Genomic DNA, 57,671 nt, shown 5'->3' on the forward strand with positions numbered 1-57,671 from the left:
ATGACGGGCGGACTGGAAGGCTATGACGCGGTTGCGGAAGCCAACGCACAGAAAAGCGTGCTCGCCATTCACTGGTCGCGCATCTGCGAACGGCTGAAGGTCGAAGTCGGTGAAGTCGAATACCGCACGTGGCTACGCCAGATCACGGTCGGCCCGGTGGATGAGGACGAGATCACCCTTTATCTGCCTACCCGATTCCTGCGTGACTGGGTGCGCGGGCAGTATGGTGACCGTCTTGGCACGCTGTGGAATGCCGAAGTGCCCGCCATCCGCCGCGTGGAACTTCAGGTCGCCCGACCGGATGCCGCGTCGGCTGAGCCCGTGGGCGAGGACGCGCCCACGCCGGATATTCCCGTAGCGCATGCCAGGCCGCCAGCGCTGGCGGCAGCACCCGCACCGGTCGAGGAACCGCGTCAGGCCGAGGTCCGCAGCGATCTGGCCGCCCCGCTGGACCCCCGCTTTACCTTCGATACCTTTGTGGTCGGCAAGCCGAACGAGTTTGCTTACGCCTGCGCACGCCGCGTGGCCGAGCGGCCCTCCAGCCCCGGATTCAATCCGCTGTTTCTGTATGGTGGCGTCGGGCTGGGCAAGACGCATCTCATGCATGCGATCGGTGCCGAGCTACTGCGTGAGGGGCGGGTTTCAGTCGCCTACATGTCGGCTGAAAAGTTCATGTACCGCTTCATCGCGGCCATCCGCTCCCAGTCCACGATGGAGTTCAAGGAGCAGTTGCGCTCGGTCGATGTGCTGATGATCGACGATCTCCAGTTCCTGATCGGCAAGGACAACACGCAGGAAGAATTCTTCCATACCTTCAATGCGCTGGTTGACGCCGGGCGGCAGATTGTCGTTTCCGCCGACAAGTCCCCCTCCGACCTGTCGGGGCTGGAGGACAGGCTGCGCACGCGTCTTGGCTGTGGCATGGTGGCGGATATCCACGCCACCACGTTTGAGCTGCGTATTTCCATTCTGGAAGCCAAGGCCACGGCCTCTGGCGTCATGGTGCCTGCCAAGGTGCTGGAATTCCTTGCGCACAAGATCACGTCCAACGTGCGCGAACTCGAAGGCGCGCTGAACCGCCTGATCGCCCATGCCAACCTGTTTGGTCGCCCCGTCACGCTGGAGGCGACGCAGGATGTGCTGCATGACATCCTCAAGGCGCATGACCGGCGCGTCACCATCGAGGAAATCCAGCGCAAGGTGGCCGAACACTGGAATATCCGCCTGACCGACATGTCCTCCGCCCGCAGGGCGCGGGCCGTGGCGCGCCCGCGTCAGGTGGCGATGTATCTGGCCAAGCAGTTGACCAGCCGTTCCCTGCCCGAAATCGGCCGCAAGTTCGGCAATCGTGACCACACCACGGTCATGCACGCCGTATCACGCGTGACGGAACTGATGGAACAGGACCCCGCCTTTGCCGAGGACGTGGAACTGCTGCGCCGCATGCTTGAAAGCTGACGGGCATTTCCCGTTCGCGCACCCCTTTACCGCTGTAACCCCCGCCTGCTAGATATGTCGGCCCCGCATGTTCGTATGGGCGGACGCAGCGGGGTGTGGAGGATATCGTACCGATGAAATTGAAGGCTGACCGCGTAACGCTGCTCAAGGCACTGGCCCATATCCAGAGCGTTGCCGAGAAGCGCAATACGATCCCCATTCTGGCGAACGTGCTGATCAACGTCGTCGATGGCGCCATGACCCTGACGGCGACCGACATGGAAATCGCGGTTGTCGAGCATGTCGCGGCGGAAACGCTGCGTGATGGCGCCGTTACGGCGCCTGCCGCGGTGCTGTATGAAATTGTGCGCAAGCTGCCCGATGGTGCGCTGGTCGAACTGGATCACGCCGGGGGCGATGCGCCGCTGGGTCTGCGGGCGGGGCGGTTCGCGACAAGCCTGAACGTGCTGAGCGTGGACGATTTTCCGTCCATGATGGCGGGCAGCCTGCCGCATGAATTCCGTATTCCTGCCACCGTGCTGCGTGGTCTGATCGACCGCACCCGTTTCGCCATTTCCACGGAAGAGACGCGCTACTACCTCAACGGTATTTTCCTGCATGTGGCCGAAGGCGATGCGGGGCCGGTGCTGCGCGCGGTGGCCACGGACGGGCATCGTCTGGCCCGTGTCGAAACCGACCTGCCTGCGGGCAGCGCGGGCATGCCGGGCGTGATCGTGCCGCGCAAGACCGTGGGGGAACTGCGCAAGCTGCTTGATGAAGGGGCGGAGCAGGTGGACGTGACCCTGTCTGATACCCGTATCCAGTTCTCCATTGGCAGCATCACCCTGACTTCCAAGCTGATCGACGGAACCTTCCCGGAATATGAGCGCGTGATTCCGCACGGGAATGACAAGATCCTGCGTGTGGGCAAGAAGATCTTTTCCGATGCCGTGGCCCGCGTGGCCGCGATCAGTCAGGAGCGTTCGCGCCCGGTCAAGCTGAGCATGACGCCCAACCTGCTTACTCTTTCCGCCGCCAGTCAGGATCAGGGCACGGCGACGGAAGAACTGGATGAAAACCACGTCTCCTACGACGCCGCCCCGATCGAGATCGGATTTCAGGCCCGCTACCTGAACGACATTACCGATCAGGTGGAAAAGGAAGTGGAATTCGCTTTTTCCGACAGTTCAGCCCCGACCATCGTGCGTGATGTGGACAGTCCGTCCGCATTGTATGTGCTGATGCCGATGCGCGTGTGATCGCACGCGGTTTTCAGGTCGCATGGCCTGGATAACACGGCTGGCGCTGACGGATTTCCGTAATTACCGGCATCTTTCGTGGCAGCCGGAACGGCAGGTTACCGTCGTTACCGGGCCGAATGGCAGCGGCAAGACCAACATGCTTGAAGCGGTGTCGCTGCTGGTGCCGGGGCGTGGCCTGCGGGGCGCCCGGATGGATGAACTGCCCCGCCATGGCGCAACCCTGTGGGGTGTTGTGGCGCAGGTTGCGGGCATGGATGGGGATGACGCCCTGTCTGTCCAGCTTGCGACCGGAGCCGACCCGTTGCGTCCCGAACGCCGGGTATTCCATATCGATGGACAGGCCCAGCGTAACCGGGATGCCCTTTCCGAACATTTTGCAGCCGTCTGGCTGACGCCGCAGATGGATCGCCTGTTTCAGGAAGGGGCAGGTGGTCGCCGCCGTTTTCTAGACCGTCTGGTACTGGCCCTTGAACCGGGACATGGCCGTGAACTCGCCGCCCATGAGCGGGCGATGGTGCAGCGTAACCGTCTGCTGGCGCAGCGCACGGCGGATACCGACTGGCTGACGGCGCTGGAGCGGACCATGGCGCGCCATGCTGTTGCTGCCGTTGCGGCGCGCAGCGATATGGTCGCCCGGCTGAATGCCGATGAACTGGCCACACAGGACGGTTTCCCCGCCGCCCTGCTGGAACTCGACTGCGCCATAGCCGCCCGGCTGGATGTCTCGCCAGCCCTTGCGGTGGAAGACTGGCTGGCCGAGCAGATGGCGCAGGCACGCGCACTGGATCGCCAGCGGGGCGGCAGCCGTTTCGGTGCGCATCGTACCGATCTGCGTATGGCTGACCGTCTGACCGGGCGGTCGGCGCATCTGTCCAGCACCGGCCAGCAGAAGGCGCTGCTGGTGGGGATTGTCCTGTCGCATGCCCGGACCCTGACAGCCTGCCGGGGGCGGGCCCCGATGCTGCTGCTTGATGAACCGCTGGTACATCTGGACGATATGCGGCGGTCTGCCCTGTTCCGCGCCATTGAACGGATGGATACGGGCGTTATGCTGACGGGAACGGACCCTGAACAATTCGCACCGTTGCGTGAAACTGCGGAATTCGTAACACCGGGTGAAGGTAATCTTGCTCACGGTGCATGATTCCGGTGAGGAATGCTGGTTCCGTCACCCGGTTCGGGCTATAATGCGTTCAGTTATTTTATTGTTATGCGCTGTGGAGCATCTGCCGGCATGTCCGATCAATCCAGTCCCGATCAGAAACCCGATGTCGAGGTCGAGGGCGGCATCGTTCCCCCGGCTGACTATGATGCGGCATCCATCTCGGTTCTGCGGGGACTGGATGCGGTGCGAAAGCGCCCCGGCATGTATATTGGCGATACCGATGACGGCTCCGGCCTGCACCATATGGCGTTCGAGATCATCGACAACGCCGTGGACGAGGCCCAGGCCGGTTTCGCAACCTGCTGCACCGTCACGCTGAATGGCGATGGCAGTGTCAGCGTGCGTGATGACGGACGCGGCATTCCCACCGACATGCATCACGAGGAAGGGGTGAGCGCTGCCGAGGTCGTGCTGACCAAGCTGCATGCCGGTGGCAAGTTCAACCAGAATTCATACAAGGTGTCGGGCGGCCTGCATGGCGTGGGCGCCGCCGTGGTGAACGCCCTGTCCGAATGGATGGAAGTGCGCATCTGGCGTGAAGGCAAGGAACATGTGATCCGCTTCCGTGGCGGCGAACGCGATGAGGCGCTGCGTGTTGTGGGCGAAAGCGCCGAGCCGCGCGGCACGCAGGTCACGTTCAAGCCCAGTGCCGAGACCTTTGCAAAGGTCGAATTTGAATTCCCGATTCTTGAACGGCGCCTGCGGGAACTGGCTTTTCTCAATTCCGGCATGCGGATCGTGCTGCGCGATGAACGGCATAGCCCCGCGCGCGAAGAGAATTTCTTTTATGAAGGCGGTCTGTGCGCCTTTGTCGAATGGCTGGATCAGGGCAAGAACGCGATTGTCGAGCCCCCCATTACCGGCAGCCTGCAGAACGAGGAAAACGGCATCAAGGTCGAATTCGCCCTGACATGGAACGACAGTTTCCATGAAACCATGCTGTGCTTCACAAACAACATTCCGCAGCGTGATGGCGGTTCCCATCTGGCTGGTTTCCGTCAGGCCCTGACCCGCGTGGTGGGCCGCTATGCCGAAGCCAATGCCAGCAAGAAGGACAGCCACGCCCTGAATGGCGAGGACATGCGCGAGGGGCTGACCGCCGTGCTGTCGGTCAAGGTGCCGGACCCCAAATTCTCGTCCCAGACCAAGGACAAGCTGGTCTCCTCCGAAGTGCAGCCGGTGGTACATGCCGCGGCGGCGGACATGATCGCCCACTGGTTTGAAACCCATCCCAAGGAAGCCCGTCACATCGTGGCGAAGGTGATGGATGCCGCTGCCGCGCGTGAAGCCGCGCGCCGTGCGCGTGAACTGACCCGGCGCAAGGGGGTGCTGGATATTTCATCTCTGCCGGGCAAGCTTGCGGACTGTCAGGAACGCGATCCCTCACGCTCCGAACTGTTCATCGTCGAGGGTGACTCGGCCGGTGGGACTGCCAAGCAGGGACGCGACCGGCGTTTTCAGGCGATTCTGCCGCTGAAGGGCAAGATCCTGAATGTCGAGCGCGCGCGGTTCGACCGCATGCTGGGTTCGGCTGAAATCGGCACGCTGATTACGGCGCTGGGCACGGGCATCGGGCGTGGTGATGTGGAACATGGTGGTTTTTCGATCGAGAAACTGCGCTACCACCGCATCGTCATCATGACTGACGCTGACGTTGACGGCTCCCATATCCGTACCCTGCTGCTGACCTTCTTCTTCCGTCAGATGCCGGAACTGATCGAAAACGGGTATCTCTATATCGCCCAGCCGCCGCTGTACCGCGCCAAGCGTGGTAATGACGAACGGTATCTGAAGGACGATGCCGCCCTTGAATCCTACCTGCTGGACAAGGCGCTGGCCAATGCGTCGCTGCGTTATGCCGATGGCCGTACGGTTGATGGCGACGCCATGCGCGCAGACGTACTGTTCATCCGCGACGTAACCCGTGCGCTTTCACGCCTGTCATCCCGCGTGCAGGTATGGGTGCTGGAGCAGGCGGCCATTGCCGGTGTGCTGCGGGCGGATATTCAGGCGGTGCCGGAACGCGTTGTCGATCTTCAGGCCCGTCTGGATGCGGTGTCGCCCCCGGCCGAACGGGGCTGGAAAATCGCCGCCAGCGAAAGCGGGCTGGAAATGGCGCGCAGCGTGCGCGGCGTGGGGGAAGTCTACCGGCTCGAAAGCCTCGCCCTGCGCAGCGCGGAAGTGCGCTGGCTGGCGGAACGGCATGAGCGGCTGCTGGCCGATTTCGGCAGGCCGGTGGACCTGCTGCTGGATGGCAGCGCACATAGCTTCAACGGCCCGGCTTCGCTGTATGAGCGGATTCTGGCGCAGGGACGCAAGGGGCTATCGATCAACCGCTTCAAGGGCCTGGGTGAAATGAATGACGAGCAGTTGTGGGAAACCACGCTCGACCCCGCCATGCGCACGCTGCTGCAGGTCCGGGTTGGCGACGTGGAAAACGCGGCTCAGGTTTTCTCCACCCTTATGGGGGATGTGGTCGAGCCGCGTCGGGACTTTATTGTTGGCAATGCGCTGAAGGTCGCCAATCTCGACGTCTGATCGGTCAGGCGGGTAGCAGTTCACCCGCCAGATGCGTGATTTCGGAAATGGAATCGGCCCCGACCGTGGCGCCCGCCTCCATTTCCGGGCGGCCATAGCCCCAGCGGGCGAAGATGGCTGGCACATGCGCGCCGATGGCGGTGGCCATGTCGTTATGATGATCGCCTGTCATGATAGCACGGTGCGCGCTGCCATCGGCCAGTTCTATGGTGCCCAGCAGGTGGCGCGGGTCAGGCTTGCGGGTGCTGAAGCTGTCGCCACCGCCAACGGCGATGAACCAGTCCTCCAGATCCAGAACCTTCAGGATATGCCGTGCGGCGGCCACGGGTTTATTGGTGCATACGGCCATGTGCCAGCCTGCATCGCGCAGCCCTTCCAGCATGCCGATCGTGCCGGGAAAGGGGCGGGACAGGTCGGTTGAATGGGGCGTATAGTCAGCCATGTAGCGGGTTACGGCTTCCGTCCGGTCAATGCTGGCCGCAGCCGGTCCTGCATGGTCCAGCAGGCGGGCGACAAGTACCGTCACCCCGTCGCCGATCATGGGGCGTACAAGGTCCGGGGTTATGGGGGGCAGGCCGTAATGGGACAGGAGACGGTTGGCACAGGCGGCCAGATCGGGAAGACTGTCGATCAGCGTGCCATCCATATCGAACACGGCCAGACGGGGCAGGGAGACGGTCATGATGGGTTCCTCTGACGGTCAGAATGCTGAAGTAGCAATCGGAAATTCTAAGTGATGATAGCGCGCACGGATAAGGGTTTGACAGGGCGGTCAGCAGCGGAGTACGCGCACAATGCCATGAATACCCAGACAGATACCGCAGTATCCTCCCCGGCATCTTCCATGTCGACAGCCATCATTCTCGCCGCGGGCCGGGGCACGCGCATGAAATCGGAACGGCCCAAGGTCATGCATCCGCTGGCCGGACAGCCCATGCTGCGTTACCTGGTCGATAACGCAGCACAGGTATTTGACCGGATCGTTGTAGTTGTCGGTCCCGGCATGGAGGATGTGGCCGCCCTTGCCGCGCCTCATGCCGTGGTGGTCCAGCATGACCGGCTTGGCACGGGCCATGCGGCACGACAGGCGGAAGAAGCGTTCGGGACCGGGGATGTCGCGGTGCTGTATGGTGATAACCCGCTTATCACGTCAGGCACGATGCGCGCGCTGCTGGAGCGCAAACGGCGCGATGATACGGCGCTGGCCCTTCTGGCCATGGAACCGGCTGATCCGGGGCGGTATGGCCGTGTCGTCATGCAGGGTGATCAGGTCACGCGCATTGTGGAATGGGCTGATGCCAATGATCAGGAACGTGCCATCGGCCTGTGCAACGCCGGTGTGCTGTGCGCCAGTGCGGGCGATTTCCGCCGCTGGCTGTCTGAAATCCGCAACGACAACGCGCAGGGCGAATATTATCTGGGCGACGTGGTGGCGTGCGCCGTAGCCGACGGAGGCCGCGTGCGGGCCGTTGTAGCGCCCGAGGATGAGTTGCGGGGCATCAATTCCCGCGCCGAACTGGCCATGGCGGAAGCCTGCGTGCAGGCCCGGCTGCGTCAGGCGGTCATGGCCGCAGGCACGACCCTGATTGCGCCCGATACTGTTTTTCTGTGCGCGGATACGGTGCTGGAACCTGATACGGTTGTCCACCCGCATGTGGTGTTCGGCCCCTGCGTGCATATACGGCGCGGCACGGAAATCCATGCCTTTTCCCATGTCGAAGGCGCTGTTGTCGGTCCGGACGCCAGTATCGGCCCCTATGCCCGCCTGCGCCCCGGAAGTGATGTGGGTGAGGGCGCGCGCGTAGGCAATTTTGTGGAAATCAAGGCCACGACGCTGGGGGCCGGGGCCAAGGCCAGTCACCTGACCTATCTGGGCAACGCCACGGTGGGTAGTGGGGCCAATATCGGCGCGGGCACCATTACCTGCAATTATGATGGCGTGTTCAAGCACCAGACGGAAATCGGGGCCGACAGCTTCATCGGCTCGGATTCGGTGCTGGTCGCCCCGGTAAGGGTGGGCGATGGTGTCATCACCGCTGCGGGTAGCGTGATCACGCAGGACGTGCCTGACGGGGCCATGGCCTTTGGTCGTGCCCGCCAGTCCAACAGGGACGGATATGCGCAGGCATTTCGTCAAAAACTGAAGAACAAGAAGGAACAGGGCTGATGTGTGGCATAGTAGGGGTTGTCGGCAGCAATCAGGCCACGCCGGTTATTTTTGATGCCCTGCGCCGTCTGGAATATCGTGGTTACGATTCCGCTGGCATCGCGACACTGGAACACGGGCAGGTCGAACGACGTCGCGCGGCGGGCAAGCTGGACCATCTGGCGACCCTGCTGGCACGCATGCCGCTGCCCGGCGTGACAGGTATCGGGCATACGCGCTGGGCCACCCATGGCGCGCCCACGGAAAACAATGCCCACCCGCACGGGACGGAACGGGTTTCGGTCGTGCATAATGGCATTATCGAGAATTTCGAGGAACTGCGCCGCGAGCTTGAAGAAGCAGGTCAGGTTTTCTCCACCGAAACCGACAGCGAAACCATTGCGCAACTGGTGGACTACCACCTCCAGCGCGGCCTTTCCCCGCGTGAGGCCGCGCATGCCTGCCTGAAACGGCTCGAAGGGGCCTACGCACTGGCCATGATCTTCGCCGGTCACGATGGCATGGTGATCGGCGCGCGCCACGGTGCCCCGCTGGTGGTCGGTTTTGGCGATAACGAGATGTTCCTTGGTTCGGACAGTCTCGCCCTCGCGCCGCTGACCCGCCGCATCGCTTATCTGGATGATGGCGACTGGGCGGTGATCACACGCGAAGGGGCCACGTTCTTTGACATGGCGGGCAATCAGGTCGATCGCCCGATCAAGGTGACCGCGCTGATCGCAGCCGCCGTGGGCAAGGACGGCTACCGGCATTACATGGAAAAGGAACTGCACGAACATCCGGTCGTGATCGGCCAGACCCTGCAGCGCCTGATCGACCCGGCGACCCGCCGGGTCGTGATGCCCGAACTGCCCTTCGACCTCGCCAGCGTGCCGCGCGCGGTGGTGACGGCCTGCGGGTCCGCTTTTTATGCAGGCATGATCGGACGGTACTGGATCGAGCAGTATGGCCGCCTGCCTGTCGATATCGATGTGGCGAGCGAGATGCGCTACCGCAATCCGCCACTGGCGCAGGGTGGGCTTGGGCTGCTCATTTCCCAGTCCGGTGAGACGGCGGACACGCTCGCCGCCCTGCGCGGCATGCGCGCCGCCGGTCAGCACATCGTATCGGTGCTGAATGTTGAGCAGAGCACCATGGCGCGGGAAAGCGACGCCGTACTGGGCACCGTGGCCGGGCCTGAAATCTCGGTCGCCAGCACCAAGGCCTTTACTGCGCAGCTTTCCGTGCTGGCCTGCCTGACCATTGCCCTTGGCCGTGCGCGGGGACTGCTGGATGCGACACAGGAAGAAAGCATGGTCACGCACCTGCTCGACCTGCCCAGCAAGGCGACGGAAGTGTTCGAACGGCATGACGAAATCCGCCGCATGGCCGCCATCGTGGCCGAAGCGCGCGATGTCCTCTATCTGGGGCGGGGGGCAATGTTCCCCGTAGCCCTTGAGGGGGCGCTGAAGCTCAAGGAAATTTCCTATATCCATGCGGAAGCCTATGCGGCGGGCGAAATGAAGCATGGCCCCATCTCGCTGATCGACAGCACGGTGCCGGTCGTGGCGACGGTGCCTTCGGGGCCGCTGTTCGACAAGACCCTGTCCAACCTGCAGGAAGCCAAAGCCCGTGGTGGCCGCCTGCTGGTGTTTACGGATATGGAGGGCGCGCCCCGCCTGCGCGATATCGCGGAATGTGTGGTGGCGATTCCGACGGTTGATGAATTCGTGGCCCCGATCCTGCAGACCATTCCCGTGCAGATACTGGCCTATGAGGTGGCACTGCTGCGGGGCACGGATGTGGACCAGCCGCGCAACCTGGCGAAATCCGTCACTGTTGAATAGACACAGGCGCTTAACAGGCACACTGTGCGGCGAACACGATCTATCTGAACAGGGGCATCAGGCACATGGCAGAACAAACGGCATTCTCCCCCGCGGCGGGTCCGTCTGTCCTTGTGCGTGGGGCGGGGGTTTCCGGGCTGACTGCTGCCGTAACACTGGCGGAACGGGGCGCGCGGGTTCATGTGCATGAACACGGGGCCCGTGTCGGTTCTGGTGCGTCGTGGTACGCCGGGGGCATGCTGGCGCCATGGTGCGAGGCTGAATCCGCAACGCGGGAGGTAACGGAGCAGTCCCTTTCCTCCCTCGACTGGTGGGACGCGCATGTGCCCGGTGTGACGCGCAATGGCACCCTTGTTCTGGCACCTGCGCGTGACGTGCGCGAAGTCGCGCGTTTCGGGCGGCGGACATCCCATTTTTCCACCATTGGTGAAGCGGGAATCACGGAACTGGAACCCGATCTGGCGGATCGTTTCTCCACGGGCCTGTTCTTTGCCGGTGAGGGCCATGTGAACCCGCGTGATGCGCTGGCCGCGCTCGCGGCCCGTCTTGTTGATCTGGGGGGACGGATCACGTTCGACGTGCCCCGGACGGCCGGGACAGGCGGATATGACTGGGTGGTGGACTGCACGGGGATTGCCGCGCGTGACCAGATGGCGGACATGCGCGGTGTCCGGGGCGAGATGCTGCTGCTGCGCTGCCCGGATGTAACGCTGCACCGCCCCGTGCGCATGCTTCATCCGCGCATACCCATTTATATCGTGCCGCGTGCTGACCATGTATACATGGTAGGTGCCACGATGATCGAAAGCGAAAACGCGGGTCCCATGACCCTGCGGTCGATGGCGGAAATGCTGGGCGCGGTCTACGCCCTTCATCCCGCCTTTGGCGAAGCGGAAATACTGGAAACCGGCACCGGCCTGCGTCCGTCCTTTCCCGACAATATGCCTGCGGTCAGGCGGGAAGGGCGGCATATCCACATTAATGGAATGTACCGGCACGGTTTCCTGCTCTCACCCGTCCGGGCAGCCGATGCGGCCGATATCGTGTTCGGTAACGGGTGATACCTCCCGCAAAGGAGATGGACATGCAGATTCTGGTAAATGATGAACGTCACGACGTAAGGGCGCCCACGCTTGCGGCGTTGCTGGACGAACTGGGCTATCAGGGTACGGCCCGCGTGGCGACAGCGGTTGATGGCAGCTTTGTCGCGGCGGGCAGGCGGGCATCCATGCCCCTGCATGAAGGTGCGCGGGTGGAAATCCTGGCCCCGATGCAGGGAGGATAAAGACAATGACCCTTTTCTACGGCACCGAACTGGCGTCGCGCCTCATGCTGGGCACGGCGCAGTACCCATCGCCCGAAATCCTGACGGATGCGGTCCGTCGCGCCGGTGCGGGGGTGGTGACGGTTTCGCTGCGGCGGGAGGCGGCGCGCGCACGGGCGGGGCAGTCATTCTGGGAACTGATCCGCGCCCTTGGCGTGCCGGTCCTACCCAATACGGCGGGCTGTCATACGGCCCGTGAGGCCGTAACCACCGCGCAGATGGCGCGTGAGGTATTCGGAACGAACTGGATCAAACTGGAGGTGATCGGCGAATCCGACACCCTGCAGCCAGACATGTTCGCGCTGGTTGAGGCCGCGCGTATCCTGACGGAAGATGGCTTCAACGTCTTTCCCTACATGACCGAGGATCTGGTGGGGGCGGAACGTCTGCTGCGCGCGGGATGTGAAGTCCTGATGCCATGGGGCGCGCCCATCGGTTCGGGCAAGGGATTGAACAACCTGTTCGGCCTGCGGGCGCTGCGGGCGCATTTTCCCGATGTGCCGATGGTGGTCGATGCCGGTATCGGCGTGCCCTCCCACGCGGCACAGGCGATGGAACTGGGATATGATGCGGTCCTGATCAATACCGCGGTCGCCAGGGCTGGTGATCCGGCGCAGATGGCCCGTGCCTTCGCTATGGCGGTGGAAGCCGGGCGCATGGCCTATCTGGCCGATCCGATGGAAGAGCGTGATATGGCGGTGCCTTCCACCCCCGTCATCGGGCAGGCGGTGTTATGAGCATGCCGCTTCCCTCACGGATCTACCCGGTGGTGGACACGGCGGACTGGGTTGCGCGTCTGGGGCGGGCGGGCGCCAGCCTGATCCAGTTGCGGCTGAAGGATATGGCGACGGATGACCTGCGTCGGGAAATCCGTGCGGGTATCGATTATGCGCGTCAGTACGGCGTCTGTCTTGTCCTGAATGATTACTGGCGCATCGCGATTGAGGAAGGGGTGGATTACATCCATCTGGGTCAGGAAGATCTGGACACGGCCGACCTGACCGCCATCCGTGCGGCCGGAATCCGGCTGGGTGTCAGCACGCACAGCGATGCGGAACTGGAACGCGCGCTTTCCGTGGCGCCCGATTATGTGGCGTTGGGGCCGGTATGGCCGACCAGACTGAAAAAAATGCCATGGGGACCGCAGGGCACGGCAAAGCTGAGCCTGTGGAAACAGCGCATCGGATCGATTCCGCTGGTTGCGATCGGGGGAGTGACGCTGGAGCGCGCGCCGCTGTGCCTGTCTGCCGGAGCGGATTGTGTTGCCGCCGTGTCCGACTTCATCCGCATGCCTGACCCGGAAGGGCAGGTGAAGGCATGGCTGAATGCCACGTCGGATACGGCCTGCGTATGAAAAACGGACGGCAATGTGATATGGACCGTGTTGTTAATGCAACTTCTGTGTGGCATTATTGATACTCGATTATCGAGGGCGACGGAAAACATCTTTCTCATCCGGGCGTTGGTTCGATAATCCGGTTTCTACCGCTCTGTAACACAATGGACATAATCTGTTCATGGTCAGCCGGTAGGATAAGGCTATAATTATGATATGGCCGAAAGTTGAGGGTTTTGAATGGAGATAGCGGGTCTGGCAGCAATTCTGATGGCTATTGCCGTGCTGCTTGTTGTGGTCAGCGCGGTCCAGCCGCTTGCCCGCCGTCTGGAACTGTCGGAAACCGTTCTGCTTGCCATCGTGGGCATCGTGATCGGTGGCGCGGCCGATCTGGTACTGCGCAATACCCATCTGGAAATTTTCAGCGGCGCTGCGGAAACGCTTCTGGATTTTCCGCTTAACAGCGAAGCCTTCCTGCTGATCTTCCTGCCCATACTGGTGTTTCAGGGCGCGCTGGGCATTGATGTGCGCAGGCTTGCGCATGAAACCGCTACCGTCCTGCTTCTGGCCGTCGTGGCCGTTGCCGTCTCCACCGCCACCATCGGGTTCGCGCTCTATCCCTTTGCTGGTGTGCCGCTGGCGGTGTGCCTGCTGCTGGGCTCGATCGTAGCGACGACGGACCCATCCGCCGTGGCGGGGATATTCAAGGAAATCGGGGCCGCCAGCCGCCTGACCCGCCTTGTGGAGGGGGAGGCGCTGCTGAATGACGCCGCTGCGATTTCCATTTTCACCATCCTGCTTGGCTCCATCACCTCGCATCACAAGATCATGCTGGGTGGCGCGGTGCTGGAGTTCCTTGTCTCCTTCATCGGCGCCCTGATTATCGGTATCGTATTCGGGCGGCTCACGCTCATGATGATCCCCGCACTGGGTGCAGCCCCGGCGGCGGAGGTGACGCTGACCGTGGCGCTGCCTTACCTGTCTTACATCGTGTGTGATGAATTCCTCGGTTTTTCAGGCGTGGTGGCGACGGCGGCTTCGGGCCTGACCATTTCCATTTACGGTCCGTCCACCTTCCGGCCCCAGACGTGGCGGTTCCTTAACGAACTATGGCAGCAGCTTGTCTTCTGGGCGGGATCTCTGGTGTTCGTGCTGGCATCCATGCTGGTGCCCCGCCTGCTGGTTGGCATGACGCGGTGGGACTGCGTGCTGATCCTGCTGGCCGCCGGCGCAGGGCTGCTGGCCCGTGGGGCCGTGGTGTTCGGCATGTTGCCCATCCTTGCTGCCACCAAGCTGTCACCGCCCGTGCCGACACCGTTCAAGGTAACGATGGTATGGGGTGGATTGCGTGGGGCCATTACGCTGGCGCTAGCGCTGGCCGTGACGGAAAACGAGCACGTCTCCAGCAGCATCGCGCATTTTATCGGTATCATCGCAACGGGCTTCGTGCTGATTACGCTGTTCGTGAACGGGCTGTCGCTGCGGTATCTGGTGCTGTTCCTCAAACTGGACCAGCTACCTGCCATCGATCAGGCGTTACGGCACCAGATCCTTGCCATCGGGCTCGGAGAAGTGCGCGACCAGACGCGTGAGGTCGCGGGTGAACTGGGCTTCTCCCCTACCGTAACCGGCACGGTGGTGGATGTGCTTGATCGCCGCGTCCATGCGGAAGAACAGGCCAACACATTCGATACCGCGCTGGGTGACCGGCAGCGCGTGACGCTGGCCCTGATCGTCATCGCCAACCGGGAGCGTTCCATCCTGCTGGACCTGTTCCGCATACAGGGCCTGTCGCGGCGGGTGATGGAAACGCTTCTGCGCTCCGCCGAGGCGATGGTCGATGGCGCGCGTCTCGAAGGGCGTTTCGGCTATGTACGCGCGTTGCGGCGCAGGTTGCGGCCATCGCTGCGCTTCCGCATCGCGCAGATGATCCATCACCGTTTCAATTTCGATACGCCGCTCATGTACTGCATGACGGAACGCTTCGAGATGCTGATGATCGCCTATTTCGTATCCCTGTCGCTGACGCGCTTCATGCGCCAGCGCATGGAGCCGACACTGGGCCACCGTATCAGCGAGATCGTGGGCGAAGTGCTGGACCGGCAGTGCAAACTGCTAGATGAAGCGCTCCAGACCCTGCGCCTGCATTATCATGGATATTCCGAGGCACTGGAAAACCGGATGCTGCGCCAGATCGCCCTGCGTCTGGAAGAGGAAAAATACGATACGCTGATGTCCGAATCGCTGCTGAGCGAAGAACTGCACCGCGAACTGCACCGCGATGTCGGTCATCGGCGCGAGCAGCTTGATTTCAGGCTGAAATTCAACATCCGCGCCGGTATTGAAAGCCGTATCCGCAACTTCCCCCTGTTTGAAGGGGTTGCCGATGGTGTGTTGCATGACATCGCCATGAAAATGTCCCTCCACTTCACGTCCCCCGGTGAACGGCTGTACCGGCAGGGGCAGAGCGTGCGCACGGTCTATTTCATCAGTGCCGGACTGGCGGAAACCCATTTCCCCAAACATGATGTGCGCTTCGGCGCAGGCGCGGTGCTGGGTGCGGAAGAAGCGATTCGTGGCGGGCGCGTGGTTGCGACCTGCCGGTCGTTGCAGTTTGGTCACTTCATGACCATGAGCGCCCGGGATTTCTGCAAGCTGGTTGCTGATTATCCGCGTATCGGGGAAAACCTTGAACGGATCGTGCAGGCCTGTGCCAAGGGTGAACTGCCCGATGCGGCCCTGCTGCCGCAGGATGGGGAGGCGGAAGACGTTGCCACGCCTTCATACGACGCTATCGCCCTGGCCACGGCACCGGTCAACCGGGCGATCCCCGTCAAGCAGGATAGTCAGGCGACCGATGCCTGACATTCATCCCGCGTAATAGACGCCTGCTGAAAGCCTGGAGCTAAGCGCGGGTGTGTTCGATCCGGCGCGGCGGGAAAAGAGAACCTTGATAAAAAACAGGACAGGTTTTGGGGTGCCGCCTTTTTTCAAAAAGGCGGCGTCTTTCGAAGCTTTTTGAAAAAAGCTTTACCAAAAAACTTCCTTCTGCATTCCAGACAGATATCTGCGCGTGCGAGATAGATGAAACCCCGGTGAGGGAAACGGTATGCAGGCGCCTGTGTTCCGGATTGCTACCGCCGGGGCTTCTGGTGTGAAAGCAGGGGCTACGGACCTTCAGAAGGCCCGTAGCAGACGATCAAGATATTCCAGTTCTTCTGGCGGGCGGGTGCGGTCGGAATCGCGGCGGCGCAGTTCCTGTTCAATCTCGCGCGCCCGTTCGCGGCTGGCGTTGTCGGGCACATGGGTTTCGTTATCCATGCCCATGTGGGAATCACCCGTCTTGCGTCCCAGGGGATCACGGTCATTCTTGTCCGTGGCCTGCTGGTCGTCATCATCCTCATCGTCCTGATCGCTGGGATGGATGCCACCGCTGCCCTTGCCGCCTTTGCCATTTCCGCCTGATGCCATGGGCAGGAAAACGGTCATGCCGCCGCGCGCGTTCTGGTTGCGCATGGACTGGCGCATCTGCTGGTCGCCCTGCTGCAGATCGGCCAGCACTTTTTTCTCCGCCCCCGCCGCGTCGGTGTCCTTGCCTGCGCCAAGGGCGGCGCGGACGGCTTTCATATCCGTCTGTGCCCTGTCCAGCGCAGGCGTATCCTTGCCGCCCGCCTGTTTGAACTCATTGCGCAGTTCATGCAGGGCACGGGCAAGGGCATGCTGCACGGCCCGGTCGGCATGCTGCTGCATGGTGCGGGCTTCAGGGGACATGCTTTCCGGTGGTGGCGTCGTGGTGGGAGCCGGTGCGGGCGAAGGCGCGGCATCGGGGGGCGTAATGCCCAACTGGCGCAGCAGGTCGGCCGTGGAAAGGGTGGACAGGTCGGAGCCATCCTCGTCCATATCGGTCTGGCGGCGGGCGGCATTGCGTTCCTGTTCGCGCTGTTCCTGATCAATGCGTGACTGTGCGTGATCGAGCAACTGGGACTGGCGCGTGGTCAGATCGCGCAGGTCACGGCGCAGTTCGCGTGCCTGCTGGCGGGCCTGCATCTGCTGGGCAAGCTGGGCCATGTCCTGCGGGGTGGCGTTACGCATGCCTTCGGCCATGTCCTCCATCTGCTGGAGTTTCTGCATCGCGTCCGCATCGCGGCCATTGGCCGCGTCATCCTGCAACTGCTGCATCATGCGGCCAAGGTTCTGTTCACCCCGCATTGTCATTTCCGGGATGGCGGGCATGGCCGAATGTTCCCGCATCGCCTGTTGCGCCAGTGCCTGCATCTTGCGCGAAAGGGCATCCTTGAGGGCCTGCATGCGGTGCTGGAGTTCCGCCTGCTGGTCCGCGCCCTGACCGGCGGCCCCCATCTGGCGCATATGTTCAAGCTGTTCGCGCACGGCTTCCTGCGCCGCCTGTACGCCGAAATCGGCCTGTTCGTTATTTATGTCGTGGCGCTTATGCTCGATATCGAGTGCAAGAAACCACAGTCGTCCGGTTGCCTGCGCAAGGGCGTATTCATCGCTTACGTCCTCGCTATCCAGCACGGCTGCCGTACTGGTCAGGGCCAGCATGAAGCCTGCCTGATGCGTCAGCACGGTGTCGGTCTGTCCCAGCGCCAGCAGTTCCCGGCTGCCCTGTGCCCGGTTTTCCCGATGCAGGGCCATGCGCTTGCGGATATCAAGTATCGCCTTGGCCACCGGATTGGTGAATGAACGTGCCCCGATACGTATGCGGATGGGGGTGGATGTCGCGGTGACATTGCTGCTGCTGGTGGCCACCAGCCGGGCTGTCACCTCTTCTCCCGCCCACGGATTTTCGGACAGGTCAGGTGTCGCCACATCATCCGCCACGCGCGGATGACCATTGAGCGGGATCGGCACGGAGGTGATGAGCTGTCCGCTATCAGGCGCAATCAGTTCCGCATGCAGGCTGGCGATACCGTAGGGCTGCGATACATGATAGGGCAGGCGGGTCCGCCATTCGCCCTCATGACTGCCCGGGTCTTTGCCCCACGCGATTTCAGGCGCGGGGTTGGGCGTTACCTTCAGGTTCCATTGCGCCAGCGTGCGCCCACGGCCGCGCAGGGTCAGCGTACCGCTGCCCAACAGGGGCGATTCGGTATTCCAGCTTGCCTGTCCCAGCGCATGGAAGGTATGCGCGCCCATGACCGGTTGCCGACCGTCGCGCCGCACCCGCAGGACGGGCCTGCCGTTCAGCCCGTTCAGCGTTACGGTCAGTTGCGCGCCCGCTGGCACGGTTGCGTCCGTATGGGCGGCGTCAAGAAAGACCGGCGCGCCGGGGGCGTAAGCTGGCATGGTGATCCATGCATTGACCTGTGGCGCGGGAGTGTCCGCATCATCCACGCCGGGCACGAAGGCTGCCATGATCCGGCTGGGAGCATGACCACCCGTCCATAACAGACCACCTGCCAGCAGGGCGGCAAGAAGGGGTGTAGCCTGCCACCCGCCGGTTGTGCGCAGGTTCGGGTGCGGCCAGCCGCCACGCAGTCGCCCCAGTGATGCGGCGGTGCGCTGCAGATGCACCTGCCACAGATAGGCGATCTGTGGCGTGGTCGCGTTGGCAGGATGGTCCTGCAATGTGCTGAGTTGCTGGCCGGACAGGCCCGATGCACGTTCCACCCGCCGGTCGGTTTCGTGTGCGGTAGGGGGGCGGATACGCTGCCACTGCCGCCACGTCGCATAGGCCGTGCCGCCAAGGATCGCTGCCAGGACAAGACCGTGCAGCCCATCGGGCATGGACTGGAGCAGGCGCGTAAGCCCCAGCGCCGCAATACCCATGACAGCATTGGCGGCAGGCAGCATGAGCGGCCACAGCCGCTCCACCCACAGGGCACGCCGGGCCTGCTGGCGCGCATGGGCCAGACGTCGCGGCAGGGTGCCGCCGGGCTGGGTGCTGTCCTGCCCCGCTGTCATAGGCCTCCGCCAGCGGGGAGGAGCGCGGTATCCACCCATTCGGGAATGCGGTCGGCACCCCACAGTTCTTCCGTCTGCTGACGGTCGCGGATGACGGACCAGCGGTTGCCATCCACCATGACCTGTGCCGCCAGCGGGCGGGCGTTATAGGTTGAACTCATGACCATGCCATAGGCGCCGCAGTCCAGTAGCGCGAGCCGCGAACCGGCCTCCATATGTGGCAGGCTGCGGTCATGGCCAAAGGTATCGCCGCTTTCGCATACCGGTCCCACCACATGCACCTGTTCGACCGGCGCGAAGGCTTCCGAGGGTGAAAGCGGCAGGATTCCATGCCACGCATCGTACAGGCTGGGGCGCATGAGGTCGTTCATCGCCGCGTCCAGCACAAGGAAGGGGGGCATGCCGTCATAGCCGGATTTGCGCAGGATGACGGTGCTGAGCAGCACCCCGGCAGGCCCGGCCAGCCAGCGGCCCGGTTCAATGGCAAGGCGTGTGCCCAGATGGCCAAGTTCGGCATGGATCGCGCTGGCAAGGGCTTCGGGCGCGCCCTCGCTTTCATCGCGGTAGGAAATGCCAAGCCCGCCACCGCAGTCCAGCACGTCAACCGCAAGACCGCGCGCGCGGATGGTGCGCACCAGTTCCGCAAGCTTCGCGTAGGCGCTACGGTAAGGCTGCATACGGGTGATCTGGCTGCCGATATGCATGGCAAGCCCTACGGCGCGGATGCCGGGCAGGGCTGCCGCATGGGCGTAAAGCTCCGCCGCGCGGTTGTAGGGAATGCCGAATTTGTTGGTGGCAAGGCCCGTGGTGATCTTGGCATGGGTACCGGCATCCACATCGGGGTTGATGCGCAGGGCAACCGGCGCATCCAGTCCTTCATCCACGGCAACGGCGGAAAGAAGATCGAGTTCCTCCGCACTTTCCACATTGATCTGGGCAATGCCCGCGCGCAGGGCCAGCCGCATTTCATCAGCCGTCTTGCCAACGCCCGAAAAGACGATCCGGCATGCGGGGATGCCTGCCGCCATGGCCCGGCGCAGTTCGCCACCGCTGACCACATCCGCCCCGGCCCCTTCGGCGGCCAGTACGCGCAGCACGGCCAGATGATCGTTGGCCTTGACGGCGAAATGGATCGAGACAGGGGTGTCCGTTCCCTCGAACGCCGTGGCCAGCCGCCGGTAGCGTGCGCGCAGCGTGCCCGCGCTCATGACCCAGGTGGGGGTGCCCAGCGCATCCGCAATGGCATTAAGGGGCACGTCTTCCAGCACAAGCCCGTCCACGGCATGCATGGACAGCGCCGGACGGACGGCCAGAAGATCGGAAACGGAGGGGTCCTGTCCGGGACAGGTGAGGGGAGCATCAGCCATGATGGCCGCTACGATACCGCCTTGCTCCGCCGCTTCCAAGGTGCTTGACGCATGAAAGGATGGGAAGCACAAATCAGTCATGGAAAATGACCCTCTTGTGCAGGCGGCGGTAGAGGTAAGGCTGCGGGCCTACGCCCCGTATTCACGCTTTCAGGTTGGCGCGGCGGTCGAGACAGCCGATGGCAGGATGTTCGCCGGGTGCAACGTGGAAAATGCGGCCTACCCGGAAGGGACCTGTGCCGAGGCAGGCGCCATCGCGGCCATGGCAGCAGCGGGCGCGCGTGAAATCCGGCGCGTGGTGGTGTGTGGCGGACTGGATACGCCCTGCACGCCGTGCGGTGGATGTCGGCAGAAGATCAGGGAATTCGCAGCCCCCGATACCACGGTCACCATGGTATCGCCGCAGGGAGGCGTGCTGCTGGTGCGCACGCTGGCGGACCTCCTGCCCGACAGTTTCGGGCCGGGCAGCCTGTCCTGACCGCGCGGTATCAGCGGTCGGGGCTGGGATAGCTCCTGTAATACCCATCTGACCGCGCGGGCTGATGGGGCGCGCCGATGCGCCCGCAGGCGTCAAGCGTTGTGGCCATGGCCGCCAGCACGCCCACCATCAGCATGATTCCGGCGATCCGCCCGCGCAGGATGGCAAGAAGGTGCATCATTCCGCCCCCAGCGTTTCCAGCCAGCGTGCGGACTGGGCGCGGACGTTATCTGCCGCCGTGCCGCCATGGCTGGTGCGTGACGCGATGGAGGAATCGACATCCAGCACCGAAAAGATATCTTCGGTAATGCCGGGTTCTTCCGCCTTCATTTCCTCCAGCGTCAGGTCGGCAAGACCCACGCCCTTCGCTTCCGCCTTGCCAACAAGCCGTCCGGTCACGTGATGGGCGGTGCGGAACGGCACCCGGAGCACACGCACCAGCCAGTCGGCCAGATCGGTTGCGGTCGAGAATCCCGACCCCGCATAGGCCCGCATCTGCTCCGCATTGACGCTGAGGTCACGGATCATGCCGTCCATCGCAGCAAGGCTGAGTGCCGCGGCATCCGTCGCGGCGAATACGGGTTCCTTGTCTTCCTGCATGTCCTTGGCATAGGCCAGCGGCAGACCCTTCATGACCGTCAGCAGCCCTACAAGCGCGCCGGTAATGCGCCCACCCTTGGCGCGGACCAGTTCCGCCGCGTCGGGGTTGCGCTTCTGCGGCATGATGGACGAACCCGTGGTGAAGGCGTCCGACAGACGGATGAAGGAGAAGGGGGCGGAACACCAGATCACGATCTCCTCCGCCAGACGGGACAGATGTACCGCCATGATCGACAGGGCGGAGAGGTATTCCAGCGCGAAATCACGGTCGGATACGGCATCGAGCGAGTTGGCTGTCGGGCGGTCGAAACCAAGGGCGCTGGCCGTCATTTCCCGGTCGATGGGGAAGGAGGTCCCTGCCAGGGCTGCGGACCCCAGTGGCGATTCATTCAGCCTGCGCCGGGCATCCAGCAGCCGCCCCCGGTCGCGCGCCAGCATTTCCACATAGGCCATAAGGTGATGGCCGAAGGTCACGGGCTGGGCGGTCTGCAGGTGGGTGAAGCCGGGCATGGGGGTGGCAGCATGTTCCGCCGCGCGCCGCGCCAGTGCGCGCATGAGGGATGCGGCCTGCTGGTCAAGACCATCAATGGCGTCGCGTACCCACAGGCGGAAATCGGTCGCCACCTGATCGTTGCGTGACCGCGCGGTATGCAGGCGCTTGCCTGCCTCGCCAATCCGGTCGGACAGGCGGGCTTCGATATTCATGTGAATATCTTCCAGCGCCGTGCTGAATTCGAACGTGCCCGCCGCGATCTCGCGCCCGATTTCATCCAGCCCTTCGGTAATGGCGCGGGCATCGGCGTCGGAAATGATGCCGGTTCTGGCCAGCATGGCGGCATGGGCCTTGGAACCCGCGATATCCTGCCGCCACAATGCCTGGTCAAAGCCGATCGAGGCATTGATGTCCTGCATGATCGCGGCCGGCCCCCCGGCGAAGCGCCCGCCCCACTGCGCGTTTGCTTTCTGCGCGTCCTGATCCGTCAGCTTTTTCGCGTTCCCCGGCATCCTGTGTTCCAGCTACCCCAAGTGTGATGAAGGATTATATATGGCATCATGCCATGGCAGCCGCACCCTACCGGTGTGATGCGTCCGACACAATCTTTGCTGTGGCCCGTTGCTCCGGTGCATCCGTCCCGTCATGCAGGGGGAGGGTTGCGGCGTGGGGTCTTTTACTCATGCCGTGGGGACTGTAGGGTCATGTTTCAACCCGCCCATGGCATAGGACGCCCCGCCACAATGCAGCATGCAGCCCCTGCGCAAGAGCCGTCACGTCTGCTGACGCAGGATGATCCGGCACCCGTCATCCAGTTCGGCACCTCGGCCATCGGGGCGCAGGCGCTCCCTTCCGGTCTGCCTTTCGTGCTGGTCAGCGACCATGCCGGTCGCGCCATTCCCGCCACGCTGGGCGATATGGGCGTAAGCGACCGGGACCGGGATCGTCATATCGCCTGTGATATCGGCATGGCCGAAACCGGGCGGCTGCTGGCGCAGGAACTGGACTGTGTCCTGATCGAACAGGCGTATTCCCGCCTTGTCATCGACTGTAACCGTGCGCCGGGACATCCGACATCCATCGTGCGGCATAGTGATGGCACGGTCGTGCCCGGCAATGCCGACATTACCGCCCATGAGGAAGGCCGCAGGGTAGAGGAGATATTCCTGCCCTATCACCAGCGGATCGGGGCCGAACTTTCCGCCCGTCTGGATGCGGGCCTGCCCGTGGTGCTGATTTCCCTGCACAGCTTTACCGACCGCATGAACGGGCAGGCGAGGCCATGGCATACGGGGGTTCTGCACAACCGTAACCCGGCCTTCGGGCTGCGGGTGCGCGACCTGCTGCGTGCGGAAGAGGGACTGGTTGTGGGAAGCAACGAACCCTATGCCCTGACGGATGTGAGCGATTATACCGTGCCGGTCCATGCCGAAGGGCGCGGTCTGCCCTATCTGGAAATCGAGATCCGGCAGGACCTGATTTCCGGGCCGGAGGGACAGGCGGAATGGGCGACGCGGCTTGCGCGTATCCTGCCGCAGGCATGGCAGGAGTTCAGCGGTCAGGCCGTGGGCGCGCGTAAACAGACAGCCTGATGGAAAAGATAATGGAACAGAGGCCGCGTATCGACGGGCATACCCTTCTGGCCGGGGTGATCGGCTGGCCGGTGGCGCATTCGCGTTCCCCGCTCATGCATAATTTCTGGCTGGAAAAAAGTGGCGTCAACGGGGTGTATGTGCCCCTGCCGGTGGCGCCGGGGCAGTTTGAGACCGCCGTGCATGGCCTGCGGGCAGCCGGTTTCCGGGGCGTGAACGTGACCATCCCGCATAAGGAAGCGGCCTACCGGATCGTGGACCGGCTGGACCGTTCGGCTGAACGCTCCGGTTCGGTCAATACGCTGGTCTTCGCCGAAAACGGGACGATTGAAGGATATTCCACCGATGGTGACGGTTTCGTCGCCAATGTCGAGGCGCATGGCATTGAAGTCGCTGGCGGCCGTGCCCTGCTGCTGGGGGCTGGCGGTGCGGCGCGCGCCATTGCCGCAAGCCTGCTGGACCGGGGGGTAAAGGTCATTGTCGCCAACCGCACCCGTGCGCGTGCGCAGGCGCTTGCGGCCTCCCTTGACGGGATAGAGGTGATTGACTGGGAACAGGCCGGGCAGGCCCTTCCGTCATGCACGCTTCTGGTCAATACGACCTCCATCGGCATGGAAGGGGTGGCCGGCGGGGCTTTCCCGTTCAGTCTGGAACAGGCCAGCCCTGATCTTGTGGTATGTGACATTGTCTATGTACCACGACAGACGGCCCTGCTGGAACAGGCTGCCGCACGGGGGCTGCGCACGGTTGATGGGCTGGGTATGCTGATCCATCAGGCCGGGGAAGGCTTTCGCAAATGGTTCGGCGCGGTGCCGGACATGGGACCGGAGGTCGAAGCGCTGCTGGATGCCGACCTGCGGCGTGCCCGCGCGGGCTGATCGGACGGGCAATGCGCGTACTCGGGCTTACCGGCGGGATCGGTATGGGCAAGTCCACAACCGCCGCCATGCTGGAACGGGCGGGCGTGCGGCTGTTCGATGCCGATGCCGTGGTCCGCGCCCTTCAGGCCCCGCATGGGCGTGCGCTGCCTGCCATTGAAAATCTGGTGCCCGGTTCCGTGCGGGACAATGTGCTTGACCGGGGGGTATTGCGACGCGCGGCCCTGTCCGATCCGGCTGTCATGCGCGGGCTGGAGAAAATCATCCATCCCATGGTCAGTGCGGCGCGGCGACAGTTCCTGCAACGCGCCCGGCGTGATGGATGCCGCTGGGTGGTGCTGGACATTCCGCTGCTGTTTGAAACCGGGGCGGAGCGGTTGTGTGACCGTGTCGCGGTCGTCAGTGCGCCTGCACCAGTGCAGCGCGCGCGCGTGCTGCGCCGTGGGCGGATGACACCGGCCCAGATCGATGCGGTGCTGGCGCGGCAGATGCCCGACCGGCTGCGACGGCGTAAGGCGGATGTGATTATTGAAACCGGCCTGTCACGTTTCAATACGGTGCGACAGGTCCGGCGGCTGTTGCGCGCCATGCGTGAAGATACGCCCATCGCATGGGCGCAGGCCAGAAGGAAGTCAGCATGAAGCGTTCCATCCTGTTCGATACGGAAACCACCGGGCTTGATCCGCTCAAGGGTGACCGCGTGATTGAAATCGCGGCGCTGGAACTGATGGGCGACCTGCCCACCGGCAACAACTTCCATGTGCTGATCGATCCCGAACGGGACGTGCCCGAGGAAGCATCCCGCGTGCATGGCTTCACCCGTGCCGACCTTGAAGGAAAGCCCAAATTTGCCGAGATCGCAAAAGGGTTTCTGGATTTCGTCGGCGATGATGCCCTGATCGCGCATAACGCACGCTTCGACTTCGGCTTCCTTAATGCGGAACTTGGGCGGGCCGGGCTGCCGGAACTCGACATGGGGCGCATGGTCGATACGCTGGACATGGCGCGCGAACGCTTTCCCGGCATGCCCAACAGCCTCGATGCCCTTTGCCGCCGCTTTTCCATCGACCTGTCCGAACGTACGACCCATAACGCCCTGCTGGACTGTCGGCTTCTGGCCGCCGTCTATCTGGAACTGACCGGTGGCAGGCAGCGCGGGCTGGGGCTGGCGGTGGAAGAAGGCAGTGGCGGCATCGCCACCTATACCTATGCGCGTCCCGCAGGCCACCAGCCGGTGCGTGTCCAGCCGACGGAAGCGGAAATCGAGGCCCATCAGGCATTTGTGAAGCGATTATCCGATCCGCTGTGGCTGGCATGAGGATACGGCATGTAACAAAGGGTTGGTCAGCCAGCCCGTCTGGGTTAGGGTCGGGACGTTAATCGTACCGGATGTCTTGAACAGGAAGAGAGCATTGTCCACGGACGAGATTGTCGATCCCACGATTGCCCCTTCCGATCAGTTCAGGCGCTTCCTGCTCCATATCGGTATTCCGGTGGCCGGCGTCGTTTCGGTCATCGCCGTTATTGCTGGCGTAGGGTGGCATTCCTACCGCACGGTGCGCACCGGCGCCCTTGCGCTTACGCATGACCTGCTGGTCAGCCAGCAGGACTATATCGCCAAGGAAGTCAGTTCCTTCCTCATGCCCGCTTCGGCGGGGGCGATCGTGGCGCGGGACATGCTTGAACACGGCGCACCCGCGGTCGAACAGAAGATATTCAATGCCTACAGCAGCACCATGCTGCGCAACGTACCACAGATCCAGTCTTTCTATCTGGCCGACAGTGATGGCAATTTCAGTGAACTGGAGCGTGGGCCGGACGGGCAGGGTGTAGCCATTACAACCCTGCAGAACCCCGGAACGGACAACTCGGTCTTCGCGCATGAACAGCGCGACGCGCAGGGCAAGACCGTCCGGCAATGGCAGACCCCGTCGAAACAGTATGATCCGCGCGGGCACGGATGGTTCACCGATACGATCAAGGCGGGACGCGAATACTGGACCCACCCGTACCTTGTGGAAATGACCCGGGAACTGACGCTGACGGCGGCGGTCCCGTACAAGGGGCTGGATAACAAGACCTATGTCTATGCCATCAACCTCTCGCTCGACCATCTGAACAGCTTCCTCAATTCGCTCAAGATCGGTCAGAGCGGCAACGCCATCCTGATGGATCATGACGGGCATGTTCTGGCCGGACACGCCATGAAGGAAACGCTGGCCAGAGCCAATGGCGACCCGCTGAAGATGGTGCTCGATCCCAGCCAGTTCCCGGTCATGAGCAAGGCATTCGACCAGTACCGGGTTCATGGTTATGGCGCGCGCACCGTCCGCGTGAAGAACCGGAACTATGTCACCATCACGGCCAACCTGCCGGTGGGGACAGATAGCTGGGTGCTGCTGTTGGTCGCGCCGGAAGATGATTTTTCGCGCTTCGCCATGGCGGACGGGCGGCAGAACCTGCTGTTCTCCATCCTCGTGGTACTGATGGCGTCGGGGCTGGGTTTCCTGCTGTTCCTTCAGGCCCGCAGGGGCGAGCGCATGCACCGTCAGATCGAGCAGGCGCATGCCGTGGCCAACTATGAAAGCCATGCCCTGCAATCCGTTGCGGCCTATCCCGAACTGTTCAATCCCGAAGATAATGCCCTGATCCTGACCGAGGCACTGGCCGATCAGTCGCTGGCCCGGCGTGCTGCCATATGGCGTATCCTGCATGACGGGCACACCCTGATGTGCATCGATTCCTACGACCGGCAGCAGGACGTGCATTCCGGTGGCTTTGAAATGGCCACCACGGATCTCAAGAGCTTCTTTGATTCCGTATCCCACGGGGATGCGCTGGTCATAGCCAGCGCGGCGGATGATGACCGTACGTCCGCCTTCTACCGGGTCTATATGCGCGCCTTCGGCAGCAGGGCGCTGTTCTGCAATCCCATTCTGGGTAGCAGCGGGCCGGTAGGCGTCATCACGCTGGAAGATGCGCCCCGGGCGGAAATGGTCTCCCACTTCGTGGACATGATCGCCGGTGTGGCTGCCGCCCGTTTTTCCGCGCAGCATTACACGGCTGTGGCTGCGGCAAGGGAAGAACTGGAGTCCGAACCCACGGCGGAGGAAGAACCACGCGACCCCAGCCAGGGTTTCCTTCTGCAACCTGCCGCCATGACGGCGGAAGGTCAGCCATCCGCGACGGACATGACCAAGGTGGACGGATTCTATCCCGCCGTGGCCATCATGGTCATCAGCCTGTCGGACATCGTGATGACGGCGCAGGACGATCCGACCGCGAATATCAAGCTGATCGATACCATGGCGGGGATATTACAGGATATCGCCCATCAGTGCGGGCTGTATTCCATCCGCATGCTGGGGCATCGCGTGGTCTGCGTTGCGGGCTGTTCGCGTGTGCCGGACAAGGGGGCCGCGTATCGCATGGCCAACGCCGCGCTCATGATGCGTGAAAGCACGCTGTCCATGCTGGCGAAGGAAGACATGGACCCGGTTTTCCGTATCGGTATTGATGTCGGGCCGGTATTTGGCGGCATGCTGGGCAAGGAACCGCAGGCATTCAACCTGTGGGGCGACGCCATGGGCATGGCCGAGATGATGGCGCAGGGCGCGCCGGATGTGGGCACCATTCAGGTATCGGAAGAAGTGTATGTCGCCCTGCGGCAGAATTTCCTGTTCCGTGAGCGTGGACGCTTCTTTATCCCCGGTGTCGGTCTGACCCGTACCTATGTGCTGGCCGGACGGCGATGACGGATATTCCCACCTCAGGGCAGGCCAGCATGCCCCAGGGCGGGCAGCCACCCGGCATGGGGCCGTCGGAGCCTGATAAGGCGGGCCGCGTCATGCTGGTGTTGCGGCGTTTTGCGCCGTGGCTTGCCAGTATCGGACGCCTGACGCGCCATCAGGTCCGTTTCACGCTACTGCTGATCGGGGCGGGTTGGGGCACGCTGCGCGAAAGCCTGCGGCCCAATTCATGGCGCAGGCCGGTTATCTATGAATTCCGGGCGACCCTGCGGCAGGTCGTCGGCGGCGGTTTCCTCAGTATTGTGGTCACGGCCACGCTGACCGGCCTCATGGTCGTGTCGCAGGCTGCGTACTGGCTGGGCTATGCCGGCATGGCGCAGATGACCGGGTCCATCCTTGTTTCCGTTCTGGTGCGCGAAATCTCGCCCATCCTTGTGGGGATCATCCTTATGGGGCGTAGTGGCATGCTGTGCCTGACGGAAATCGGGATGCTGGTGCTGGGTGGCGAAGTGCGCGGCCTGCAGGCGCGGGGGATCGATCCGTTTCTGGCGCTGGTCATGCCGCGCACCTTTGCCTTTACGGTCGGGGGCTTCACGCTGGGGATGATCTTCTCGGTCGTGTCGCTGCTCATGGGGTTCATGGTGGCGCATGCGAGCGGGGCCATCACATCCTCGGTCTGGACGTTCTTTTTCAACGTTCTCGGGGCCATGACCACGTGGGATTACCTGATCATTCCGCTTAAATTCGTGCTGGTCGGCTTTTTCGTCGGGCTGGGCGCGTGCATTTCAGGGCTGACCGTCAGCAGCAATGATACCATGGCCAGCATCATGCCGCGTGGTTTTGCGCGCGGGATCATGCTGGTGCTGGTGGTCAATATCCTCTTCATGCTGGATTTCTGACCATGACAGCCAATGCACCCCTGCTGGAACTGCGCGACGTTGTGCCCACCTTCGAGGAGAGCGGGCTTATGCCCGCACCTTACAACCTGCGCATCATGCCCGGCGAATGCGTGGTCATCGACTGCCGCGATGAAAACCGCGCCGCCGTATTCGCGGATCTGTGCACGGGCATGATTTCACTCAGCCAGGGTAGTATCCGGTTCATGGGGCTGGACTGGACCACGTTACGCGACAGGCAGCTTAATGCACTGCGGGGCCGCATTGGCCGTATTTCACGCAGTGGAAGCTGGCTGAACCTGTTCGGCACGCATCTCAACATCATGCTGCCGCACCTGTACCATACCAACGACCCGCTGGATAACGTGGTTGAACATGCCACCGAACTGGGCCGCAGGTTCGGTTTTCCCGGCCTGCCGATTACGGCGCCGGACCGGCTTTCGGCAGCGGATCAGGCGCGGGCGGCATGTGTACGGGCATTCCTCGGCCGGCCCGACCTGCTGGTGCTGGAAGACATATCCGATGTGCTGCCTGAAGAAAATGTGCTGCCGTTTTTTGAAATGATGACCGCAGCACGCGACCGGGGGTGTGGCGTGCTATGGTTTGTCCGCTCCGCGGTCGCGTGGCGTGAGTATCGCAAGGCGGTCAATCTCCACATGCGCCTTCTCGATGAAGGTCTTTTTCCCATGCGGGTGATGTAATGGTCCAGAAACAACAGTCAGACGGAATCCGGCAGCTTGTGCGTGTCCGTTACGCCGATGAATGGGTGGGTATTCTTGTCCTGCTGTCGCTTGTCATCCTGTTCGGCGCGGTGATTGAAGCCGGTGTGCTCCATGACTGGCTGCGACCTGCGGGCAGGCTGAGGATCGTGCTGCCTGAAAATGGCGTAAGCGGCCTTGCCGTGGGCGATGATCTGGAGGTGATGGGCATTCACGCGGGGACCGTGCGTCGCGTGCGCATCAATCCGTCGGGCGGCATGTATGCGATTGCGGAGATCGATCCCGATATCGAGCCCTATATCCGTCATGACAGTTCGGCCATCATCCGCAAGCGTTTTGTCGTGGCCGGCGCGACCTATATCGATATCTCGCGCGGGGCGGGTGAAAAGCTGGACTGGAGCTACGCGGTGCTGAGCGCCACGAACGCCCCCAACCCGGCGGATACCATTACCCAGACCTTCAGCGATATCCGTGACCGCGTCATTCCCGTTCTGGATAATGCCCAGCACATGATGGCGACGCTGGACGCCACCATTACGGACATGCATGCGGGCAAGGGCTCCATCGGGCGGCTTATGACCAATGATGACCTGATCCGTCAGGCCGAGCAGATGATCACCACGCTCGATGCCACGGTCAGCCAGCTTGCGCCGATTGAAAAGCAGCTTGCAGGCGTCATGGACAAGGCCAATGCCAGCATGACCAACGTGCAGAAGGCGACGGGCGACCTGAGCAACGCAACGCCCGCCATCACCCATAACCTGCAGGATGCCAGCCAGCAGCTTCCGGTGCTTCTGGTGCAGGCGCAGTCCACCGCTGCCAGCCTGCAGAAGCTGGTCGACCAGATGCGGGGACTGTGGATACTGGGTGGTAATGGAAACAAGGCGAAGCATGGCCATGCCCGCCTGCCAGCGCAGAAGGTGCAGCCGTGATCATGAAAAAAGACTATGTGGCACTGGGGCTGGTGCTTGCGCTGGCCGGATGTGGCGGGGGTGAAAAAGCGGCATCCCCTACCGACAGCACCCTGTCGCAGGACATGGAGACGGCCCGTGACGCCGTAAGTCTGGAACGTCTTTCGGTAGCCGAACAGCAGTATCGCGCGGCAGGTGAGCGTGCGATCGCGCGTGATGATGTCACGGCCATAGGCGATTCAGGCTATAATCTTGCGACGGTCGAACTGGACGAAAACAGGCCACAGGATGCGCTGGCCACCATCACGGCTACCCGTTCTGCGCTGCAGGTGCGCGGGCAGGCCGGGGATGATGCCGGACTGGATCTGGTGCAGGCCGGGGCGCTGTACCGTCTTGGCCGCAATGCGGAAGCGGCATCCGCCGCAGCACGCGCGGCAGCGGCGCAGGATGTGGATATTGCGGAAAAAGGGCAGTTCATTCGTGGCCTGATCGCAGATGATGGGGGCGATCAGGCCACGCTGGCATCGGTTGCGGCCTATTTCGCAACGCTGACGGGCAAGGTGCCCGCAGGCTGGAGTGCGGATGCCAGGGAAATGGCTGCCCGCAACTTGCTTGCCACGGGTGGTAGTGCTCAGACAGCATGGCAGGATGCGTTGCAGGCCGCGACAATCCGCCAGCAACAGGTGGATTACCGCGATATGGCGCGTGCGCTGGGTGTCGCCGCAATGGCTGCCAGCAAGGCAGGTGATGCGCAGGCCGCCGCGCAGCTTTACACCCGCGCCAGCCAGAGCGCAGGGCAGGCAGGTGACAAGGTTGCGGCTGAACGCTGGGCACGGCAGGCTGGATCATCAGCGGCGGTTGACCCGTTCGTGCTGCCCGCGGCTCCAGCCCGCAAGAAATAGGCCGGTCTGAAAACGGCTTTTCCAATGGGAAAGGGCCTGTCCAGCTTATAGCCGGACAGGCCCTTTTTCCATCAGTCGGTCAATGGGCAGCCATTGAAGGCCGCCCGACAAACATTTGATAAATCGCACAGAAGCCTTTTGGTGAGGCGTCTTATACCTCATCACGCGGCAGCAGCATGGTATGGCGTGCCACCAGCGTGGCGCTGGCGCTGTTCAGTCCGTCAAGCTCCACAAGCATGCCCCGGGCCTTCATCTTGCCCACCAGTTCTTCCAGCGCGCCCACGGCAGTCATGTCCCATAGATGGGCATGGGTCAGGTCGATGACGACCTTGCTGGAGGTCGTGTCGTGCAGGTCGAAAGCATCTGTAAAACCATCGGTGGAGGCAAAGAATATCTGCCCTTTCACCACATAGGTACGCGTGGTCCCATCGCCGGAAATCGTGCTGCTGACGTCAAGCATGCTGGAAACCTGAAACGCAAAGAACAGGCCGTTCAGCAGGACGCCCACCGCCACGCCAGCCGCAAGGTCATGCGTGCCGACTACGACAGCGACCGTTGCCAGCATGATGACGCTGGTGGTGCGTGGATGATGCGCCAGATCGCGCAGGGACGACCAGGAGAATGTGCTGGCGGACACCATGATCATGATCGCGACCAGTGCCGTGACCGGCACCTGCGCCACCCACGGGCGCAGCACGACCATCAGCAACAGCAGGAATGCCCCCGCCACGAAGGTGGATAACCGCCCCCGGCCACCGTAACGCAGGTTGCCTACCGTCTGGCCGATCATGCCGCAGCCGGCGATGCCACCAAACAGCCCGACCGCGATATTGGCCAGACCCAGACCCGTGCATTCCTGCTGCTTGCTGCTGGTGGTTTCGGTCAGGTCATCAACCACGCGCGCAGTCATCATGGATTCGAGCATGCCCACCGCAGCCATGGCCAGCGCATAGGGTGCAATGATTTCAAGCGTATCGAGCGACATCGGAACATCTGGCCAGACAAGATGCGGCAGGCTGTCCGGCAGGCGGCCAAGATCGGCCACGGTATGCAGCGGCATGGGATAGATGATGGAAATGACCGTCAGCACCACAATGCAGATCAGCGGCGACGGGATGGCGGAGAAGACACGCGGCACGGAATAGATGATGGCAAGTCCCAGCGCGATCATGGCGTAGCTGTGCCATGTCACATGCAGCATGTGGGGAACCTGCGCGGAAAAGATCAGGATGGCCAGCGCATTGACGAAGCCCGTCCGCACCGGGCGTGAGACATAGCGCATGAGAACATGCAGCCTGAGCAGGCCGAATGTAACCTGCAGAAGCCCGCATAACAGTGTCGCGGCCAGCAGGTACTGCACGCCGTGCCCGCGCACCAGTGCAGCGGCCACAAGGGCGACTGATCCGGCCGCACCGGAAATCATGCCCGGCCTGCCCCCCGTCAGGGCAATGACGACGCTGATTACGAAAGAAGCATACAGCCCGACCGCAGGGTCCACGCCCGCAACGAATGAAAATGCGATGACTTCGGGTATCAGCGCGAACGTGCCGACCATTCCGGCCAGCGTATCGCGCGTGATGTTGCCGAACCATTCCTCACGGTAACGGGCAAGAGCGGACATAAATAAAGCAGTGCCTTTCAGGAAAGGGGATCAGGTATCGGCAATGGTCATGTCCGCACGTCGCCACCAGCATTTCGGGGCGGGGCGCGGCTGCGGCAGCACCGCAAACGGATTGCCGGTGTACCGGACTGTGTTGGTGGGTGTTTCCTCGATCTCGATGCTGGCGCAGGTCAGCAGGCCGCCATCATCGGCAAGGAAAGCATTCAGCTTGGCCATCAGCAGGCAGGCCAGCAGTTCCGTCGTCGGGTCGCCCGGTGTTACCAGTATGCGCCGCGCGCGCTGTGGTTCGTTCCTGCCGAACCAGTCCAGCAGGGGATCATGTTCGGACAGTTGCAGCGCGTGATCGACCTGTTCATCGATGAAGCGGTGCCATGTTTCCTTTGCGCGCTGGAACGGCAGGACCATATTGGTGTGGCCGTCCAGCACGCCGGGATTCGTGGCGCGCAGGCTGACGCGGACGTATTCGTTATGACCATGCGGCAGGGCGCAGCGTTCGCTCTCCCCCGCCAGCAACCGGTGCGCCATGGAAAAGCGCCGGGTAAAGACCAGTTCAAACATGGGGATGTTGTGCCACGAACCGTTCCCATCCCGCCTTGCGCAACTGACAGGCCGGGCATGTTCCGCACCCATGTCCCCACGCGTGCAGCGTGCCGCGCGTGCCAAGGTAACAGCTATGGCTTTCATGGTTGATCAGGCGGACCAGCGCGTTGCCCCCAAGCTGAAGGGCAAGATCCCATGTCTCGGCCTTGTCGATCCACATGAGCGGGGTATGGATGATGTAATGGCTGTCCATGCCCAGATTGAGCGTGACCTGAAGCGACTTCATCGTATCGTCCCGGCAGTCCGGATAGCCGGAATAATCCGTCTCGCACACGCCGGTCACGATATGGCGGATATTGCGCCGTGCCGCGAGTGCCGCGGCAAAGGTCAGGAAAATGATGTTGCGTCCCGGCACGAAGGTGTTGGGCAGGCCGCCTTCGGTCAGGGCGATCTCCGCCTCCCGCGTCAGGGCGGTGTCCGATACGGTGCCAAGGGCGGCAAGGTCAAGCGTGTGATCCGCGCCCAGGCGTGCGGCCCAGTCCGGATTTTCGATCGCCATGCCATCGCGCAGCGCGGTGCGGCATTCCAGTTCGACCGCGTGGCGCTGGCCATAATCGAACCCCAGCGTTTCCACCCGGCCAAAACGCGAAAGCGCCCATGCAAGACATGTGGCCGAATCCTGACCACCGGAGAACAGGACCAGCGCGGCTTCGTTTTCAGGGCGGGAGGGGGGAGGGGGAACGCTCATGCTCAGGGTATCCCGATCAGCTTGTGGGTCTGCAATGACAGACGCCATTGCGGATGATGCATGCAGTAGTCAACCGCGGCGGCGGTATTGCGGTTGCGTTCGGCGTTATCCATCGGCTGTAGCCAGAACTGACGGAAGTTCAGATCCGCCACCTGCTCCGGTAGCAGGTCAGGCTGCGGATAGACCAGTTTCAGCTCATCGCCGCTTTTCTGCACCAGTGGCGCGCCCGCCTTCGGGCTGACACAGACCCAGTCGATGCCGGTGGGCGCGGGCAGGGTGCCGTTGGTTTCCACTGCGATTTCAAAACCACGGGCATGCATGGCGGCAATCAGCGCATCATCAAGCTGAAGCAGCGGTTCACCGCCGGTAAAGACGACAAAGGCCGGTCCGGTATCCGGCACGGGCCAGGCCCGGCTGATTGCATCCGCAAGCTGTGCCGCGTCCGCAAAACGACCGCCATTGACGCCATCGGTGCCGATGAAATCGGTATCGCAGAACCGGCAGGTCGCCTGCGCCCGGTCGCGTTCCAGACCGGACCACAGGTTACATCCCGCAAAGCGGCAGAATACCGCCGTGCGGCCCGCCTGCGCCCCTTCACCCTGAAGGGTGGGGAAGATTTCCTTTACGGTGTAGGACATATTCCAGATTTCGTATTACGCGCGGCCAGCAGGGGACCAGCACGGGAAATGTCCCAGCCGGTCCCGCGCCCGGCTGCGTCGGGTTAGCCGTGTTGATCGGATGTATGCATGCCCAGCCGGTCAAGCAACTGCCGGTCGCGCGTGGCGGCGGGGTTTGGCGTCGTCAGCAGCCGCTCGCCATAGAAAATGGAGTTGGCGCCCGCAAGGAAGCACAGTGTCTGCGCTTCGTCCGTCATGTCCTCACGCCCGGCGGCCAGTCGTACCCGGCTGGCGGGCATGGTGATGCGGGCGGCGGCGATGGTGCGCACGAATTCAATCGGGTCCACCGTTTCATCGGTGTTTTTGGCCAGTGGCGTGCCTTCCACCCGGACCAGCATGTTGATGGGCACGCTTTCGGGGTGACGGGGCAGGCTGGCAAGGGCTGCGATCATGCCCGCGCGATCCGTGGTGTCTTCCCCCATGCCGACAATACCGCCACAGCAGACATTGATACCGGCATCACGCACGTTTTCCAGCGTATCGAGACGATCCTGGAACGTGCGGGTGGAGATGATGTCGCCATAATATTCAGGCGAGGTATCGATGTTGTGGTTGTAGTAGTCCAGCCCCGCGGATTTCAGCCTGTGCGCCTGCCTGTTGTCGAGCATGCCCAGCGTCACGCAGCTTTCCAGCCCCAGTTCCTTGACCCCTTCCACCATGGCGCACACGGTTTCCAGGTCATGTTCCTTCGGGCTGCGCCATGCGGCCCCCATGCAGAAGCGCGCGGCCCCGGCAGCCTTGGCGGCGCGGGCTTCCTTCAGCACTTCCTCCACGGCCATGAGGCGGCTGGCCTTGACGCCGCCATCCTCGTGCATCGCACTCTGCGGGCAGTAGGCGCAGTCTTCCGGGCAGCCACCCGTCTTGATCGACAGCAGGGTGGAAATCTGCATTTCCGTGGGGTCGAACCGCGCGCGGTGGACCGTCTGCGCCCGATAGATCAGGTCGGGGAAGGGCAGGGCCATAAGGGCCGCGACTTCATCGCGCGTCCAGTCCGTCCTTACCGTGGGCAGGCTGGTGGCGCTGGCATGCGCGTGAAGGGTGTCCGGGCTGCTCCCGTCGGGCATCGGTCGGGTATCCTCTGGCGGTCAGGGGGTGGAAAACCGTTCTGGCTGTGCCATACAAAACCGGCAATGACCACACTTTTATCGTTATGGGGTCATTGCCGGAAGAAGGGATCAGCCCAGAACGCGCGCCAGTGTCGTGCCCAGTTCCGCCGGGCTGGGGGCGACATGGATGCCGGCTTCACGCAGGGCCTCGATCTTCGCGCTGGCGGTCTCGTGGCCACCGGTAATCACGGCCCCCGCATGGCCCATGCGCCGGCCCGGAGGAGCAGTGGCGCCCGCGATGAAGCCCACGACCGGCTTGCGCGTGCCGCTGGCGCGGATCAGTTCGGCGCCTTCGATCTCGGACGTGCCGCCGATTTCGCCAATCATGACGATGGAATGCGTGTCCGGGTCCGCGATCATGCGTTCCAGTACATCGGTGAAGTCCATGCCCTTGACCGGATCGCCGCCAATGCCGACACAGGTGCTCTGCCCCTGCCCGATGGCGGAAGTCTGGGCCACGGCCTCATATGTCAGGGTGCCGGAGCGCGAGACGATGCCCACATGGCCACGGCGATGGATCGGGCCGGGCATGATGCCGATCTTGCATTCATCAGGCGTGATGATGCCGGGGCAGTTCGGGCCGATCAGCAGGCTGTCGGAACATTCCAGGGCTGCGCGCACGCGCACCATGTCCTGCACCGGGATGCCTTCGGTGATGCACACGATCAGGGGGATGCCAGCGGCGATCGCCTCCAGAATGGCGTCGGCTGCACCGGCGGGCGGCACGTAGATGACCGAGGCGTCGGCCCCCGTGGCTTCACGCGCCTGGCTTACGGTATCAAATACCGGCAGGCCGAGGTGAAGGCTGTCCCCCTTGCCCGGCGTCACGCCGCCAACCATGCGGGTGCCGTAGGCGATGGCCTGTTCGGTATGGAAGGTGCCCTGCGCGCCGGTAAAGCCCTGCGTAATCACCTTGGTGGAACTGTTGACAAGAATGGACATTCACTCAGGCTCCGGCATTACGGACGGCGGATACGATCTTGCGCGCGGCATCGCCCAGATCGTCAGCGGGGATGATGGTCAGGCCGGATTCAGCCAGCAGCGCCTTGCCGCGTTCGACATTCGTGCCTGCCAGACGCACGACCAGCGGTACATTCAGGCCGGTTTCGTGCGATGCGGCGATGATGGCTTCCGCAATCACGTCGCAGCGCATGATGCCGCCGAAGATGTTGACAAGGATGCCGCGTACCTTGGGGTCGGCGATCAGGATGCGGAAGGCCGCTGCAACGCGTTCCTTCGACGCACCGCCACCGACATCAAGGAAATTGGCCGGTTCCTCGCCTTCCATCTTGATGATGTCCATCGTCGCCATGGCAAGGCCCGCACCATTGACCATGCAGCCGATATTGCCGTCCAGACCGACATAGGCCAGCCCGTATTCGGCGGCTTCGCGTTCGCGGGGGTCTTCCTCGTTCTCGTCACGCAGTGCGGCCAGGGCGGGATGGCGGAACAGGGCATTGTCATCGAATGACATCTTCGCGTCCAGCGCCAGCAGGTCGCCCGCACCGGTCACGACCAGCGGGTTGATTTCCACGATCGCGGCGTCAAGTCCGGTAAAGGCGGTATAGGCCGCACGCACCACGTTCTGGAAGGCGCGGATTTCACGGCCCTTCAGGCCAAGGCGCACGGCAAGGCCACGCGACTGGTAATCGCACAGGCCCTTTGCCGGGTCGATGCTTTCCTTGAAGATGCGCTCGGGCGTGTTCGCCGCGACTTCCTCGATTTCCATGCCGCCGTCAGGCGAGGCCACGATGACCAGCCGACCGGTCGAGCGGTCCACCAGCATGGAAAAATACAGTTCGCGCGCGATGTCGCAGCCGGATTCGACATACAGCGTGCGCACCAGACGGCCCGCAGGCCCGGTCTGGCGCGTAACCAGCACCGAACCCAGCATGGCTTCGGCCGCATCCGCAACGTCTTCGATGTTGCGGGCCAGACGTACGCCGCCCTTGCCTTCGGGCCTGTCGGCAAAATGTCCGGCACCCCGGCCGCCGGCGTGGATCTGTGCCTTGACCACGGTAACAGCAGCATCTAGCGCGCGGGCGGCGGCGATGGCTTCATCCGTGGTGGTGGCAGCACGTCCTTCAGGCACGGGCATGCCGTAGGAGCGCAGCAGCGCCTTTGCCTGATATTCGTGAATGTTCATATGCGACCCAATCTGTCTTTCTTATTAGCGGTGTCGGGCAACGCCCCTAGCACGATATGCGCCCGCTATGACAGGGGGCAGGCGCGGGATTGGCGTAAAGATGAAACATGTGTCATGTCCTTCCCGGCAGGGGCGTGCGTTATGCGCCATGGTGGAGAAGAGACAGAAGACAGGTTGCGATGAAACACTGGCGCATTGAACAGATGAACTGGGACCGTTTCGACCCGCAGCGGGTGGCCCCCGATATTGTCCCGTTGATCAAGGCCGCATCGGTTGTCGAGCGTAATGGTCTTGACTACGCTCAATACCTGAAGAACGTCTTTGCCGATGATCCCGATTTCAGCCAGGCGGCGGATAACTGGGCGCAGGAAGAAGTACAGCACGGCGATGCCCTGGGGCGGTGGGCCATGATGGCCGATCCGTCATGGGATTACATGGCGGCGTTCGAGCGGTACCGGCAGTCCTACCGGCTGGATCTGGACGTGGATGCGTCCATCAGGGGGTCGCGGACGGGGGAACTGATCGCGCGCTGCATGGTGGAAACGGGTACGTCGTCTTTTTATACCGCGCTGGCCGATGCGACGGAGGAACCGCTGCTCAAGGCAATCTGCAAGCAGATCGCGGCGGATGAATACCGGCATTTCAAGCTGTTCTACGATCATATGCACCGCTACCTGCAGCGCGAGCATCTGGGCGTCTGGCAGCGCACGCGCATTGCGCTGGGCCGGGTTACGGAAAGCGAGGACGACGAACTGGCCTCCGCCTTCCACACCACCAACGAACCGCCCGGCATGCCCTATGACCACAAACGCTGCATCGCGGCCTACATGTCGCGCGCATTGCGGTTCTATCAGCCGCGCCACGCGGTGCGGGTGACGGGGATGATCCTCAAGACGATCGGGTGGGCGCCCCATGGTCGGCTGCATGCGCTGATCGCCAGGGTGGTGTATCACCTGCTGCGCATGCGCCAGCGCAAATTCGCGCGCCTTATGGCCACGGCATGATGGTCGCCACCCCAATACAGGAATAAAGACAGGCAGGATGAAGCTTCAGTTTACAAATACCGTTGGTGCCACCCTTTTTGCAGCAGGCTGTTTTTCATTCGCCGGGCCGCTTCATGCGGATACAGCCCCGGCTTCCGCCCCGGCCGCGGGGGCAACGGGCAACGTGGCGGCGGAGCAGATCAGCGACGCCACGCGTGCGGAACGGCTCATGGCATCCCAGATCGGGCTGCGTGTCTTTACGTCCGCAGGCTTCCATCCCGGCACGGTGCGTCATATCGTCCTGTTCCGTTTCCTGCCCACCATTACCGACGCGCAGCGGGCGGAAGTGGTGCGGCGGTTCATGGCGCTGGGTCAGATCTCGCGGCGGGAGGATGGCTCCCCCGTTGTCGCGGCAATCGAAACCGGCGCGCAGATCAGCGGGGAAGGGGTGGATGAGGGACTGCAGCAGGCATTCCTTGTCACCTTCCGTTCCGAAGGGGACCGCAACTACTATGTTGGCCGCCCGGTGGTGACCGATCCTGCCTATTTCGACCCGGCGCATGAGGCATTCAAGAAATTCGCAGCGCCGTATGTCATCGCGACTGTCGTGTTTGACTACGCCATTCCCCCCAAATCCGTCCCGCGCAAGGCGCCGGTTCGTACGGGACGTGTGCAGGTTCCCCAACTGCAGGGCTGACAGGCCGCGCATCCCCTTCAAGGAGTTGAGATTACATGACAACCGTGACCCTCGGGCATCTGGATACGTCCGTGCAGCAGGCATCGGCCGCAGCCGTGGCACGCGTGCTGGAAGCCTATGATCTTGAAATAGAATATGTATCGGCGCCCCGCGCGGAAATGGAGGAACATGTCCGCCGTGGCGATGTGGACCTGTTCGTATCCGCATGGCTGCCGGATGTTGATGCGGCCTTTCTGGCCCCGGAACTGGGCATGCAGGCTTTCGGTCAGCTTTACCGTCCCGCCTTTGGCTGGTCCCTGCCGGAAGCCGCGGCGTGCGGCATGACCTCACTGGCGCAGCTTGCAACGGATGGTGGCGCGGTCGGGCGGGAAATCGTGACCCCGGCTTCCGTTCTGGACCGGGTGCGTCAGGTTGTCGCGGCCTATAACCTGACGGAAGCAGGCTTCACCATTGCCGCCCGTCCGGATGCGGAAGCTTTTGATCATGCCGCCCATATTCTGGAAAGCGGCCTGCCGGAGATCATTCCTGCCTGGCAGCCGTCCTTCCTGCATTACGGTAACCGCCTGATCCAGCTTGATGATCCCAAGGGGGCCTATGGCGCGGAACAGGATGCCCGCATTCTGGTGCGCTCCGCCATCCGGGCTGAAATGGATTCGGACCTGATGGACGAACTCGATGAACTGACGCTGGGGAACAAGGTCGTCAGCGCGCTGGACCATGCCATGCGTTCCGAAGGCATGAGTGCCGAAGATGCTGCCGAGGCATGGCAGCGCGGCAAGTTGCTGCCGCGCTGAGACCCGATACCATGACAACCAGCCCCACGACGGATGATGCCAGCGCCCGCGATACGCGCGACGCTGGCCTGCAGGCCCAGTACGAGCAGTATCCCTATCCCGCGCGTGACCCGCGGGATGAAAAGGGCAGGTTGCTGATCGGCAGCCCCAGCCACCTGCGGGAAATCGATTACTGGGTTTTCGGTGCAATGCGCCCGCAGTCCCTGCCGTTGCGGGTGCTGGTCGCGGGGTGCGGTACGGGCGATGGCGCGATCATGCTGGCCACCCATATGGCGCGTGCGGGGCGGCAGGGGGAAGTGCTGTGCGTGGACCGTTCCACGGCAGCCCTTGATACCGCCCGTGCGCGTGCGCAGGTGCGCGGACTGGACAACATGCGCTTCGTGCAGGGCGATCTGGCGGACCTTGGCGTGATCGCACCGGAACCGTTTGACTACATCGACTGCTGCGGCGTGCTGCATCATCTGCCCGATCCGGATGCCGGTCTGGCATCACTTGAGGCCGTTCTGGCCCCCGGTGGCGGTATGGGACTTATGGTTTACGCCCCGTACGGGCGCACGGGCGTCTATATGCTGCAGGACGCGCTCGAACGCCTTGCCCCGGTGGGGGAGACGCCTGCCCAGCGGCTGGACACGGCGCGGCGGGTCATGCGGCACCTGCCCGCAACGGCATGGCTGCGGCAGAACACCAATTTTGGCGATCATCTGACCGGAGGTGACGCCGGCCTGTATGACCTCCTGCTCAACCCGCGCGACCGGGCCTATGACATCACGGCCTTCCATGGCCTGCTGGACCGGGCGGGACTGGCTGCGACATGCCTTATGGAACCCGCGCGCTACGATCCGGCCCTGCTGCTTGCGGACCCGCGCCTGCGCGAACGGGTGGCGGCCCTGCCAGAACGGGACCGTCAGGCCGTGGCGGAGGATATCGCGGGCAATATGGCAACCCACGTCGCCTATGTGCGTCGGGCATCCGAACCCGTACAGCGCGCGGATGGGCTGGCAATGGATGCGGTGCCCGTTATGCGCGAGATACCCGGCGTCGAACTGGCCCGCATGATGGGGGGGGATGATCGGCTGCCCTTCGCGTTTGGTACCCTGCAGGTCGCCATTCCCCTTCCACCGCAGGCGCGGGGTATCCTGCCGCTGATTGATGGGGAACGGACAGTGGGGGATATCGCCGCGATCATGGATACACGCGGCCTGTCCGCCACGCGGTTCGCGAAAGTATGGGCGCAGGTGTTCACCACGCTGGAATCGCTCAACCGGGTGCTTCTGCGCGCGCCGCACTGATCCTGATGGCGCGGGATACGGCCATTCTGCCCGTCGTCATATTCGGGGCAAGACTGCGACCTGATGGCACGGCGACGCGTACCCTGCGCATGCGTGTCGCAGCCGCGCATGTGTTTGGTATGGGGCAGGGCACGGTGATGTACATGCCCACCGGCGGCCCATCCTTTCCTTCGGGCCTGACAGAAGCCGCGGTCATGGAAAGGCAGCTTGTCGGGGCTGGGGTGCCGCCCGACGCCATACTGGCTGAGGAGACGGCCCGCGACACCCTTGCATCCGTCCTCGCCTGCTCACGCCTGCTGCGCCAGCGTGGACATGTCGGGCCGGTAGCTGTCACCACCAGCGCCTATCACCTGCCGCGCTGCCTGCTGCTCATGCGCATGATGGGATGGCGGGTTTGCCCCGTGCCGCCGCCACGGTTACCCGCCGCGCAGGACTGGCGCAGGCGATGGTTCTGGCGGGGGCGGGAGGTGGCGGCCTTGCCATGGGATGCGCTGCTTCTGGCGGTTCACCTGCTGCGGCGGGAAAAGTGATGATGATTGACACTGCCTGCCGCAACCCGCATCACGCGGGTAATCTGAAAAACACTACTAGTCTGGATGGAAGTCATGCCTGTGCAAGCCTTTGTTTTCCCCGGTCAGGGAAGTCAGTCAGTTGGGATGGGACGCGATCTGGCCGAGGCATTCGCCCCTGCGCGGGAAGTGTTTCAGGAAGTCGATGACGCGCTGGGCCAGCACCTTTCGAAGATCATTTTCGAAGGACCGATGGAAGACCTGACCCGGACCGACAACGCCCAGCCCGCGCTGATGGCGGTTTCTCTCGCCGTGCTGCGGGTGCTGGAACGTGAAGGCGGCGTGGACATGAAGCGCGATGTGGCGTTGGTGGCCGGTCACTCGCTGGGTGAATATTCCGCCCTTGCCGCAACCGGCGCGCTGGGTATCGCCCAGACCGCACGCCTGCTGCGTGTGCGGGGCAATGCGATGCAGAAGGCCGTGCCGGTCGGCAAAGGGGGGATGGCCGCGCTGATCGGTGTTGATATGGATCGCGCCGCCAGCATGTGCGCGGAAGCCGCCGACTTCACCGATGAGGCAGGCAGAACGCACCGGCAGGTAATCGAGGTCGCGAACGACAATGGTGGCGGCCAGGTGGTCGTGGCGGGCGAGATGGCGGCGATCGACCGCATCATAGCCATCGCCAGGGAACAGGGCATCAAGCGCGCGCTGAAACTGCCGGTTTCCGCACCTTTCCACTGTTCCATGATGGAACCGGCGGCAGAGGAAATGCGCGCAGCCCTTGCCGATGCCGTCATCAACGCGCCTGTCGTGCCCGTTGTGGCCAATGTTACGGCAGCCAAGGTAACGGGACCGGACATGATCCGTGACCTGCTGGTGCGCCAGATTACCGGCACGGTGCGCTGGCGCGAGAGTGTCGAGGCAATGGTGGGCATGGGTGTCGACAGTTTTGTCGAAATCGGCGCGGGCAAGGTGCTGGCCGGACTGGTGCGCCGCATCAATGGCGATGTCGCGACCCGTTCGGTCGGGACCCCCGCCGATATCGAGGCCTTTCTGGCTGCACGCTAAAAAATGGAACCCCGCGCATGCGCGGGTCATGTCCGGGTGATGGATAGTTAGGGGAACAGACGGGTTATGTTCAGGCTGGATGGAAAAGTTGCGCTCGTTACCGGGGCTTCGGGTGGAATCGGGCGCGAGATCGCCCGCGCGCTGCATGCGCAGGGGGCGGTTGTCGTGCTGTCTGGCACACGGCAGGGCGTGCTGGAGGACGTGGCGGCCAGCATAGGCGAGCAGGGCGGGGCGGAGCGGCTGCATGTCTGTGCTGCCGACCTGTCGGATGCTGCCGCGGCTGATGCGCTGATTGCCAGCGCGGAAGAAAAGGCGGGCGCGCCGCTGGCCATTCTGGTCAACAACGCCGGTCTGACGCGCGATACGCTTGCGATTCGTATGAAGGATGACGACTGGCAGCGCGTACTGGATGTGGATCTGGCGGCCCCCTTCCGCCTGTGTCGCGCAGCACTCAAGGGCATGCTGCGCCGTCGGGCCGGACGGATCGTCAATATCGCCTCCGTCGTGGGGGTGACGGGCAATGCGGGGCAGGCCAATTACGCGGCGGCCAAGGCCGGGATGATCGGCATGGGCAAGTCGCTGGCGCAGGAAGCGGGCAGCCGCGGCGTGACCGTGAACACCGTCGCCCCCGGCTTTGTCCAGACCGCCATGACCGACGTGCTGCCCGATGCGCAGAAGGAAAAGCTGGTGGGTTCCATCCCGCTGGGCCGCATGGGCCAGCCGCAGGATATCGCGCCAGCCGTGGTCTACCTTGCCTCGGACGAGGCCGGATGGGTTACCGGGGCCACCCTCCACGTCAACGGCGGCATGGCGATGGTCTGACGGATGTGATATTTTGCTGGACAGCGGGCTTGAAGTGACAAAAAAGATAGTCCTGACAGCCCGGCTGTCCCCCTAATTGCGGGGCGAACGGACACGAAATGCAATCGCCGCCTTGGCGGTGGCATCAAAACCGTGCTAATCGCCCGCAGCTTCGTCCGAAGCAGGGCCGGTACGCACTACCGGTTTTCAGGGACGTTACAGGACGAACACGTTTCGAACCGCCCGGTTTTCAGGGGCAGACAGGAAGCAGAGACAGATGAGCGAAATCGCCGATAAGGTTAAGAAGATCGTAGTCGAGCACCTTGGTGTTGACGAAAGCAAGGTCACCCCGGATGCGTCTTTCATCGACGATCTGGGCGCGGACAGCCTGGACACGGTCGAACTGGTCATGGCTTTCGAGGAAGCTTTCAGCGTCGAGATCCCTGAAGACGCCGCCGAGAAGATCACGACCGTCAAGGACGCGATCGACTACATCGAGAAGCAGAAGGCTGCCTGATCGGCCTCTGGTTCCGATCATGGTATTATACGAATTCAGTCAGGTATCGTTACTTTCAGGGAGCAGGACGGGTTGATGCAGTCTACCGGATTGACATCTGGACAGCGACGCGTTGTCGTAACCGGTATGGGCATTGTCAGCCCTCTCGGACTGGGTGTTGAGCGCAACTGGTCACGTCTGGTGGCCGGGGAAAATGGCTTTGGCCGTATTTCAGCGTTCGATGCGTCCGACCTGCCGGCACAGGTCGCGGGCGAAGTGCCCGCGGGGCCGACGGGAAGTGGCGGCCTGACCCTTTCGGACTGGGTGCCGGTCAAGGACCAGAAAAAGATGGATCGCTTTATCCATCTGGGTCTGGTTGCCGCGACCGAAGCGGTCGAGGATTCGGGCTGGAAGCCGGAATCGGAAGAAGATCGCTGCCGCACCGGTGTCATGATCGGTGCCGGGATTGGTGGTCTCCAGACCATCTACGAGGCATCTGTGACGGTAAAGGAAGGTCGGGCCCGCCGCCTGTCGCCTTTCTTCATTCCGTCCGCCCTGATCAATCTTGTATCCGGGCATGTCTCCATCAAATACGGATTCAAGGGACCGAACCATTCGGTCGTCACGGCATGCGCCACCGGTGTCCATGCCATTGGCGATGCCGCCCGTATGATCATGCTCAATGACGCGGACGTGATGGTTGCGGGTGGGGCGGAAGCCGCCGTATGCCCGCTGGGCATTGCGGGGTTCTGTTCCGCCAAGGCCCTTTCCACCCATTTTAACGATACGCCGGAAAAGGCGTCGCGTCCGTGGGACCGCGATCGCGACGGGTTCGTTATGGGTGAGGGTTCCGGCATTGTGGTGCTGGAAGAATACGAACACGCCAAGGCGCGTGGCGCGAAGATCTATGCCGAGGTGATCGGCTACGGCATGTCCGGCGATGCACATCACATCACGGCGCCTGCTCCGGGGCATGAAGGTGCCTATCGCGCCATGCAGAACGCGCTTCGCAGCGCGGGGCTGACCACGGCGGACATCCAGTATGTCAACGCCCATGGCACGTCCACCATGGCGGATGACCTTGAACTGGAAGCAGTCGAGCGTCTGTTCGGCGATGATGCGCGCAAGCTGGCCATGTCGTCCACCAAATCGGCTACGGGGCATCTGCTCGGGGCTGCCGGTGCGATCGAGGCGATCTATTCCATCTTGGCCATCCGCGACAATGTCGCACCGCCGACGCTCAATCTGGACAATCCTTCGCGCGAGAGCGTGATCGATCGCGTTGCGCATACGGCGCAGGAACGCAGGATTGACACCATCCTGTCCAATAGCTTCGGCTTTGGCGGGACAAATGCCAGCGTGATCCTGCGCGGCGTATGACGGGGGTGCCTGCGGGCACCTCTTTCTTCAAAAAAGTAAGGAGACATCGTGCGCAGGGTTCTGGCAGCACTGGGGCTGGTATTCCTGCTGCTTGTCGTATCAGGTCTGGGCATCAGCTTTGTCGCGCTGCGGCATTATGATGCGCCCGGTCCGCTGACGGACCAACGCACGGTTGTAATTCCCCATGGTGGCACGCTGCAGGTGCTGGCCGCCCTGCAACAGGCTGGCGTGCTGGACGATGGCAGCCTGACACGCAGGGTCTTCACTGGCGCCACCGCCCTGACCCGTGTGGACGGCGCGTTTCATGCCGCCGAACTGGTTTTTCCCGCCCATGCTTCCATCCGTCAGGTCCTGCTGGTGCTGCGGCATGGCAAGCCGGTCGTACACAGGCTGACCATACCGGAAGGGCTGTCCGCCATTCAGGTGGCGACCTTGCTGGAACGCGCGCCGTATATGGAAGGCAGTTTTCCGTTCCCGGCAGAGGGATCGGTCATGCCCCTGACGTACGATTATGAATGGGGCATGCCGCGTGCGCAGATGCTTGCGCGCATGCAGCATGAGATGGACCATGCGCTGGATCAGGCATGGGAAGGCCGTGAAGTGGACCCGGCCATTGTGGACCGGCACGCCCTGCTGATTCTGGCTTCCATGATCGAGCGGGAAACCGCTGTTGCGGATGAGCGGCCTGTCATAGCCCGTGTCTTCCTTAATCGCCTGCATGATGGCATGCGGCTTCAGTCGGACCCTACTGTGGTGTACGGGCTTAATCAGGGGGCAGGGCCGCTTGGGCACGGCCTGTCGCATGCCGATCTTTTGCAGCCCAGCGCTTACAATACCTATGTCATTACGGGGCTGCCGCCGGGGCCGATCTGTTCACCGGGTATGGCTTCGCTTTACGCGGCGGCTCATCCTGCACAGGGCGACCAGCTTTACTTCGTGGCCAACGGTCATGGGGGGCATGATTTTGCATCCACCCTGAGTGACCATAATCGGCATGTTTCGGTCTTCCGGGCCACGAAGCATGCCCAACAGGCAGTCCAGCCTAAAAAATAGCGGACTGCCTGCTACAGATAATCAGGAAATACCGACAGTTACTGTGGCGGCAGGCTCTGACTCGTAACCGCGCCCGTAGGGGCGGTGTTCATGGGGAGTGTGTCGGCGCTGCCATGGGTGGCTGCTGCGGCAGGCGTTGTGGTCTGGCCGTTCCTGTCCGGTCGGGCCTGTGCCGTGGTCAGGACCTCGCTCAGGGCGGCGCGTAGCGGGTCGGCGCCTGAATTGTTGACCCGCATCGACACCACAATGTCTTCCGGTCCGACAATCTGGTTATAGTAGGCGCGGTTGGCAGGGCTGTTTACCCGCATCTTGGACCCGCCAATCGCGGCCCCGGCGAACAGTCCCTTGGACTTCTGCACACCCTTGATGGACGTGTTGTGTTCGCCCGCCGTGCCTGCTTCCAGCCCGGAGCCAGACGATGCGAAGGAGGTTCCCACGTCCGCGCTCAGCTTCATCTGGCTGTCCAGCAGGGACTGCACGCCCTGATCGGTCATGACGAACAGCATGACTTCCACATCCTGCATGCCGAACTGAAGGCCAAAATTGGCGGATGACATGCGGTAGAATGCCGGATCGGACCATGATCCATGTGCATCGCGCGTCAGGAAAACACATCCACCGCCGCCGCCGCCAAAGGCGATCGACATGCGGAAGACCGATGGGCAGATGATTACACCGCGTGAATCGGCAAGATAGCGTGTCACCTTGCTGCCCGCCGTCGCGGTGGAGAACATGTCACGCACGGTCAGGGTGGCGCGGTCAACCAGACTCTGTTCTTCTTCCATGCTGGCCGCGAAGGCTGCATGCAGGGGCATCATAAGGGCCAGAGTGGCGAGTGATGTCCTGATAAGATGAAACGTCTTCAAACCCGTCCTCCCCTTCCGATTCGTAACGGCAGATTCACCCAAACGGCCCGTGCTTTGGAGTGGTCCGTTTTCATGGCTGAATCATGGCCGCTTAGGCAAGCCCATCGGGGCGAATATATTCGCCGTGGTTAAAAGGATACCCCAACCGCGTCCGACAGGGCATCGGCAATACCGGGGGCGGCGGCAAGAATGCTGATGCCGTCCGTAAGACCGCCATCGCGCAGGAAGGGGGAGACACGCGCACCGGCTTCTTCCAGCAGCACAAGGGCAGCCGCCACATCCCACAGGTTGATGCGGATTTCCAGATAGCCGTCCTGCCGCCCGCATGCGACTTCCGCCAGCGCGATGGCCCCCGAACCACCCGAACGTGGCATGGCCCCAAGGTTGAGGATGGCGTCAATCTTTTCCTGGAACACGCCGGGCGGAACGCGGTTGCTCCACCCCATCTCGATCAGGGAGGATGCGGTGTCGGTTACGGGGGAAGCATGGATACGCTGTCCGTTAAGGAAAGCCCCGTGACCCCGCACCGCCGTATAGGTTTCGCCCAGCGCAGGGGCTTCAATAATGCCGGCGACAGGCGTGTCACCATCCATCAAACCCAGCGATATGCACCACCGGTTGCGCCCGCGCGCGTAGTTGGACGTGCCATCGATCGGGTCCACGACCCAGCGCAGGCTGCCGGTCCGGGTGCGCCCTTCTTCCTCACCCTGAAAACCGTCCTGCGGGAACAGGGCACCGATTCGTTCCGAAATGAAGGATTCCACCGCCCCGTCCGTTTCGGTCAGCCAGTCCTGCGCACTTTTCTGGGTACCCTTGGGGCCGCCGGGGGCCGGACGCATTTTCATGGCCAGCGCGGCGGCATCGCGCACGACCGAACGTGCGGCTTCAAAGCGGGTCAGAATTGCCTGTGTCATCGGGGTAATCTCTCCTGTCAGAAATCTAGTCTACACGTAATGCCGTTTTTACCGCCTGTTCCACCTGAGGCATTTCCATCTGACCCAGACGGTATGCAGCCTGTAGCGCAAACTGCAGCGTCAGCCGCCGCCTGCGCGCCGGGGCGAGGGGAGCAGTCGGCGCAGGGCGTATGATCGCACAGTCAATGCAGGTTTCCTCTCCGGCGCGACTGCTGCCGGTCGCGGCAATGATAAGGCCGGTGTTTTCAGGCAGGACCGCGCGGGGGAAGTCGTGATTGACCGCGAAATACATCTGGTCGCACCATGGCAGGTAGTCCTGCCATTTATGGTCGGCACGGAAATCAGGCAGGCCCGACTTGATTTCGATACAGATCAGGCGACCTTCCGGTGTCAGGGCCATGATATCCGCGCGCCTGCGGTCCGGCAGGGTGAATTCATGCAAGACCGCCCATCCATGCAGCCTGCATAGCTGGCTGGCGCCAGTGCGGATGGCTGACTGGACCTGCGGCGCGGAAGGGCGAAGCATGGGCGCGCGGGAGCAGTATCAGTGTGCGGGTGCTGCGGACAGAAGGCGGACCACCAGATCCAGATCGGCCGGTTTGTCCACGTCCACGGCAGCGCGTCCATCGGGGAGCGGGACCATGGCGACGCGCGCATGCGAAAGCTGCCCGATCCGGCGGCAGACATCAGCGCGCGTCAGGCGGCGCAGCACGAAGCGCAGCAGGATGCCGGGGCCAAGAATGCGGGCCATCCTGAGCGGGTGCTTGCGTTCGGCTTCCAGCTTCTGCCACAGGCGGATCACGCCGTAAGCTGCGGGCGTGCGGAACAGGAACATGTTGCAGCCTGAAAAGGCACCGTCGGCCAGACGGATCATGGTGCGCTTTGTGCCCGGTACATCGCGCTGGATGGCATCTTCCATCGCAATCCCCGCCGCTACGTCGCAATCGCTGTCCTGTGCTGCCTGTATGAAGCTGCGTATCCATTCCGGCTTCAGCAGCGCATGATCGGCTGTCGTGACCAGAAGCGGCGTGCCCAGCAGGTCCAGCGCCTTCATCACGCTGGCGCTCGGTCCGGGTGCAGGGGGAATGAAGGTGACCGTATCGGGTACGATGCCAGCCAGCACCTCGGGCTGCTCGATACAGATGCTGATCCGGTCAATCGCCTCGACTGACTGGAGCGCACGGATGACCCGCTGGATCATGGGGATGCCACAGACAGGCAGCAGTGCCTTGTGTGAAATGCCCGCGGCCTGCGCCATCGGGTCGATGCGGCCGGGCCTGCTGCCCGCCAGTACGAGTACGTTCAGCCCCATCCCGGTGCTCACGCTGCGTTACGGGTGACGTTTGCCCCATCGGGCCGGTCACGCGGGGGCGCGCCGGTTTCTTCCATGACCCACGGATACTGCTGTGCCTCCTTCACGTCGTAGCCCAGGTTGAAGACGCTGGGGCTGCGCGGGAAGCTGCGGGCATCGACATAGTAGCTGCGGAACAGCCGGTCAGCCACGAAACTGGTGATGCCGTAATTGCCGTTCTCGTTATGGAAATGGTGCAGCACGTGACGCTGCTTCATGCGCTGGATCCAGCGCATGCGGGGCTTGTAGTTCAGGTGCTGGATGCAGTGAAAGAATTCATAGATGCAGGTGATGGTAAGCCCCGCGCCGAAGGCCGCAGCGGCCCCCGCCATGTTGCCGATCGCGTAACCGATGGGAATGGTCACGATGGCTATGGTTGGAATTGTGTTGAGCGGCGAGCCGAACAGGACATCAAGCAGGTGGGGGTCCTGATGGTGATCGAAGTGGATGCGCTTCCACAGGGAGGCACTCCATTTCATGCGATAGAGAAACCGGCCATGCAGGATGAAGCGATGGATACAGTACCATACCAGCGGATAGACCAGCATGACGGATACGATACTGATCGCGATGGGCAGCAGGGACTTGCAGCTAAGGACCATGACCGCGTAGCTGGCGATGGCCAGCACGAAATACAGCATGATGGTGGGATAGGTGAGGTAGGCAATCCAGAGCTGCCGAAGGTTCATTTTGCCCAGGTCGAAGCTCCGGCCCGTGCGAATGGAACTATTCTTCAGGGTATTCGTAATCATCGCTCTTCGATCCTCAGTAGCACGGTGATGACGCCAAGGATGAAAATCAGGATCCCGACGCATATTGCCATAAGAGAGGGCAACGTTCCCGCATTTCCCAGGGCACGTAACAGACCCTGGAATACAACAAATAGCAGACCTGCACCCAGACACCATATTGGAAGCCAGCTACGCGTACCGGCCCGGGGCGGGATATAGACCACCGGCACCGCGAGTAACAGCATTACCGTAAATGTCACGGGTAACATGATGCGTCCCAGTATTTCCGTCATGAAGAAGGATGGCGACTGGCTGGACGCAAGCGTGCCCCGCTGTTCATCCAGCATCGTGCCGACCGACTGGGTAAAACTGATGGTAAGCTGGATGATATGGTCCGGCGTGAGGGAAGGGGGCCAGTCCACGCGCACCGTCTGCCCCGGCGGGGTATCAAGCAGGTCGATGCGGGCCGGGCTTATGACACTCAGTATGCGCGAAGGGGTGCCATACCAATGCCCGTGTTCGTAGTGCATGTCGGATAATGTCGTGACCTTCTGAAGCAGGGACTGGTGGTCCCGGTGATAGATGGTCACGTTTTTCAGGTGCGCCCCGCCATGATCGAGATAGTTGATGTTGATCACGTCATCATGCGACCGGATCCAGTAATTGTGCCAGTTGTTGATCGCGCCGGGCGTTGTCTCGTTCCACCAGCGCGCCAGAGCCAGTTCGCTGCGCGGGGTAAGCTGGTCATCCACGACGCCGCTCAGCACTCCCAGCGCAAGGATGGTGGGCAGGAACAGCTTGATCAGCCCCGGCGTGGACAGGCCCGCCGCGCGCATGATCGAAATCTCGTTCGATGTGGTCAGTTGCAGCAGGGTCAGCAGCGCCCCGATCAGCACCGCGATCGGCATGGCGTTGCCGAACAGCAGCGGCAGGTGCATCACCCCGTAATACAGCACCCCGGACAGGCCGAGATGACGGTGCATGATTTCCGTCACCTGCTCCAGCAGGGCGAGGATCTCCATAAGCGACACCACGATGACGGCCGTGGTGAACACCTTGGTCAGAAGTTCACGCGACAGGTAACCAAGCAGGACCGTGCCGCAGCCAAGGCGGAGCCTGTGCTTCATGCCCGACCTTTCGCAATGTGGCGCGGCAGTCCATCAGCCGAAAGCTCGCGGGGGGGCAGCGCGGGACCTTTGGTAAGCAGGATGCGCAGCCCGCCAGCCTGCCGGATCAGCATGCCGGTGCAGATGATGGCAAAGCCGAAAGTGGGCAGCCACATCACCAGCAGGGGCGACATGTGCATGTTGGCCACAAAGCTCATTCCCATCTGAAGGGTATGGTCAAAACCGACCAGCGTAATGGCGGCAATGGCCAGACCGGGGTTGCCACGCTGGCGTTTGCGCACGCCTGCCAGTGCACAGGCCAGTATGGGAATGAAAGGAATGGCGATCGTGCGCGCCAGACGGAAATGAAGTTCGGCCACCATGTAGGAATGGCTGATGCCCGGATAGCCATGCTTTATGCCGTAATACAACTCCGGCACGGTCAGTTCGCGTTCGCTCTCGCCCCGGTTGCGGTAAGCTTCCTCATCTATCTTGGCATCGCGTGAGATCAGGCGCGTGGTGCGGGTGAAGCTGGTGATCGAGGGGGGCTTGTCCTGACTGTCGGTTATGATGGTGCCATCCACCAGATCAAGCCGCATGCGCGACCCATCGGCAGGGTTGTACAGATAGCCCTTCTGTGCGGAAATCAGGCGGACATGCGCCTTGTCCGTGTTGTCGCGGATAAAGACATGCCACAGCCGCGACCCGGCATGGTCGACCGTTTCAGCCGTCAGCAGGACATCGTCGGATGCCGCGAACATCTTGGACTGCAGGTGGGGCGTCCACCCGGCATGGCTGGCGAAATAGAAGGCCGCGCGATAATCATAGCGCGCATAGGGCTGGATGAACCCGTAAAGCGAAAAAGCCAGAACGCCGAATACCGCTCCGGTCAGGACAAAAGGCTGGCATATGCGGAAAATGGACACGCCGCTTGCGGTCAGTGCGTCGATCTCATGATTCGCGCTCATGCGCCGGACGACGGAAAACACGCTTACACACATGGCCGCGGGCAGCGCCAGACCCAGATAGTGGGGGATCAGGTCACTGAGCAGCCCGAAGAAGGTCTTCATCGAACTGCCATTGGCAGCCAGAATGTCAAACAGCACCAGCAGCCGTTCCAGCAGCAGGGCAGCCATCACCACGCCAAGGGCGATGGAGAACGGTGGCACCACCTGTCGCAGCAGATAGCGATCCATCGTGCTGGGTGCCAGTTTTCCCAATATCCGGTGCAGAGAGGACGTGCGGCTCATCAAGGCGTGCTTATACCGGAAAAACAGCGGGATGGAGGGGATGGATCAAAAATAGTTTCCCGCGTTGTGCCCGCAGTGCCGTCAGCAGGAAAGAAACGTCTTGTAACACCAATTTCGTAGCCATTCCCACGGGGGCTGACCGTAATACGATTCCAGCCCGCCGCCCGCAGCGGGTCATCCGACCGGGCCGAAGCCGAAGCGATTCCGATGACCGGCACACCGCCCGCGGGACCGGGGAGGGAGGAGAGGGCGGAAAGATGGATATGCCCGTGCAGGATCATCTCCGCCCCTTCGCATGCAATACATTCAGAAAAATTCCGGATATCTGTCAGGGCTTTGCGTGTTACGGCCAGGCCCGGAACCGGGGGGTGATGGATCATGACGATCCTGCACAGGCCCTGCTGCCCGGCCCCGTGCAGGATTGTCCGCAGCCGTCTGGACTGATGAACGCCAATTCTGCCTGTCGCCCGGAACCATGGTGTCGGCACTGCCGTACTGACACCGATCAGTGCCACATTGCCGATCCGGCGCACGAAGGGAAAAGGCAGCGGCCCCATCCACGGCTGCCATAGTCCAACGGTCGCCTGCCAGTCGTCATGCACAAGGGTGTCATGATTCCCCGGTATGACTGTACACGGGGCAGGCATCTGTTCCAGCCAGCGTCGCGCCTGCCGGCATTCCCCCGGCAGGCCCATATTGGTCAGGTCACCCGTCAGGGCGATCATATCTACCTGACTGGTGGCGATATCCCCCATCACGCGCGCCAGAACTTCCGGCCGGTGTATGAAACGGCGGCGCCTTGTCCATGAAAGATAGCTGAACATGCGTTTGTTGAGCCGTTCGGTCAGCCGTGGCGGCGCCATTTCGCTCGGAAGGTGCGGGTCCGAAATATGGGCTATTGTGATCGTGCTCAAGCTGACCTCTTTCCCCGCCTTCTGGCGGCCATCGTGGCGCGGGCGCATGTTATGCCTGCCCGCGCGTGGGGGCGCTCCGTCTTTTCCTGCCTTGCAATAGAAGGCAGATGGTTGCTTATGGCCTGTACGTCAAATTTCAGACAGGGATGGGATAATCAGTGACCGGACGTTTTGCGCTTGTTTACAACCCGCGCAGCCGGCGGAATATGAGCGATGGCAGCTTATATGCCCAGACAGCCCGTAACCTGCTGGGAGAGAATTTCATCGATCCTGCCGACCGCATCCGTCTGGATGCCCATATTGCCGAACTGGCAGCGAGCGACATGGACTGTATCGTCATAGACGGGGGCGATGGCACCGTAAGCGACGTACTGACGGCAGTCCGCCGCCATTATGCCCCCGACCGCCTTCCCGCCCTTGCGGTCCTGCCTTCGGGCAATACCAACCTGATCGCGGGGGATGTGGGCTTCGGCATGCGCGGGCTTGAAGCGCTCGAACGTCTCCAGCATCTGGCTGCGTCCGGTAGCTTGCGGCGCAATGTGCGCAGGCGCTGCGGACTGGTTGTGGAATGGCCCGAAAGCGATGCGCGCGAACCGGTTGTCGGCATGTTCCACGGGGCGGCGGCGTTCACGCGCGGGATCGAACTGGCTCACCAGCCGGCGATCCTGAACAATTATGCGCATGAAATGGCCGTTGTGGTCTCCTTCCTGTCCTCGGTCGCCCATCTGCTCAAACGTCGTTCCCGCCAGCAATGGATGCGTGGGGACCCGATCACGATACAGGCGGGGGAGCGCGTGCGGCGGCAGGGGAACTGCTTCTTGTTCCTTTCCACCACACTGCAGTTCCTGCCCCATGGCATATGGCCATTCTGGACGGCGGACGGTGCGCGTGACGACGCCATCAATTACCTACATGTTGCAGGCCAGCCCTCCCGTCTGGTGGCGGCGTCATGGGCGCTGCTCCGGGGGCGGCATCCCGCGTGGCTGCGGGACAATCCCGATTACTGCAGCGGGTGCGAGCAGCGTATCGAAATGGCGCTGGACTCCGACTTCGTGCTGGACGGGGAAGTTTTTTCCCCCGGTCCTGCACGCCGGATCATCCTGTCCTCCACCGCTCCCATTGATTTTATCCACGCCTGAGGAATGACGAGCATGTCCCAGCCCATCCCGTCCAGCCGTGCCGCCGCCGCCGGTCGCATCGCCCATGCGCTGGCGGATGATCTGGTCCAGCCCGTTGCGCCGTTTGTCACCCAGTTCGTGACACGACTGATTGGCGCGGCCCGCCCCATGGGCGTGATCTTTTACGGGTCAGCCCTGCGTCAGCCAGATCCGGACGGTATTCTGGATTTCTATGTGGTGGTGGAAGATCTGACGGACTGGAAGTCAGGCTATCTGGCGCGCAAGGCCAATCAACTCCTGCCGCCCAATGTGGAATATCACGAGATTCCTGTGGAAGGCCGTATCATCCGCGCCAAGGTGGCCATTCTGTCCATTACGCAGTTCCGCCGCATGACGGGACGCGCAACACTCGATACCACCGTATGGGCGCGTTTCTGCCAGCCCGTAAGGCTGGTATGGGTCAGGGGACCAGAAGCGGCGGATGCCATTCTGGGCTGTATTATCCGCGCGGTAGGGCAGGCCGGGCGCTGGGCCGCAGCGCTGGGGCCGGAACAGGGCACGGCCGCCGAATTCTGGCTGGCGCTTTTTGCCCATACCTATGGGGCCGAATTGCGGGTCGAAAACGGACGCAGGCCCCGGACCCTGCTACAGGGGCATGAACAGCGCTATAATGCGCTGTTACCCGATATCTGGCTGGCCGATGGCGTGGCTTTTACGCGCGATGGCGCGGTCCTGCACCCCCGGCTGACTGCGGAACAGCGTCGCGCCATGCGGGAAGGGTGGTGGTTACGTGACCGGCTGGGTACGGTCCTGAATGTCAGCCGCCTGTTCAAGGGGGCATTCACGTTTGAAGGTGGCGCACGCTACATCGCGTGGAAGATCCGACGCCATTCAGGCATTGAACTGCCGCTGGGGCCGTTTTCGGAGCGGCATCCGCTGATCTGCCTGCCGTATCTGCTATGGTCGCTACGGCAGGCAGGGTTCTTCAGGCGGCGGGGTTGATCCCCATTTCCCCTGCGACAGCAGCGAATATCTCAACCGCCCGATCGATCTGTTCGGGCGTATGTGTCGCCATGACGGAGGTACGCAGCAGCGGATGCTGGTCAGGTGTCGCGGGCGGCAGGCTGAGATTTACATAAACCCCGAGGTCCAGCAGCCGGTTCCAGAACGCTACCGCCGTTTCGACTTCATCCAGAACGACGGACACCACCGGGCTGGCCTGCGGACCGGTACGCAGGCCGGTAGCCTGAAGTCCGGCATGCAGCCGACGGGCGTTGTCCATCAGGCGCACGCGCAGTTCGGGGCGGTTTTCCAGTTCATCCAGTGCCGCCATGGTCGCGGCGATGACTTCCGGCGGAAGGGACGCGGTAAACATATAGGGACGCGAACAGAGCCGGATCAGGTCTAGGCCCGCATGGTTGGATACGCAATAGCCGCCAACCGTGCCAAGGCTTTTGGAAAAAGTGCCGACAACAAAGTCCACATCATCTTCCACGCCATCGGCTTCCGCCACGCCACGGCCATGCTGGCCCATCACGCCAACGGAATGGGCTTCATCAGCCAGAAGCCATGCGCCGGTTTCCCGCTTGACCGCTGCGAACTCCGCCATGGGTACGACATCGCCCATCATGGAATAGATGCCTTCTACAACCACCAGCTTCGATCCCGGCGTACCTTCAAGGCGACGCAGGCGCTTGTGCAGGTCATCAGCATCGTTATGGCGGAAACGGATGACCTGTGCATGGCCCAGACGGCTGCCGTCATAGATGCTGGCATGACTGTCCGCGTCAAGCAGCAGGTAATCATCCTTGCCGGCCAGTGCGGAAATCGTGCCCAGATTGGCCTGATAGCCAGTGGAGAATACCATGCAGTGCCGACGGCGGAAGAACGCTGCCAGACGGTCTTCCAACTGGCGGTGCAGGCCTTGGGTTCCGTTGGCGATGCGCGATCC

Annotated in this window: 54 protein-coding genes (1 of these 54 running past the window's edge); 33 read left to right on the forward strand and 21 right to left on the reverse strand. The window is 62.6% G+C overall.

Annotation, left to right across the window (positions count from 1 at the left end; genetic code table 11):
- From dnaA to gyrB, 4 genes are all read left to right on the forward strand, one after another.
- Complete coding sequence (gene dnaA / locus KSAC_RS00005) at positions 1-1,458, forward strand: chromosomal replication initiator protein DnaA (RefSeq protein ID WP_132303418.1); 1,458 nt, start codon at positions 1-3, stop codon at positions 1,456-1,458.
- A gap of 113 nt (positions 1,459-1,571) precedes the next feature.
- Entirely contained in the window at positions 1,572-2,696 is a 1,125-nt protein-coding gene (gene dnaN / locus KSAC_RS00010) for a DNA polymerase III subunit beta (protein WP_102324336.1), read from the forward strand.
- 22 nt (positions 2,697-2,718) lie between these two features.
- Complete coding sequence (gene recF, locus KSAC_RS00015) at positions 2,719-3,843, forward strand: DNA replication/repair protein RecF (RefSeq protein WP_132303420.1); 1,125 nt, start codon at positions 2,719-2,721, stop codon at positions 3,841-3,843.
- Between the two features lie 12 nt (positions 3,844-3,855).
- Entirely contained in the window at positions 3,856-6,402 is a 2,547-nt protein-coding gene (gene gyrB, locus KSAC_RS00020) for a DNA topoisomerase (ATP-hydrolyzing) subunit B (protein WP_132303422.1), read from the forward strand.
- A 4-nt stretch (positions 6,403-6,406) separates the two neighbouring features.
- Here the strand turns inward: gyrB and KSAC_RS00025 are convergent, their stop codons facing one another.
- Complete coding sequence (locus KSAC_RS00025) at positions 6,407-7,084, reverse strand: HAD hydrolase-like protein (RefSeq protein ID WP_207918708.1); 678 nt, start codon at positions 7,082-7,084, stop codon at positions 6,407-6,409.
- 117 nt (positions 7,085-7,201) lie between these two features.
- On the opposite strand from KSAC_RS00025, the gene glmU reads away from it, so the two are divergent.
- The 7 genes from glmU to KSAC_RS00060 all read left to right on the forward strand — a co-directional run bounded on the left by glmU (position 7,202) and on the right by KSAC_RS00060 (position 15,917).
- Positions 7,202-8,569, forward strand: a complete 1,368-nt coding sequence (gene glmU, locus KSAC_RS00030) for a bifunctional UDP-N-acetylglucosamine diphosphorylase/glucosamine-1-phosphate N-acetyltransferase GlmU (protein ID WP_132303424.1) — start codon at positions 7,202-7,204, stop codon at positions 8,567-8,569.
- Complete coding sequence (gene glmS / locus KSAC_RS00035) at positions 8,569-10,392, forward strand: glutamine--fructose-6-phosphate transaminase (isomerizing) (protein WP_102324332.1); 1,824 nt, start codon at positions 8,569-8,571, stop codon at positions 10,390-10,392. The genes glmU and glmS overlap by 1 nt, the downstream gene beginning before the upstream one ends.
- Before the next feature lie 65 nt (positions 10,393-10,457).
- Positions 10,458-11,453, forward strand: coding sequence for a glycine oxidase ThiO (thiO, locus tag KSAC_RS00040; protein WP_110547224.1), 996 nt, complete (start codon positions 10,458-10,460; stop codon positions 11,451-11,453).
- Positions 11,454-11,476: 23 nt separating this feature from the next.
- Entirely contained in the window at positions 11,477-11,677 is a 201-nt protein-coding gene (thiS, locus tag KSAC_RS00045) for a sulfur carrier protein ThiS (RefSeq protein ID WP_102324791.1), read from the forward strand.
- Between the two features lie 5 nt (positions 11,678-11,682).
- Positions 11,683-12,453, forward strand: a complete 771-nt coding sequence (locus tag KSAC_RS00050; protein ID WP_102324330.1) for a thiazole synthase — start codon at positions 11,683-11,685, stop codon at positions 12,451-12,453.
- Complete coding sequence (locus KSAC_RS00055) at positions 12,450-13,070, forward strand: thiamine phosphate synthase (RefSeq protein WP_132303426.1); 621 nt, start codon at positions 12,450-12,452, stop codon at positions 13,068-13,070. Before KSAC_RS00050 ends, KSAC_RS00055 begins: the two co-directional genes overlap by 4 nt.
- Positions 13,071-13,292: 222 nt before the next feature.
- Positions 13,293-15,917, forward strand: coding sequence for a cation:proton antiporter (locus tag KSAC_RS00060; RefSeq protein WP_132303428.1), 2,625 nt, complete (start codon positions 13,293-13,295; stop codon positions 15,915-15,917).
- 312 nt (positions 15,918-16,229) lie between these two features.
- On the opposite strand, the gene KSAC_RS00065 is transcribed toward KSAC_RS00060, so the two are convergent.
- Together KSAC_RS00065 and lysA are read right to left on the reverse strand one after the other, a co-directional pair.
- Positions 16,230-18,977, reverse strand: a complete 2,748-nt coding sequence (locus tag KSAC_RS00065) for a DUF4175 domain-containing protein (protein WP_132303430.1) — start codon at positions 18,975-18,977, stop codon at positions 16,230-16,232.
- A complete protein-coding gene (gene lysA / locus KSAC_RS00070) occupies positions 18,974-20,344 on the reverse strand; it encodes a diaminopimelate decarboxylase (protein ID WP_132303433.1) in 1,371 nt (456 codons plus the stop codon). The genes KSAC_RS00065 and lysA overlap by 4 nt, the downstream gene beginning before the upstream one ends.
- Positions 20,345-20,423: 79 nt before the next feature.
- On the opposite strand from lysA, the gene KSAC_RS00075 reads away from it, so the two are divergent.
- Positions 20,424-20,822, forward strand: a complete 399-nt coding sequence (locus tag KSAC_RS00075; RefSeq protein ID WP_132303435.1) for a cytidine deaminase — start codon at positions 20,424-20,426, stop codon at positions 20,820-20,822.
- Between the two features lie 10 nt (positions 20,823-20,832).
- Here the strand turns inward: KSAC_RS00075 and KSAC_RS17155 are convergent, their stop codons facing one another.
- A complete protein-coding gene (locus KSAC_RS17155; RefSeq protein ID WP_165927249.1) occupies positions 20,833-21,003 on the reverse strand; it encodes a hypothetical protein in 171 nt (56 codons plus the stop codon).
- A complete protein-coding gene (gene argH / locus KSAC_RS00080; protein WP_102324325.1) occupies positions 21,000-22,427 on the reverse strand; it encodes an argininosuccinate lyase in 1,428 nt (475 codons plus the stop codon). Before argH ends, KSAC_RS17155 begins: the two co-directional genes overlap by 4 nt.
- A 231-nt stretch (positions 22,428-22,658) precedes the next feature.
- Here argH and KSAC_RS00085 point away from each other — a divergent pair, with 231 nt between their 5' ends.
- The 9 genes from KSAC_RS00085 (at position 22,659) to KSAC_RS00125 (ending at position 31,562) form a co-directional block, all read left to right on the forward strand.
- On the forward strand, positions 22,659-23,507 hold the full coding sequence (locus KSAC_RS00085; protein WP_132305988.1) for an N-formylglutamate amidohydrolase: 849 nt from the start codon (positions 22,659-22,661) through the stop codon (positions 23,505-23,507).
- Between the two features lie 11 nt (positions 23,508-23,518).
- The gene (locus KSAC_RS00090) at positions 23,519-24,385 is read left to right on the forward strand and encodes a shikimate dehydrogenase (RefSeq protein WP_132303437.1); all 867 of its coding nucleotides are present in this window, start codon (positions 23,519-23,521) and stop codon (positions 24,383-24,385) included.
- A gap of 11 nt (positions 24,386-24,396) precedes the next feature.
- Positions 24,397-25,026 carry a dephospho-CoA kinase gene (coaE, locus tag KSAC_RS00095; RefSeq protein WP_132303439.1) on the forward strand — a complete coding sequence of 210 codons (630 nt, stop codon included), beginning with the start codon at positions 24,397-24,399 and terminating at the stop codon, positions 25,024-25,026.
- Positions 25,023-25,703, forward strand: a complete 681-nt coding sequence (gene dnaQ / locus KSAC_RS00100; protein WP_110547232.1) for a DNA polymerase III subunit epsilon — start codon at positions 25,023-25,025, stop codon at positions 25,701-25,703. The genes coaE and dnaQ overlap by 4 nt, the downstream gene beginning before the upstream one ends.
- Before the next feature lie 94 nt (positions 25,704-25,797).
- On the forward strand, positions 25,798-28,140 hold the full coding sequence (locus KSAC_RS00105) for an adenylate/guanylate cyclase domain-containing protein (protein WP_110547233.1): 2,343 nt from the start codon (positions 25,798-25,800) through the stop codon (positions 28,138-28,140).
- Positions 28,141-28,169: 29 nt separating this feature from the next.
- On the forward strand, positions 28,170-29,033 hold the full coding sequence (locus KSAC_RS00110) for an MlaE family ABC transporter permease (RefSeq protein WP_132305990.1): 864 nt from the start codon (positions 28,170-28,172) through the stop codon (positions 29,031-29,033).
- Between the two features lie 2 nt (positions 29,034-29,035).
- Positions 29,036-29,731, forward strand: a complete 696-nt coding sequence (locus KSAC_RS00115; protein WP_102324320.1) for a P-loop NTPase family protein — start codon at positions 29,036-29,038, stop codon at positions 29,729-29,731.
- Positions 29,731-30,681 carry an MlaD family protein gene (locus KSAC_RS00120; RefSeq protein ID WP_102324319.1) on the forward strand — a complete coding sequence of 317 codons (951 nt, stop codon included), beginning with the start codon at positions 29,731-29,733 and terminating at the stop codon, positions 30,679-30,681. Before KSAC_RS00115 ends, KSAC_RS00120 begins: the two co-directional genes overlap by 1 nt.
- Positions 30,682-30,683: 2 nt before the next feature.
- The gene (locus tag KSAC_RS00125) at positions 30,684-31,562 is read left to right on the forward strand and encodes a hypothetical protein (RefSeq protein ID WP_408884735.1); all 879 of its coding nucleotides are present in this window, start codon (positions 30,684-30,686) and stop codon (positions 31,560-31,562) included.
- Between the two features lie 151 nt (positions 31,563-31,713).
- Here KSAC_RS00125 and KSAC_RS00130 read toward each other — a convergent pair whose 3' ends face one another.
- The 7 genes from KSAC_RS00130 to sucC form a co-directional block, all read right to left on the reverse strand.
- Positions 31,714-33,183, reverse strand: a complete 1,470-nt coding sequence (locus KSAC_RS00130) for a SulP family inorganic anion transporter (RefSeq protein WP_132303443.1) — start codon at positions 33,181-33,183, stop codon at positions 31,714-31,716.
- 30 nt (positions 33,184-33,213) lie between these two features.
- Positions 33,214-33,741: a 6-pyruvoyl trahydropterin synthase family protein gene (locus KSAC_RS00135; RefSeq protein WP_110547237.1), complete on the reverse strand. Its 528-nt coding sequence runs from the start codon at positions 33,739-33,741 to the stop codon at positions 33,214-33,216.
- Positions 33,734-34,471, reverse strand: a complete 738-nt coding sequence (gene queC / locus KSAC_RS00140; protein WP_102324315.1) for a 7-cyano-7-deazaguanine synthase QueC — start codon at positions 34,469-34,471, stop codon at positions 33,734-33,736. Before queC ends, KSAC_RS00135 begins: the two co-directional genes overlap by 8 nt.
- Before the next feature lie 2 nt (positions 34,472-34,473).
- Entirely contained in the window at positions 34,474-35,109 is a 636-nt protein-coding gene (gene queE, locus KSAC_RS00145) for a 7-carboxy-7-deazaguanine synthase (protein WP_132303445.1), read from the reverse strand.
- An 83-nt stretch (positions 35,110-35,192) separates the two neighbouring features.
- Positions 35,193-36,212, reverse strand: a complete 1,020-nt coding sequence (gene bioB / locus KSAC_RS00150; protein WP_132303447.1) for a biotin synthase BioB — start codon at positions 36,210-36,212, stop codon at positions 35,193-35,195.
- Between the two features lie 111 nt (positions 36,213-36,323).
- Positions 36,324-37,196, reverse strand: a complete 873-nt coding sequence (gene sucD, locus KSAC_RS00155; protein WP_132303449.1) for a succinate--CoA ligase subunit alpha — start codon at positions 37,194-37,196, stop codon at positions 36,324-36,326.
- Between the two features lie 4 nt (positions 37,197-37,200).
- Entirely contained in the window at positions 37,201-38,400 is a 1,200-nt protein-coding gene (gene sucC, locus KSAC_RS00160; protein ID WP_132303451.1) for an ADP-forming succinate--CoA ligase subunit beta, read from the reverse strand.
- Positions 38,401-38,579: 179 nt separating this feature from the next.
- Here sucC and KSAC_RS00165 point away from each other — a divergent pair, with 179 nt between their 5' ends.
- The 10 genes from KSAC_RS00165 (at position 38,580) to mltG (ending at position 47,470) form a co-directional block, all read left to right on the forward strand.
- The gene (locus KSAC_RS00165) at positions 38,580-39,404 is read left to right on the forward strand and encodes an acyl-ACP desaturase (protein WP_102324310.1); all 825 of its coding nucleotides are present in this window, start codon (positions 38,580-38,582) and stop codon (positions 39,402-39,404) included.
- A 37-nt stretch (positions 39,405-39,441) separates the two neighbouring features.
- Positions 39,442-40,080 (forward strand): Dabb family protein, encoded by a 639-nt coding sequence (locus KSAC_RS00170; RefSeq protein ID WP_110547242.1) that lies wholly within the window; start codon positions 39,442-39,444, stop codon positions 40,078-40,080.
- A 35-nt stretch (positions 40,081-40,115) separates the two neighbouring features.
- Positions 40,116-40,874, forward strand: a complete 759-nt coding sequence (locus tag KSAC_RS00175) for a glycine betaine ABC transporter substrate-binding protein (protein ID WP_110547243.1) — start codon at positions 40,116-40,118, stop codon at positions 40,872-40,874.
- 11 nt (positions 40,875-40,885) lie between these two features.
- On the forward strand, positions 40,886-42,163 hold the full coding sequence (locus KSAC_RS00180; RefSeq protein ID WP_132303453.1) for a class I SAM-dependent methyltransferase: 1,278 nt from the start codon (positions 40,886-40,888) through the stop codon (positions 42,161-42,163).
- Positions 42,164-42,168: 5 nt separating this feature from the next.
- On the forward strand, positions 42,169-42,693 hold the full coding sequence (locus KSAC_RS00185) for a YdcF family protein (RefSeq protein ID WP_132303455.1): 525 nt from the start codon (positions 42,169-42,171) through the stop codon (positions 42,691-42,693).
- 75 nt (positions 42,694-42,768) lie between these two features.
- On the forward strand, positions 42,769-43,740 hold the full coding sequence (gene fabD / locus KSAC_RS00190) for an ACP S-malonyltransferase (RefSeq protein ID WP_132303457.1): 972 nt from the start codon (positions 42,769-42,771) through the stop codon (positions 43,738-43,740).
- A 66-nt stretch (positions 43,741-43,806) separates the two neighbouring features.
- Positions 43,807-44,562: a 3-oxoacyl-[acyl-carrier-protein] reductase gene (gene fabG / locus KSAC_RS00195; RefSeq protein WP_102324304.1), complete on the forward strand. Its 756-nt coding sequence runs from the start codon at positions 43,807-43,809 to the stop codon at positions 44,560-44,562.
- Between the two features lie 256 nt (positions 44,563-44,818).
- The gene (locus tag KSAC_RS00200) at positions 44,819-45,058 is read left to right on the forward strand and encodes an acyl carrier protein (RefSeq protein ID WP_003618476.1); all 240 of its coding nucleotides are present in this window, start codon (positions 44,819-44,821) and stop codon (positions 45,056-45,058) included.
- A 75-nt stretch (positions 45,059-45,133) separates the two neighbouring features.
- Positions 45,134-46,417 carry a beta-ketoacyl-ACP synthase II gene (fabF, locus tag KSAC_RS00205; protein WP_102324303.1) on the forward strand — a complete coding sequence of 428 codons (1,284 nt, stop codon included), beginning with the start codon at positions 45,134-45,136 and terminating at the stop codon, positions 46,415-46,417.
- 48 nt (positions 46,418-46,465) lie between these two features.
- Positions 46,466-47,470, forward strand: a complete 1,005-nt coding sequence (mltG, locus tag KSAC_RS00210; protein WP_132303459.1) for an endolytic transglycosylase MltG — start codon at positions 46,466-46,468, stop codon at positions 47,468-47,470.
- A 38-nt stretch (positions 47,471-47,508) separates the two neighbouring features.
- Here the strand turns inward: mltG and KSAC_RS00215 are convergent, their stop codons facing one another.
- The 8 genes from KSAC_RS00215 to KSAC_RS00250 all read right to left on the reverse strand — a co-directional run bounded on the left by KSAC_RS00215 (position 47,509) and on the right by KSAC_RS00250 (position 54,602).
- Entirely contained in the window at positions 47,509-48,336 is an 828-nt protein-coding gene (locus KSAC_RS00215; RefSeq protein ID WP_456305869.1) for a lipid-binding SYLF domain-containing protein, read from the reverse strand.
- A gap of 128 nt (positions 48,337-48,464) precedes the next feature.
- A complete protein-coding gene (locus KSAC_RS00220) occupies positions 48,465-49,250 on the reverse strand; it encodes an inositol monophosphatase family protein (RefSeq protein ID WP_102324300.1) in 786 nt (261 codons plus the stop codon).
- Positions 49,251-49,275: 25 nt separating this feature from the next.
- Positions 49,276-49,776 carry an MmcB family DNA repair protein gene (locus tag KSAC_RS00225; RefSeq protein WP_132303461.1) on the reverse strand — a complete coding sequence of 167 codons (501 nt, stop codon included), beginning with the start codon at positions 49,774-49,776 and terminating at the stop codon, positions 49,276-49,278.
- A gap of 18 nt (positions 49,777-49,794) precedes the next feature.
- Positions 49,795-50,562 carry a nucleotidyltransferase family protein gene (locus tag KSAC_RS00230; RefSeq protein ID WP_132305992.1) on the reverse strand — a complete coding sequence of 256 codons (768 nt, stop codon included), beginning with the start codon at positions 50,560-50,562 and terminating at the stop codon, positions 49,795-49,797.
- A gap of 8 nt (positions 50,563-50,570) precedes the next feature.
- Entirely contained in the window at positions 50,571-51,353 is a 783-nt protein-coding gene (locus KSAC_RS00235; RefSeq protein ID WP_102324298.1) for a sterol desaturase family protein, read from the reverse strand.
- On the reverse strand, positions 51,350-52,459 hold the full coding sequence (locus KSAC_RS00240) for an LptF/LptG family permease (protein ID WP_102324297.1): 1,110 nt from the start codon (positions 52,457-52,459) through the stop codon (positions 51,350-51,352). Before KSAC_RS00240 ends, KSAC_RS00235 begins: the two co-directional genes overlap by 4 nt.
- Complete coding sequence (locus KSAC_RS00245; protein ID WP_102324296.1) at positions 52,456-53,634, reverse strand: LptF/LptG family permease; 1,179 nt, start codon at positions 53,632-53,634, stop codon at positions 52,456-52,458. The genes KSAC_RS00240 and KSAC_RS00245 overlap by 4 nt, the downstream gene beginning before the upstream one ends.
- Positions 53,635-53,687: 53 nt before the next feature.
- The gene (locus KSAC_RS00250) at positions 53,688-54,602 is read right to left on the reverse strand and encodes a metallophosphoesterase family protein (protein ID WP_132303463.1); all 915 of its coding nucleotides are present in this window, start codon (positions 54,600-54,602) and stop codon (positions 53,688-53,690) included.
- 158 nt (positions 54,603-54,760) lie between these two features.
- Here KSAC_RS00250 and KSAC_RS00255 point away from each other — a divergent pair, with 158 nt between their 5' ends.
- A complete protein-coding gene (locus tag KSAC_RS00255; protein WP_102324295.1) occupies positions 54,761-55,741 on the forward strand; it encodes a diacylglycerol/lipid kinase family protein in 981 nt (326 codons plus the stop codon).
- Between the two features lie 12 nt (positions 55,742-55,753).
- Entirely contained in the window at positions 55,754-56,722 is a 969-nt protein-coding gene (locus KSAC_RS00260; RefSeq protein WP_162900379.1) for a hypothetical protein, read from the forward strand.
- On the opposite strand, the gene spt is transcribed toward KSAC_RS00260, so the two are convergent.
- Positions 56,706-57,671, reverse strand: the 3' portion of a protein-coding gene (gene spt / locus KSAC_RS00265) for a serine palmitoyltransferase (protein ID WP_110547252.1). 237 nt of this gene lie beyond the right edge of the window; only the last 966 of its 1,203 coding nucleotides appear in the window; its start codon lies beyond the right edge, outside the window; the stop codon is at positions 56,706-56,708. The genes KSAC_RS00260 and spt overlap by 17 nt on opposite strands.

It is taken from the genome of Komagataeibacter saccharivorans (genome assembly GCF_004348195.1).
GTDB lineage: Bacteria > Pseudomonadota > Alphaproteobacteria > Acetobacterales > Acetobacteraceae > Komagataeibacter > Komagataeibacter saccharivorans.

Coding starts and splice junctions, on each gene's coding strand:
- KSAC_RS00060 (WP_132303428.1), top strand. CDS start 13,293: ATGGAGATAGCGGGTCTGGCAGCAATTCTGATGGCTATTGCCGTGCTG.
- KSAC_RS00235 (WP_102324298.1), bottom strand. CDS start 51,353: ATGATTACGAATACCCTGAAGAATAGTTCCATTCGCACGGGCCGGAGC.
- recF (WP_132303420.1), top strand. CDS start 2,719: ATGGCCTGGATAACACGGCTGGCGCTGACGGATTTCCGTAATTACCGG.
- KSAC_RS00220 (WP_102324300.1), bottom strand. CDS start 49,250: ATGACACAGGCAATTCTGACCCGCTTTGAAGCCGCACGTTCGGTCGTG.
- coaE (WP_132303439.1), top strand. CDS start 24,397: ATGCGCGTACTCGGGCTTACCGGCGGGATCGGTATGGGCAAGTCCACA.
- fabD (WP_132303457.1), top strand. CDS start 42,769: ATGCCTGTGCAAGCCTTTGTTTTCCCCGGTCAGGGAAGTCAGTCAGTT.
- KSAC_RS00170 (WP_110547242.1), top strand. CDS start 39,442: ATGAAGCTTCAGTTTACAAATACCGTTGGTGCCACCCTTTTTGCAGCA.
- KSAC_RS00130 (WP_132303443.1), bottom strand. CDS start 33,183: ATGTCCGCTCTTGCCCGTTACCGTGAGGAATGGTTCGGCAACATCACG.
- thiS (WP_102324791.1), top strand. CDS start 11,477: ATGCAGATTCTGGTAAATGATGAACGTCACGACGTAAGGGCGCCCACG.
- lysA (WP_132303433.1), bottom strand. CDS start 20,344: ATGGCTGATGCTCCCCTCACCTGTCCCGGACAGGACCCCTCCGTTTCC.
- KSAC_RS00135 (WP_110547237.1), bottom strand. CDS start 33,741: ATGTTTGAACTGGTCTTTACCCGGCGCTTTTCCATGGCGCACCGGTTG.
- KSAC_RS17155 (WP_165927249.1), bottom strand. CDS start 21,003: ATGATGCACCTTCTTGCCATCCTGCGCGGGCGGATCGCCGGAATCATG.
- KSAC_RS00230 (WP_132305992.1), bottom strand. CDS start 50,562: ATGGGGCTGAACGTACTCGTACTGGCGGGCAGCAGGCCCGGCCGCATC.
- KSAC_RS00075 (WP_132303435.1), top strand. CDS start 20,424: ATGGAAAATGACCCTCTTGTGCAGGCGGCGGTAGAGGTAAGGCTGCGG.
- dnaA (WP_132303418.1), top strand. CDS start 1: ATGACGGGCGGACTGGAAGGCTATGACGCGGTTGCGGAAGCCAACGCA.
- queC (WP_102324315.1), bottom strand. CDS start 34,471: ATGAGCGTTCCCCCTCCCCCCTCCCGCCCTGAAAACGAAGCCGCGCTG.
- KSAC_RS00125 (WP_408884735.1), top strand. CDS start 30,684: ATGAAAAAAGACTATGTGGCACTGGGGCTGGTGCTTGCGCTGGCCGGA.
- queE (WP_132303445.1), bottom strand. CDS start 35,109: ATGTCCTACACCGTAAAGGAAATCTTCCCCACCCTTCAGGGTGAAGGG.
- KSAC_RS00065 (WP_132303430.1), bottom strand. CDS start 18,977: ATGACAGCGGGGCAGGACAGCACCCAGCCCGGCGGCACCCTGCCGCGA.
- argH (WP_102324325.1), bottom strand. CDS start 22,427: ATGCCGGGGAACGCGAAAAAGCTGACGGATCAGGACGCGCAGAAAGCA.
- KSAC_RS00120 (WP_102324319.1), top strand. CDS start 29,731: ATGGTCCAGAAACAACAGTCAGACGGAATCCGGCAGCTTGTGCGTGTC.
- KSAC_RS00180 (WP_132303453.1), top strand. CDS start 40,886: ATGACAACCAGCCCCACGACGGATGATGCCAGCGCCCGCGATACGCGC.
- KSAC_RS00165 (WP_102324310.1), top strand. CDS start 38,580: ATGAAACACTGGCGCATTGAACAGATGAACTGGGACCGTTTCGACCCG.
- KSAC_RS00185 (WP_132303455.1), top strand. CDS start 42,169: ATGGCGCGGGATACGGCCATTCTGCCCGTCGTCATATTCGGGGCAAGA.
- glmU (WP_132303424.1), top strand. CDS start 7,202: ATGAATACCCAGACAGATACCGCAGTATCCTCCCCGGCATCTTCCATG.
- sucD (WP_132303449.1), bottom strand. CDS start 37,196: ATGTCCATTCTTGTCAACAGTTCCACCAAGGTGATTACGCAGGGCTTT.
- KSAC_RS00110 (WP_132305990.1), top strand. CDS start 28,170: ATGCCCCAGGGCGGGCAGCCACCCGGCATGGGGCCGTCGGAGCCTGAT.
- KSAC_RS00245 (WP_102324296.1), bottom strand. CDS start 53,634: ATGGATCGCTATCTGCTGCGACAGGTGGTGCCACCGTTCTCCATCGCC.
- bioB (WP_132303447.1), bottom strand. CDS start 36,212: ATGCCCGACGGGAGCAGCCCGGACACCCTTCACGCGCATGCCAGCGCC.
- dnaQ (WP_110547232.1), top strand. CDS start 25,023: ATGAAGCGTTCCATCCTGTTCGATACGGAAACCACCGGGCTTGATCCG.
- KSAC_RS00050 (WP_102324330.1), top strand. CDS start 11,683: ATGACCCTTTTCTACGGCACCGAACTGGCGTCGCGCCTCATGCTGGGC.
- KSAC_RS00115 (WP_102324320.1), top strand. CDS start 29,036: ATGACAGCCAATGCACCCCTGCTGGAACTGCGCGACGTTGTGCCCACC.
- KSAC_RS00240 (WP_102324297.1), bottom strand. CDS start 52,459: ATGAAGCACAGGCTCCGCCTTGGCTGCGGCACGGTCCTGCTTGGTTAC.
- dnaN (WP_102324336.1), top strand. CDS start 1,572: ATGAAATTGAAGGCTGACCGCGTAACGCTGCTCAAGGCACTGGCCCAT.
- KSAC_RS00225 (WP_132303461.1), bottom strand. CDS start 49,776: ATGCTTCGCCCTTCCGCGCCGCAGGTCCAGTCAGCCATCCGCACTGGC.
- fabF (WP_102324303.1), top strand. CDS start 45,134: ATGCAGTCTACCGGATTGACATCTGGACAGCGACGCGTTGTCGTAACC.
- gyrB (WP_132303422.1), top strand. CDS start 3,856: ATGCTGGTTCCGTCACCCGGTTCGGGCTATAATGCGTTCAGTTATTTT.
- fabG (WP_102324304.1), top strand. CDS start 43,807: ATGTTCAGGCTGGATGGAAAAGTTGCGCTCGTTACCGGGGCTTCGGGT.
- glmS (WP_102324332.1), top strand. CDS start 8,569: ATGTGTGGCATAGTAGGGGTTGTCGGCAGCAATCAGGCCACGCCGGTT.
- KSAC_RS00085 (WP_132305988.1), top strand. CDS start 22,659: ATGCAGCATGCAGCCCCTGCGCAAGAGCCGTCACGTCTGCTGACGCAG.
- sucC (WP_132303451.1), bottom strand. CDS start 38,400: ATGAACATTCACGAATATCAGGCAAAGGCGCTGCTGCGCTCCTACGGC.
- KSAC_RS00055 (WP_132303426.1), top strand. CDS start 12,450: ATGAGCATGCCGCTTCCCTCACGGATCTACCCGGTGGTGGACACGGCG.
- KSAC_RS00260 (WP_162900379.1), top strand. CDS start 55,754: ATGTCCCAGCCCATCCCGTCCAGCCGTGCCGCCGCCGCCGGTCGCATC.
- thiO (WP_110547224.1), top strand. CDS start 10,458: ATGGCAGAACAAACGGCATTCTCCCCCGCGGCGGGTCCGTCTGTCCTT.
- KSAC_RS00090 (WP_132303437.1), top strand. CDS start 23,519: ATGGAACAGAGGCCGCGTATCGACGGGCATACCCTTCTGGCCGGGGTG.
- KSAC_RS00025 (WP_207918708.1), bottom strand. CDS start 7,084: ATGACCGTCTCCCTGCCCCGTCTGGCCGTGTTCGATATGGATGGCACG.
- KSAC_RS00200 (WP_003618476.1), top strand. CDS start 44,819: ATGAGCGAAATCGCCGATAAGGTTAAGAAGATCGTAGTCGAGCACCTT.
- KSAC_RS00175 (WP_110547243.1), top strand. CDS start 40,116: ATGACAACCGTGACCCTCGGGCATCTGGATACGTCCGTGCAGCAGGCA.